The organism is Klebsiella sp. YJ, assembly GCF_002108615.1.
Classification (GTDB): Bacteria; Pseudomonadota; Gammaproteobacteria; order Enterobacterales; family Enterobacteriaceae; genus Klebsiella; species Klebsiella planticola.
The window spans coordinates 115,344-173,014 of record NZ_MTEG01000015.1 but is presented as its reverse complement, the minus strand read 5'-3'; the positions used below and the strand labels follow the sequence as shown (position 1 = coordinate 173,014).

The 57,671-nt window shown below is 55.9% G+C and carries 55 protein-coding genes (2 of these 55 cut by a window edge); 25 read left to right on the top strand and 30 right to left on the bottom strand.

Annotation, left to right across the window (positions count from 1 at the left end):
- From hxpB to BV390_RS17270, 4 genes are all read left to right on the top strand, one after another.
- Nucleotides 1–672 carry the 3' portion of a hexitol phosphatase HxpB gene (hxpB, locus tag BV390_RS17285; protein WP_032688148.1) on the top strand. It extends 30 nt beyond the left edge of the window, so only the last 672 of its 702 coding nucleotides appear in the window; its start codon lies beyond the left edge, outside the window; the stop codon is at nt 670–672.
- A gap of 113 nt (nt 673–785) precedes the next feature.
- Nucleotides 786–1,547, top strand: coding sequence for a 2-dehydro-3-deoxy-D-gluconate 5-dehydrogenase KduD (kduD, locus tag BV390_RS17280; protein WP_032688149.1), 762 nt, complete (start codon nt 786–788; stop codon nt 1,545–1,547).
- 91 nt (nt 1,548–1,638) lie between these two features.
- Complete coding sequence (locus BV390_RS17275) at nt 1,639–2,229, top strand: metal-dependent hydrolase (RefSeq protein ID WP_004860944.1); 591 nt, start codon at nt 1,639–1,641, stop codon at nt 2,227–2,229.
- A 131-nt stretch (nt 2,230–2,360) separates the two neighbouring features.
- Nucleotides 2,361–3,752, top strand: coding sequence for an L-cystine transporter (locus BV390_RS17270; protein WP_032688150.1), 1,392 nt, complete (start codon nt 2,361–2,363; stop codon nt 3,750–3,752).
- Nucleotides 3,753–3,815: 63 nt separating this feature from the next.
- Here BV390_RS17270 and cedA read toward each other — a convergent pair whose 3' ends face one another.
- Complete coding sequence (cedA, locus tag BV390_RS17265) at nt 3,816–4,055, bottom strand: cell division activator CedA (protein ID WP_004860939.1); 240 nt, start codon at nt 4,053–4,055, stop codon at nt 3,816–3,818.
- 205 nt (nt 4,056–4,260) lie between these two features.
- Here cedA and katE point away from each other — a divergent pair, with 205 nt between their 5' ends.
- Nucleotides 4,261–6,516: a catalase HPII gene (gene katE, locus BV390_RS17260; protein WP_064793091.1), complete on the top strand. Its 2,256-nt coding sequence runs from the start codon at nt 4,261–4,263 to the stop codon at nt 6,514–6,516.
- 88 nt (nt 6,517–6,604) lie between these two features.
- On the opposite strand, the gene chbG is transcribed toward katE, so the two are convergent.
- The 7 genes from chbG to osmE form a co-directional block, all read right to left on the bottom strand.
- Nucleotides 6,605–7,363 carry a chitin disaccharide deacetylase gene (chbG, locus tag BV390_RS17255; RefSeq protein ID WP_032688153.1) on the bottom strand — a complete coding sequence of 253 codons (759 nt, stop codon included), beginning with the start codon at nt 7,361–7,363 and terminating at the stop codon, nt 6,605–6,607.
- 11 nt (nt 7,364–7,374) lie between these two features.
- Nucleotides 7,375–8,721 carry a 6-phospho-beta-glucosidase gene (locus tag BV390_RS17250; protein ID WP_032695855.1) on the bottom strand — a complete coding sequence of 449 codons (1,347 nt, stop codon included), beginning with the start codon at nt 8,719–8,721 and terminating at the stop codon, nt 7,375–7,377.
- Between the two features lie 102 nt (nt 8,722–8,823).
- Nucleotides 8,824–9,648, bottom strand: a complete 825-nt coding sequence (gene chbR / locus BV390_RS17245; RefSeq protein WP_004860924.1) for a transcriptional regulator ChbR — start codon at nt 9,646–9,648, stop codon at nt 8,824–8,826.
- A 27-nt stretch (nt 9,649–9,675) separates the two neighbouring features.
- Complete coding sequence (chbA, locus tag BV390_RS17240; protein ID WP_004860922.1) at nt 9,676–10,023, bottom strand: PTS N,N'-diacetylchitobiose transporter subunit IIA; 348 nt, start codon at nt 10,021–10,023, stop codon at nt 9,676–9,678.
- Nucleotides 10,024–10,075: 52 nt separating this feature from the next.
- Nucleotides 10,076–11,434 carry a PTS N,N'-diacetylchitobiose transporter subunit IIC gene (gene chbC, locus BV390_RS17235; RefSeq protein WP_032688158.1) on the bottom strand — a complete coding sequence of 453 codons (1,359 nt, stop codon included), beginning with the start codon at nt 11,432–11,434 and terminating at the stop codon, nt 10,076–10,078.
- Between the two features lie 168 nt (nt 11,435–11,602).
- Complete coding sequence (gene chbB / locus BV390_RS17230; protein ID WP_032688160.1) at nt 11,603–11,923, bottom strand: PTS N,N'-diacetylchitobiose transporter subunit IIB; 321 nt, start codon at nt 11,921–11,923, stop codon at nt 11,603–11,605.
- 281 nt (nt 11,924–12,204) lie between these two features.
- A complete protein-coding gene (gene osmE, locus BV390_RS17225; protein WP_032688164.1) occupies nt 12,205–12,543 on the bottom strand; it encodes an osmotically-inducible lipoprotein OsmE in 339 nt (112 codons plus the stop codon).
- 229 nt (nt 12,544–12,772) lie between these two features.
- Between osmE and nadE the strand changes: the two genes are divergently transcribed.
- Nucleotides 12,773–13,600 (top strand): ammonia-dependent NAD(+) synthetase, encoded by an 828-nt coding sequence (nadE, locus tag BV390_RS17220; RefSeq protein WP_004860911.1) that lies wholly within the window; start codon nt 12,773–12,775, stop codon nt 13,598–13,600.
- 113 nt (nt 13,601–13,713) lie between these two features.
- Complete coding sequence (cho, locus tag BV390_RS17215; RefSeq protein WP_064793090.1) at nt 13,714–14,580, top strand: excinuclease Cho; 867 nt, start codon at nt 13,714–13,716, stop codon at nt 14,578–14,580.
- 81 nt (nt 14,581–14,661) lie between these two features.
- On the opposite strand, the gene spy is transcribed toward cho, so the two are convergent.
- The 6 genes from spy to astC form a co-directional block, all read right to left on the bottom strand.
- Complete coding sequence (gene spy / locus BV390_RS17210) at nt 14,662–15,144, bottom strand: ATP-independent periplasmic protein-refolding chaperone Spy (protein WP_032688167.1); 483 nt, start codon at nt 15,142–15,144, stop codon at nt 14,662–14,664.
- Nucleotides 15,145–15,505: 361 nt separating this feature from the next.
- The gene (gene astE, locus BV390_RS17205; protein WP_032700202.1) at nt 15,506–16,474 is read right to left on the bottom strand and encodes a succinylglutamate desuccinylase; all 969 of its coding nucleotides are present in this window, start codon (nt 16,472–16,474) and stop codon (nt 15,506–15,508) included.
- A 27-nt stretch (nt 16,475–16,501) separates the two neighbouring features.
- A complete protein-coding gene (gene astB, locus BV390_RS17200) occupies nt 16,502–17,836 on the bottom strand; it encodes an N-succinylarginine dihydrolase (protein ID WP_064793089.1) in 1,335 nt (444 codons plus the stop codon).
- Nucleotides 17,833–19,311 carry a succinylglutamate-semialdehyde dehydrogenase gene (gene astD / locus BV390_RS17195; RefSeq protein ID WP_049267075.1) on the bottom strand — a complete coding sequence of 493 codons (1,479 nt, stop codon included), beginning with the start codon at nt 19,309–19,311 and terminating at the stop codon, nt 17,833–17,835. Before astD ends, astB begins: the two co-directional genes overlap by 4 nt.
- On the bottom strand, nt 19,308–20,342 hold the full coding sequence (gene astA / locus BV390_RS17190; RefSeq protein WP_032688175.1) for an arginine N-succinyltransferase: 1,035 nt from the start codon (nt 20,340–20,342) through the stop codon (nt 19,308–19,310). Before astA ends, astD begins: the two co-directional genes overlap by 4 nt.
- On the bottom strand, nt 20,339–21,559 hold the full coding sequence (astC, locus tag BV390_RS17185) for a succinylornithine/acetylornithine transaminase (RefSeq protein WP_004860887.1): 1,221 nt from the start codon (nt 21,557–21,559) through the stop codon (nt 20,339–20,341). The genes astA and astC overlap by 4 nt, the downstream gene beginning before the upstream one ends.
- Before the next feature lie 446 nt (nt 21,560–22,005).
- On the opposite strand from astC, the gene xthA reads away from it, so the two are divergent.
- From xthA to BV390_RS17140, 8 genes are all read left to right on the top strand, one after another.
- Complete coding sequence (gene xthA, locus BV390_RS17175) at nt 22,006–22,812, top strand: exodeoxyribonuclease III (RefSeq protein ID WP_032688177.1); 807 nt, start codon at nt 22,006–22,008, stop codon at nt 22,810–22,812.
- A gap of 249 nt (nt 22,813–23,061) precedes the next feature.
- Complete coding sequence (locus BV390_RS17170) at nt 23,062–23,700, top strand: TVP38/TMEM64 family protein (protein ID WP_032688356.1); 639 nt, start codon at nt 23,062–23,064, stop codon at nt 23,698–23,700.
- Nucleotides 23,687–24,394, top strand: a complete 708-nt coding sequence (locus BV390_RS17165; RefSeq protein ID WP_046852718.1) for a TVP38/TMEM64 family protein — start codon at nt 23,687–23,689, stop codon at nt 24,392–24,394. The genes BV390_RS17170 and BV390_RS17165 overlap by 14 nt, the downstream gene beginning before the upstream one ends.
- Nucleotides 24,394–24,960: a carboxymuconolactone decarboxylase family protein gene (locus BV390_RS17160; RefSeq protein ID WP_032688180.1), complete on the top strand. Its 567-nt coding sequence runs from the start codon at nt 24,394–24,396 to the stop codon at nt 24,958–24,960. Before BV390_RS17165 ends, BV390_RS17160 begins: the two co-directional genes overlap by 1 nt.
- A 10-nt stretch (nt 24,961–24,970) precedes the next feature.
- Nucleotides 24,971–26,140 (top strand): ABC transporter substrate-binding protein, encoded by a 1,170-nt coding sequence (locus tag BV390_RS17155; protein ID WP_085397138.1) that lies wholly within the window; start codon nt 24,971–24,973, stop codon nt 26,138–26,140.
- On the top strand, nt 26,113–27,648 hold the full coding sequence (locus BV390_RS17150) for an ABC transporter permease subunit (RefSeq protein WP_085397137.1): 1,536 nt from the start codon (nt 26,113–26,115) through the stop codon (nt 27,646–27,648). The genes BV390_RS17155 and BV390_RS17150 overlap by 28 nt, the downstream gene beginning before the upstream one ends.
- Nucleotides 27,648–28,280 (top strand): ATP-binding cassette domain-containing protein, encoded by a 633-nt coding sequence (locus BV390_RS17145; protein ID WP_046852721.1) that lies wholly within the window; start codon nt 27,648–27,650, stop codon nt 28,278–28,280. The genes BV390_RS17150 and BV390_RS17145 overlap by 1 nt, the downstream gene beginning before the upstream one ends.
- An 87-nt stretch (nt 28,281–28,367) precedes the next feature.
- A complete protein-coding gene (locus tag BV390_RS17140) occupies nt 28,368–29,675 on the top strand; it encodes a sulfurtransferase (protein ID WP_046852722.1) in 1,308 nt (435 codons plus the stop codon).
- Nucleotides 29,676–29,680: 5 nt separating this feature from the next.
- Here the strand turns inward: BV390_RS17140 and BV390_RS17135 are convergent, their stop codons facing one another.
- Nucleotides 29,681–30,304, bottom strand: a complete 624-nt coding sequence (locus tag BV390_RS17135; RefSeq protein ID WP_032688189.1) for a CDP-alcohol phosphatidyltransferase family protein — start codon at nt 30,302–30,304, stop codon at nt 29,681–29,683.
- A gap of 86 nt (nt 30,305–30,390) precedes the next feature.
- Between BV390_RS17135 and BV390_RS17130 the strand changes: the two genes are divergently transcribed.
- Nucleotides 30,391–30,801, top strand: a complete 411-nt coding sequence (locus BV390_RS17130) for a pyrimidine (deoxy)nucleoside triphosphate diphosphatase (protein WP_085397145.1) — start codon at nt 30,391–30,393, stop codon at nt 30,799–30,801.
- Nucleotides 30,802–31,070: 269 nt separating this feature from the next.
- Nucleotides 31,071–32,414, top strand: a complete 1,344-nt coding sequence (gene gdhA, locus BV390_RS17125) for an NADP-specific glutamate dehydrogenase (RefSeq protein WP_032688191.1) — start codon at nt 31,071–31,073, stop codon at nt 32,412–32,414.
- A gap of 83 nt (nt 32,415–32,497) precedes the next feature.
- On the opposite strand, the gene BV390_RS17120 is transcribed toward gdhA, so the two are convergent.
- The 3 genes from BV390_RS17120 to BV390_RS17110 form a co-directional block, all read right to left on the bottom strand.
- Nucleotides 32,498–34,450 (bottom strand): DNA topoisomerase III, encoded by a 1,953-nt coding sequence (locus BV390_RS17120; RefSeq protein ID WP_085397136.1) that lies wholly within the window; start codon nt 34,448–34,450, stop codon nt 32,498–32,500.
- A 4-nt stretch (nt 34,451–34,454) separates the two neighbouring features.
- A complete protein-coding gene (selD, locus tag BV390_RS17115; RefSeq protein WP_032688196.1) occupies nt 34,455–35,498 on the bottom strand; it encodes a selenide, water dikinase SelD in 1,044 nt (347 codons plus the stop codon).
- 316 nt (nt 35,499–35,814) lie between these two features.
- On the bottom strand, nt 35,815–36,564 hold the full coding sequence (locus BV390_RS17110; RefSeq protein ID WP_032695841.1) for a GntR family transcriptional regulator: 750 nt from the start codon (nt 36,562–36,564) through the stop codon (nt 35,815–35,817).
- Between the two features lie 338 nt (nt 36,565–36,902).
- Between BV390_RS17110 and BV390_RS17105 the strand changes: the two genes are divergently transcribed.
- Nucleotides 36,903–37,832 carry a DUF7916 family protein gene (locus tag BV390_RS17105; RefSeq protein ID WP_032688199.1) on the top strand — a complete coding sequence of 310 codons (930 nt, stop codon included), beginning with the start codon at nt 36,903–36,905 and terminating at the stop codon, nt 37,830–37,832.
- A 271-nt stretch (nt 37,833–38,103) separates the two neighbouring features.
- Nucleotides 38,104–38,850 (top strand): acid phosphatase PhoC, encoded by a 747-nt coding sequence (gene phoC, locus BV390_RS17100; protein WP_032688200.1) that lies wholly within the window; start codon nt 38,104–38,106, stop codon nt 38,848–38,850.
- Between the two features lie 55 nt (nt 38,851–38,905).
- Here the strand turns inward: phoC and BV390_RS17095 are convergent, their stop codons facing one another.
- Complete coding sequence (locus BV390_RS17095; RefSeq protein ID WP_032688201.1) at nt 38,906–39,457, bottom strand: NAD(P)H nitroreductase; 552 nt, start codon at nt 39,455–39,457, stop codon at nt 38,906–38,908.
- A 165-nt stretch (nt 39,458–39,622) separates the two neighbouring features.
- Between BV390_RS17095 and sppA the strand changes: the two genes are divergently transcribed.
- The 3 genes from sppA to pncA all read left to right on the top strand — a co-directional run bounded on the left by sppA (nt 39,623) and on the right by pncA (nt 43,300).
- Complete coding sequence (gene sppA / locus BV390_RS17090) at nt 39,623–41,476, top strand: signal peptide peptidase SppA (protein WP_032700221.1); 1,854 nt, start codon at nt 39,623–39,625, stop codon at nt 41,474–41,476.
- Between the two features lie 156 nt (nt 41,477–41,632).
- Nucleotides 41,633–42,649: an asparaginase gene (gene ansA, locus BV390_RS17085; protein ID WP_032688358.1), complete on the top strand. Its 1,017-nt coding sequence runs from the start codon at nt 41,633–41,635 to the stop codon at nt 42,647–42,649.
- 9 nt (nt 42,650–42,658) lie between these two features.
- Nucleotides 42,659–43,300, top strand: a complete 642-nt coding sequence (pncA, locus tag BV390_RS17080) for a bifunctional nicotinamidase/pyrazinamidase (RefSeq protein WP_032688205.1) — start codon at nt 42,659–42,661, stop codon at nt 43,298–43,300.
- A gap of 35 nt (nt 43,301–43,335) precedes the next feature.
- On the opposite strand, the gene BV390_RS17075 is transcribed toward pncA, so the two are convergent.
- The 8 genes from BV390_RS17075 to BV390_RS17040 form a co-directional block, all read right to left on the bottom strand.
- Nucleotides 43,336–44,694, bottom strand: coding sequence for an MFS transporter (locus BV390_RS17075; RefSeq protein ID WP_047664700.1), 1,359 nt, complete (start codon nt 44,692–44,694; stop codon nt 43,336–43,338).
- Between the two features lie 140 nt (nt 44,695–44,834).
- Nucleotides 44,835–45,593: a DeoR/GlpR family DNA-binding transcription regulator gene (locus tag BV390_RS17070; protein WP_032695837.1), complete on the bottom strand. Its 759-nt coding sequence runs from the start codon at nt 45,591–45,593 to the stop codon at nt 44,835–44,837.
- 135 nt (nt 45,594–45,728) lie between these two features.
- A complete protein-coding gene (gene ydjG, locus BV390_RS17065) occupies nt 45,729–46,712 on the bottom strand; it encodes an NADH-dependent methylglyoxal reductase (RefSeq protein WP_085397135.1) in 984 nt (327 codons plus the stop codon).
- 9 nt (nt 46,713–46,721) lie between these two features.
- Nucleotides 46,722–47,669, bottom strand: a complete 948-nt coding sequence (locus BV390_RS17060) for a sugar kinase (protein ID WP_032688212.1) — start codon at nt 47,667–47,669, stop codon at nt 46,722–46,724.
- Between the two features lie 4 nt (nt 47,670–47,673).
- A complete protein-coding gene (locus BV390_RS17055; RefSeq protein WP_032695835.1) occupies nt 47,674–48,510 on the bottom strand; it encodes a ketose-bisphosphate aldolase in 837 nt (278 codons plus the stop codon).
- Between the two features lie 24 nt (nt 48,511–48,534).
- Nucleotides 48,535–49,578: an NAD(P)-dependent alcohol dehydrogenase gene (locus BV390_RS17050; protein WP_085397134.1), complete on the bottom strand. Its 1,044-nt coding sequence runs from the start codon at nt 49,576–49,578 to the stop codon at nt 48,535–48,537.
- A 17-nt stretch (nt 49,579–49,595) separates the two neighbouring features.
- A complete protein-coding gene (locus tag BV390_RS17045) occupies nt 49,596–50,975 on the bottom strand; it encodes an MFS transporter (protein WP_032688215.1) in 1,380 nt (459 codons plus the stop codon).
- Between the two features lie 150 nt (nt 50,976–51,125).
- Complete coding sequence (locus BV390_RS17040; RefSeq protein ID WP_085397133.1) at nt 51,126–52,202, bottom strand: zinc-binding dehydrogenase; 1,077 nt, start codon at nt 52,200–52,202, stop codon at nt 51,126–51,128.
- Nucleotides 52,203–52,513: 311 nt separating this feature from the next.
- Between BV390_RS17040 and chiD the strand changes: the two genes are divergently transcribed.
- A complete protein-coding gene (gene chiD / locus BV390_RS17035) occupies nt 52,514–53,767 on the top strand; it encodes a chitinase ChiD (RefSeq protein ID WP_085397132.1) in 1,254 nt (417 codons plus the stop codon).
- Nucleotides 53,768–53,991: 224 nt separating this feature from the next.
- On the opposite strand, the gene BV390_RS17030 is transcribed toward chiD, so the two are convergent.
- Nucleotides 53,992–54,270 (bottom strand): YeaC family protein, encoded by a 279-nt coding sequence (locus BV390_RS17030; protein WP_032688219.1) that lies wholly within the window; start codon nt 54,268–54,270, stop codon nt 53,992–53,994.
- Nucleotides 54,271–54,314: 44 nt separating this feature from the next.
- A complete protein-coding gene (msrB, locus tag BV390_RS17025) occupies nt 54,315–54,728 on the bottom strand; it encodes a peptide-methionine (R)-S-oxide reductase MsrB (protein WP_004860809.1) in 414 nt (137 codons plus the stop codon).
- Between the two features lie 339 nt (nt 54,729–55,067).
- On the opposite strand from msrB, the gene gapA reads away from it, so the two are divergent.
- On the top strand, nt 55,068–56,063 hold the full coding sequence (gene gapA / locus BV390_RS17020; protein ID WP_004860805.1) for a glyceraldehyde-3-phosphate dehydrogenase: 996 nt from the start codon (nt 55,068–55,070) through the stop codon (nt 56,061–56,063).
- 87 nt (nt 56,064–56,150) lie between these two features.
- The gene (locus tag BV390_RS17015; RefSeq protein ID WP_032700235.1) at nt 56,151–57,038 is read left to right on the top strand and encodes a D-hexose-6-phosphate mutarotase; all 888 of its coding nucleotides are present in this window, start codon (nt 56,151–56,153) and stop codon (nt 57,036–57,038) included.
- A gap of 91 nt (nt 57,039–57,129) precedes the next feature.
- Here the strand turns inward: BV390_RS17015 and BV390_RS17010 are convergent, their stop codons facing one another.
- Nucleotides 57,130–57,671, bottom strand: partial view of a DASS family sodium-coupled anion symporter gene (locus tag BV390_RS17010; RefSeq protein WP_004860800.1) — the 3' end only. Its footprint extends 916 nt past the window's final position; only the last 542 of its 1,458 coding nucleotides appear in the window; its start codon lies off the right edge, out of view; the stop codon is at nt 57,130–57,132.

The following is a 57,671-nucleotide window of genomic DNA, read 5'->3' as shown; positions in this document are numbered from 1 at the left end:
ATTTTCGATATGGATGGATTACTGATTGATTCCGAGCCGCTATGGGATCAGGCGGAGCTGGAGGTCATTGAAAGCCTCGGGGTCGATATCAGCCGCCGCGATGAGCTGCCCGATACGCTGGGACTGCGCATCGATTTAGTGGTGGATCTGTGGTTTGCCCAGCAGCCATGGAAAGGCGCGGATCGCGCTGAAGTCACCGCACGGATTATCAGCCGCGCGATTGAGCTGGTTGAAGCCTCCCGCCCTCTGTTACCCGGCGTACGAGAAGCCGTCGCCTTGTGTAAGGCACAAGGGTTGAAAGTGGGCCTGGCATCGGCCTCGCCGCTGCGGATGCTGGAAAAGGTCCTCACCATGTTCGAGCTGCGCGAGCAGTTTGACGCCCTTGCCTCCGCAGAATCACTGCCGTACAGCAAGCCCCATCCTCAGGTCTATCTCAACTGCGCCGCCAGTCTGGGCGTGGACCCGATGGCCTGCGTCGCGCTGGAGGATTCGGTCAACGGAATGATCGCCAGTAAGGCAGCCCGCATGCGCTCTATCGTCGTTCCGGCCGAGGAAAATCGCCACGATCCGCGTTTTGTGCTGGCAGACGTGAAGCTTACGACGCTGGAGTCACTCAGCGCCAGCGAGCTCTGCGGCCTGCTTTCCGACCAGCGATCGGCGCACAGCGGTTGAACCATCACAAAAAATAAAACGATGTTTCATTTTTAATTGTTTTTCCGCTCAGCACCCTCTATGCTTGAAAAAACGGCGTGATTAAACGCATAAATCAGCAGACAGAGGTGCATATGGTACTTAACACCTTCGACCTGACGGGTAAGGTCGCCATCGTGACGGGATGTGACACCGGGTTGGGCCAGGGAATGACCCTGGCCCTTGCCCAGGCCGGCTGCGATATCGTCGGCGTCAATCGCAAGATCCCACATGAAACGGCCGAACAGGTCCTGGCGCTCGGGCGTCGATTCACCGCCATTCAGGCTGACCTCAGCCGCCAGGATGCTATCGCCGACATCGTCGCGCAAGCCGTCTCCGCCATGGGCCGGGTGGACATTCTGGTTAATAATGCCGGTACAATACGCCGCGCCGATGCGCTCACCTTTAGCGAAAAAGAGTGGGACGACGTCATCAATCTCAACCTCAAGTCGGTGTTCTTTTTATCGCAGGCGGTCGCCAGGCAGTTTATTCAGCAGGGCAGCGGCGGAAAGATCATTAACATCGCCTCCATGCTCTCGTTTCAGGGCGGGATTCGCGTCCCCTCGTATACGGCCTCAAAAAGCGGCGTGCTCGGTTTAACCCGCCTGATGGCCAACGAATGGGCCGGGCAGAATATCAACGTCAATGCCATCGCCCCCGGGTATATGGCCACCGATAATACCCGGCAGTTACGCGATGATGCCGATCGCAGTAAAGAGATCCTCGACCGTATCCCGGCCGGGCGCTGGGGCGTCCCGGATGATTTACAGGGCCCGGTCGTGTTCCTGGCGTCGTCGGCTGCGAATTACATCAATGGATATACGCTGGCGGTTGATGGCGGCTGGCTGGCACGTTAATAGTTTTGTGACAAAGAGTTACACCGTCACCTCTTTCACACACTGTATAAAAACCCTATACTGTATGAATTGACAGTTTAGGGTTTTTATCATGACGGCGGAAGGCCATCTCTTCTTTTCTATCGCCTGTGCGGTATTTGCGAAAAATGCGGAATTAACCCCCGTACTGGCACAGGGTGACTGGTGGCATATTGTTCCCTCAGCGGTACTGACCTGCCTGCTGCCGGATATCGATCATCCGAAGTCCTTTCTCGGGCAGCGGCTAAGCTGGATATCGAAGCCCGTCGCCCGCGCCTTTGGCCACCGCGGGTTCACCCATAGCCTGCTGGCGGTTTTTGGCGCTATCACGCTGTTTTATCTGAAAGTGCCGGAAAGCTGGTTCGTGCCCGCCGATGCCGTGCAGGGGCTGGTACTGGGCTATCTCAGCCATATTCTTGCCGATATGCTCACCCCGGCGGGGGTACCGCTGCTGTGGCCCTGCCGCTGGCGCTTCCGCCTGCCGATCCTCGCGCCGCGTAAAGGCAACCAGCTGGAGCGGGCGCTGTGTATGGCGCTGTTCGTTTATGCCGTATGGATGCCACAAACTTTCGCAGAGAACAGCGCCGTGCGCTGGTCTTCGGGGATGATTAATTCACTGCAGATCACCTTTAATCGTTTTATTAGTCACCAGACCGGACGATAAACAGGCAAAAGAATCAAAATAGTTATAAACCATTCCATTTGAATATAAGTAATGAATTCCTCTTCTGCTAACCTTGCGCCATTAGAGCTGGTAACAGACCAGCCGGATAAAAACCTATCAGGAGAACGGGGATGAATTTTCCATTAGTAGCGAACGTTATCGTGTTCGCGGTTTTGCTGTTTGCGCTGGGGCAAACCCGCCACAAACAGTGGAGCCTCGCCAAAAAAGTACTGCTCGGCCTCGTCATTGGCGTCGTGTTCGGCCTGGCGCTGCAGTTGATTTATGGTTCCGACAGCCAGGTGCTGAAAGACTCCATTCAATGGTTCAATATCGTCGGTAATGGCTATGTCCAGCTACTGCAGATGATCGTCATGCCGCTGGTTTTCGCTTCTATTCTCAGCGCCGTTGCTCGCCTGCATAATGCCTCACAGCTGGGAAAAATCAGCTTCCTGAGCATCGGTACCCTGCTGTTCACCACGCTGATTGCAGCGCTGGTCGGCGTGCTGGTGACCAACCTGTTCGGCCTGACGGCCGAAGGTCTGGTGCAGGGCAGCGCGGAAACCGCGCGTCTGAATGCGATTCAGAGCAACTATGTCGGTAAAGTCGCCGACCTGAGCGTACCGCAGCTGATCCTCTCTTTTGTACCGAAGAACCCGTTTGCCGACCTGACCGGTGCGAACCCGACCTCGATCATCAGCATCGTTATCTTCTCCGCCTTCCTCGGCGTCGCGGCGCTGAAGCTGCTGAAAGATGACGTTGAAAAGGGCCAGCGCGTCCTGACCGCCATCGACACTCTGCAGAGCTGGGTGATGAAGCTGGTACGTCTGGTCATGCAGTTAACGCCGTACGGCGTGCTGGCGCTGATGACCAAAGTGGTGGCCGGTTCCAATCTGCAGGACATCATCAAGCTCGGTAGCTTCGTGATTGCCTCCTACCTTGGCCTGGGCATTATGTTTGTGGTTCACGGTCTGCTGCTGGCCATTAACGGCGTGAGCCCGCTGAAATACTTCCGCAAGGTGTGGCCGGTACTGACCTTCGCCTTCACCAGCCGCTCCAGCGCCGCATCGATTCCGCTGAATGTCGAAGCGCAAACCCGCCGTCTGGGCGTACCGGAATCCATCGCCAGCTTCTCAGCCTCCTTTGGCGCGACTATCGGTCAAAACGGTTGTGCAGGTCTCTACCCGGCGATGCTGGCCGTCATGGTTGCCCCGACCGTCGGTATCAACCCGTTTGATCCGCTGTGGATCGCCACGCTGGTCGGCATCGTCACCGTAAGCTCCGCTGGGGTTGCGGGGGTCGGCGGCGGCGCAACGTTCGCAGCGCTGATCGTCCTGCCGGCCATGGGACTGCCGGTGACGCTGGTAGCGCTGCTTATTTCCGTCGAACCGCTGATCGACATGGGCCGTACGGCATTGAACGTGAACGGCTCAATGACCGCCGGTACTCTGACCAGCCAATGGCTGCGCCAGACCGACAAAACGATTCTCGACAGCGAAGAAGACGCCGAGCTGGCGCATCGCTAAGCTAACGGGCACAAAAAAACCGCAGATAGCTATCTGCGGTTTTTTTTATTTCTCGCTACCCTTTCATGAGGTAATTTCGCCTTCCTGGCGCATCTGCATGGCCCAGCGCTGCGCCGCTTCCGGGACGCTAAACGCTGGCGAACGGCGGAAATGTTCACCCATCAGCACAAAGGCGACATACTTGCCGCGCAACAGCCACACATCGCGAAAACCGTCCATTTTGACGGCGTGTTCCGGAGGGGCGGGTTCCACCCGAGGCACGTAGCTAATGACAGGGCGGTTTTGTTGGCGAAGTGTTTTCATAACCAATAGATTCACTAAACAAAGCGGGAAACAGAAACGGCTATCATAGCCGATTGCCCTGCCTTTCGTCGCCCCTTACGTGTGTTCTGCCGCCGGGCGATAGTTTTCACGCCTCCAGGCGGCTCATCTGGTGAGATGTTCTATAGTTAGAAGGGTTTTGGTAGCGCAACGACCATTTTTCAGTAATGAAAACAGGAGACGAGCAATGTCTGATAAGAACCATAAACCACAAAACCACAAAGCGCCTCACGACGCCAGCGAAGCACAGCCCGGTCTGGACGCTCTGGCTCCGGATGATCAATCATGGCGCCCGACGCCGCATCCCACGGCGCCTGGGGAAGAACCCAGCGCACCGGGAAGCCTCAAAGCGCCCGATATCCACAGCAGCAAACTTGACGCGCTGGCGCAGCAGCGCAAAGACAGCGAAAACGTCCCCCTGACCACCAATCAGGGGGTACGTATTGCCGACGATCAGAATTCGCTCCGCGCGGGGAACCGGGGACCCACGCTGCTGGAAGACTTTATTCTGCGTGAAAAAATTACTCACTTTGACCATGAGCGGATCCCGGAGCGCATCGTCCATGCGCGCGGATCGGCGGCGCACGGCTATTTTCAACCCTACCGCAACCTGAGCGACGTCACGAAAGCCGATTTTCTCTGCGATCCCGCGAGGAAAACGCCGGTATTCGTACGCTTCTCTACCGTCCAGGGCGGCGCCGGCTCGGCCGATACGGTGCGCGATATTCGCGGCTTCGCCACCAAATTTTATACCGATGAAGGCATTTTTGACCTCGTCGGGAACAACACGCCGATCTTCTTCATCCAGGATGCGCTGAAATTCCCCGATTTCGTTCATGCCGTGAAGCCTGAACCGCACTGGGCTATCCCGCAGGGACAAAGCGCCCATGACACCTTCTGGGATTACGTCTCGCTGCAGCCGGAAACGTTACATAACGTGATGTGGGCGATGTCCGACCGCGGCATACCGCGCAGCTATCGCACTATGGAAGGATTTGGTATTCACACCTTCCGCCTGATCAATGCCGACGGTAAGGCCACCTTTGTCCGTTTTCACTGGAAACCGCTGGCCGGTAAAGCCTCTTTGCTCTGGGATGAGTCGCAAAAGCTGACCGGTCGGGATCCGGATTTCCATCGCCGCGATCTGTGGGAAGCGATAGAAGCCGGCGATTATCCGGAGTATGAGCTGGGTCTGCAGCTGATCCCGGAAGAGGATGAACAGGCGTTTGACTTCGATCTGCTCGATCCCACCAAGCTGATCCCCGAGGCGCTGGTTCCGGTACAGAGGGTCGGGAAAATGGTGCTTAACCGCAATCCGGATAACTTCTTCGCCGAAAACGAACAGGCGGCGTTTCACCCAGGCCATATCGTACCGGGGATAGATTTCAGCAACGACCCGTTACTGCAGGGCCGCCTTTTCTCGTATACCGATACGCAGATTAGCCGTCTGGGCGGGCCTAACTTCCATGAAATCCCGATTAACAAACCCACCTGCCCGTATCACAACTTCCAGCGTGACGGCATGCATCGGATGGATATTGATACCAACCCCGCCAACTACGAGCCAAACTCGATCAACGATAACTGGCCGCGCGAAACGCCACCGGCCCCTAAGCGCGGCGGTTTTGAGTCGTACGCCGAGCGCGTCGACGGTGAGAAAATTCGCCAGCGTAGCCCCTCGTTCGCCGAGTATTACGCCCACCCGCTGCTGTTCTGGCGCAGCCAGACGCCGGTTGAGCAGCAGCATATTATTGATGCCTTTAGCTTTGAGTTAAGCAAAGTGGTCCGGGTATGGATCCGCGAACGGGTGGTTGACCAGCTGGCGCACATCGATATCCCGCTGGCGCAGGCCGTTGGCAAAAATTTAGGCATCACGCTCAGCGACGAGCAGTGCAAGATCACGCCGCCGCCGGACGTTAACGGGGTGAAAAAGGATCCCAGCCTGAGCCTGTATGCTATCCCCGGCGGGGAGATCAAGGGCCGCGTCGTCGCCGTGTTGCTCAACGATCGCCCGGTAGCGCAGGATGTGCTGACCCTGCTGCAATCCCTGAAGGCGAAAGGGGTTCATGCGCGACTGCTTTATTCACGGATGGGGGAAGTGATTGCCGATGACGGCACGCGGCTGCCCATCGCCGGGACCTTTAGCGGTTCGCCGTCGCTGACGGTCGATGCGGTCATCGTCCCGGGCGGCGACTTGTCCCTTCTCAGCAACAGCGGGGAGCTGCATTACTACCTACTGGAGGCCTATAAGCATTTAAAACCGATCGTGCTGGCGGGCGACGGACGCCAGTTTAAGGCCCTGCTGCAGGTCGCCAGTCAAGGGGAGGAAGGCGTTGTCGAGGCAGACGTCATTGACGCTCCGGCGATGGATACGCTGTTCACGCTGATGGCGGCGCATCGGGTGTGGTCGCGCGCCGGTAAAACGGCGGCTATTCCGGCCTGACAGAAAAGGACCGCGCGGGATCCCGCTCGCCGGATGTCCGGTGAACGGGCGCAATCAGGGGAAGCCGGGCGCTTCCCCTCCACCCGCGTTAAACGTCGCGGTAGGTCCCTAAACGGTACCCGCGTTCGGCAACCGCATACTTGAGTGAGGCCGAGGTCAGCACCTCCAGCTCTGCCAGCCGCGGGTAGCAATAGGCGCTGCCCATGATGGTGTTATCAACAAACGCCGGGTGGCACATTACTTCCAGAGACGATTCGCCCCGCTGGATAGAGGCATCCAGGGTTTGTAAAAACAGCGCCTCCGAGATGGCCTCGCCGTAGAACTCACTGGCAAAACCGTCGCTGCTGCGCGCAGCATCCTGCGCCAGTTTGTCACGCTGAGCGAGCTGACGGTCAATACGCAGTGCCACCCCCTTCTCGCGCGCAAATGCGGCAACAATGGGATAAATCCGGGCGATCATATGCACATGGTGATGGCTGTCGATATGCGTCGGCTCGCAGCCAAACAGCTCGATAAACCGACGATACTGACACTCCAGCTCATGCGCGATTTCATCCAGCGGCAGGCTATCCTCTTCCGCCATTTGCCAAATCCACTTCCCCAGGCGCCCCTCCCGGGTCAGCCCCGGCATCGCCGACAAGGGTTCCCCCAGAGTCAGGACAAAATGCATCCCGACCCCCAGCTCCGGCACGCAGCGGCTCAGCTGGGCCGCGTGGCTAATCGCCGCCCCGTTAACCAGCGCCGTTGTTGAGGTGACCAGGCCATTTTTACAGGCTTCAATAATGCCGTAGTTCTGACCTTTGCTCAGGCCAAAATCGTCGGCATTAACGATTAACACGCGTTCCATCAGCTCTCCCGTTACGCTTTCAGTTTCTCGATTGTCGCGGCAAAGTTGGGCAGCCACTTTTCGTGCGCGAGGATCATTTCGCGCGCCAGCTGCTCAGCATCGCGGTCAGAGTGAATCAGCGGGCTCAAATTGAGCGCCAGCAACACATCGTCCAGCTCACCGCTCATCGCCGCCTGGCTGGCCGCCACTTCGAAGCCTTTGATGGTATAAATCAGCCCCAGCACTTTCTCATCAAAATGGGTGATGCGCGGTGTCGGCGTTGCCCCTTCGCGCCCCAACGTACAGGTCATTTCCACCGCCCAGTCCGCGGGGATGTTATCAATATGGCCATGATGCGGAATGTTAACGTAGTGCTCGGCCTGCTTGTCATTGTAGATGGCGTTAATCACCTCGCAGGCCGCATCGGAATAATAGGCGCCGCCGCGCAGCTCCAGCTCTTTCGGCTTCACATTCAGATCCGGATTTTTGTACAGCTCAAACAGCTGTTTTTCCACCTTCTGCACCACCTGGGCGCGCGCGCCGCCTTTGTAATACTCGCCCATTTCAATGGCCAGCATCTCTTTAGGTTTAAAGTAGTAGAGCAGATAGGAGCACGGAATCAGGCGCAGCGAGCGGATCAGCCCTTCGCTGAACGGTAAATCGAAGATATTTTTCACCGAGTTGGCGCTCAGGGTACCGGAGGCAACGCCATCGAGCAGTTCGTCGAAGCGCGATTTGCCATTCACCAGCACATCGCGAACGAACACCAGGTGATTGAGACCAAACAGGTCGATATGCAGTTCATCTTCCGGGGTCAGCTGCAGCACATCGGTGATAAACATTTTCATGCCGATCGGAATATTACACACGCCGATAAAGCGCTTAAAGTTGGTGTGGCGATACACCGCCTCGGTAACCATCCCCGCCGGGTTGGTAAAGTTGATGATCCAGGCATCCGGGCAGATCTCCTGTACATCCTTCACGATATCAAAAATCACCGGAATGGTACGCAGACCTTTAAACAGACCGCCGGCGCCGTTAGTCTCCTGACCGAGATAGCCGTGACTGAGCGGAATACGTTCATCTTTTTCACGCGCCTTCAGCTGGCCAACCCGCAGCTGCGTGGTGACGAAATGAGCCCCTTCCAGCGCGGCGCGGCGATCCAGCGTTTTGTAGACTTTCATCGGCACGCCCGCTTTTTCCACCATACGCTGGCACAGCGCATGGATAATATCGAGTTTCTCCTGCCCTTCTTCTACATCAACCAGCCACAATTCTGTTACCGGCAGTTCGTGATAACGTTTGATAAACCCTTCCAGTAATTCCGGGGTATAGCTGCTGCCGCCGCCGATAGTGACAATTTTTAATTTCTGGCTCATTATATTCTCCCTTGGGGCACTACGAATTGTACGTAGCCCACCCTCCGCCTGGAGACGGAAAGTTAAATTGAATATGTCCTGGCGCGGAACACTCCGCTCCGGTTAATTAATGCTGGTCAGTTGTTTTCGGTAATTGCTTGGCGTAAACGAGGTCAGCTTCTTGAATGTTTTAATAAACAGACTTGGGCTACTGTACCCCGATTCGTAAGCAATATCGGTTACCGAGTAGTTGGTGATTTCCAGCTGTTTCTTGGCGAAATTGATGCGAATATCATTAATAATCTGCATCGGCGTTTTACCATAATAGCGTTGGGTTGCCCGGGTTAAATATTCCTGCGTTTTCCCGGAGAGCGCGACCATATTTTCCAGCGCGCCTTCGCCAAACTTCAGCTTATCGTGCATATCTTCGACGGTATTTTTCAGCCATTGCGGAATGACATCCTGCACCGGCTCCTCGCGATAATGCCGTAAACGGTTAATGGTATAAAACGAGACCAGCTCAATAAATTCGTCAAACTCAGTTTCGCGAAAGTTCAGCGAAGCGATAACCGACTCGATGTAGCTGAGAAAGGTACTTTTTACCGCGTAGACCTGCGAAGCAACCAGACCAAACGGCAGCAGCGGCAGATAGTGTTTCTCAAAGAAACTTTTGCTGATGCCGACGTTAAGGATGCGAGTCGCGCCAAAAGCATAAAAACTCTGGTGGTGCGACCCCATCGGGATAAAGACAAAGTCCCCGCGCTCCAGCAACACCCGTTTGCCATTGATTTCCTGATAATAGCGCCCGGTTAAAACGATGGTGTACTCGTAATAATCATGCTGGTGAAGCCCGCTTACGCTCTCCGTTTTGTTGTAGATAACCACATGAAAATTTTTCCCGTTGAAAAGCTGTTGTTCCCGTGCGGTACTGATTTCGGTGGTTATCATCTTTGGCTGCCTCATCGTGTTGATGGCCTATTGTACCTTCTCATGCAGCTCAATCAATTCGGCAACCAGCTCACGCGCCAGCATTGAGGTCATCAGATGATCCTGCGCATGAACCAGTACCAGACTGACCTTCATTTTGCCTTCGCCTTCATCGCTTTCAATGAGCTGCGTCTGCACGCGATGCGCTTCGCTGAGCGCCATTCGCGACTGCTCCATCATGTTTTTAGCGGCGGCGAAATCTCCCTGCTTGGCCTGCTTAAGTGCAGCATATGCCAGGCTACGGGCCTGTCCGGAGTTGATAATCAGCCCCATCACCACCTCTTCGAGGTCATTCTCAGGTGCGTCAACCGCTTCGATATTGTCCAGATCAAACATAGTATTTCCTCATTTCTCAGGCGGTACGGGAAAGCTCCCGTACCGCTCGACATCAGAATTTCAGCGCGTTAGCGATATCTTCTTCGCTTTCCTGCTCTTCAATAACCGCCTGTGCCTTATTGGAGACCGCGACGAACGGCAGGTAAACCAGCACCGACACACACAGGTTGAACAGCGCCACGCAAAGTGCGGCGATACTCCCGTTACTGTTAAAGAACGCCCCGAGGCCGGTAGGCATGGTCCACGGCGCCAGGTTGGTCACCGGCGGGATAATCCCCATCGAGTAAGCAGCCAGCGTAATCGCCGCCAGAATCGGCTGAATCAGGACGAACGGGATAAACATCACCGGGTTCATGATAATCGGCAGACCAAACAGAATCGGCTCGTTAATCTGGAAGATGCCTGATGGCAGCGCCAGTTTCGCCACCTGGCGGTGATCTGCGCGGCGTGAGCCGATGAAGATGGCGATAATCAGACCCAGCGTGGCCCCGGAACCCCCCAGCAGGATATAGGAGTCGAGCATCGGCTTGGCCCAGAAGTGGAACTCTTTGCCCGCAGCGATAGCGGCTTCAACGGAACCGTACTGGTTGTACAGCGCGATGTTTTCCAGCGCCCACGGGGTCATGATGCCGTTGTCCAGTGCGGTCAGCGCCAGAGACCCGTGTACGCCGAAGAACCACAGCAGGGAGTTAAAGATAACGTAGGCCCAGCCCACCACGCTGCCCATCGACGCCAGCGGTCTGGAGATGGAGTCCATGATGATCTGGTGGAAGTTGCTGCCATGGTTGGCCAACAGCCAGGAGATAATGCCGAATACGGAGAGGATCAGGAAGCCCGGGATCAGCGCTGAGAATGAGCGTGATACCGAGGACGGTACGCTGTCCGGCAGGGTAATAACCCAGTTGCGACGGATAACAAAGGTGAACATTTCCGCCACCAGCAGGCCAATAATCATGCCCGAGATAATGTTTGCCCCACCCAGCCAGTTTGCGCCGACCGCATAGGCCTCGCCCACGCTGTAAGGTGTAACGGTCATAAAGGCAGCGACCGATAACAGCCCCGCAGCCAGCGGATCGACTTTACGCTCTTCAGCCAGCGCCATGCCAATAAAGAACGGCGCCATCAGCGACATTATCCCTAACGTCCCGTTATAAACGTTGCCGCCGATAGCCTTAAAGCCATTTAACGTTTCAATGGTCGAGCCATCCAGGCGAATACCCATTGAATAGAAGAAAGACCCCTCACCAAAGCTCAGAAAAACGTTGTTGATTAATACGAACATGGCCCCCGCGAGGGTCAGCGGCATTAATTTAATAAAGCCGTTTTTAATCGCATTAATGTGCGGTTGCTTTCCTATTTTAACTGCAAAAGGAAGGAGTACCTTTTCAAGCGAGTCAATCACTTTACTCATAGCAAATACCCTTAAAAGCCGTAATCGAATCATTACGGCATAGATGTATGAAATTACTCTTTGACGGGAAAATAAACTCTCACCTTTCGCTATGCCGAAAATCAGATAATGCTTTAACGCACTATTGACTCAGCGAAAACAAAAAAGATATTGAGTTTTAAAATTAAATTATTGTGCAGCAGCTTTCTTAATGGCCGCAACGGCCGCTTTTAGTACACCTAACCCATCGACTTTGCCATAAAGCACAGAGTCGATAACTTCCACCGGCTTATTCGACAACAGCCGCTGAATTTCCGGAAGCATATACGCAATTTGTGGACCTAATAATACGACATCGGCTTCAGGGCCTTTTTCTCCAGCAAGTGTCTCAGGATAGGCCTCAATGATGACCGGCACTTCATATTTTTCCGCCTGTGCACGCATTTTAGAGACCAGCAGTGAAGTAGACATTCCAGCCGAGCAAAACAAATAGATGTGTTTCTTTTCCATGAGCGCTTCCTCAATTTGTGAGACCTGGCGGCTTCAGTAGCACCTTCTGTCTGAAAGCCGGCGAAGACAGGTAATCATTCAATTAGTATTGTTTATGCATTGAGTATACGGCATCGTGCGGGGCCTGGATAATTCCTGGTTAATCAAAATTGTCTCTCATTGACCTCGTGTTTTGACTACCTTCACATTTCCCCCAAATAATTCGCGCAATTAAATAAGCATTAGCCATCATAAAAAAACCCGACCAATGGTCGGGCTTTCGTAGATCTCAGCATGTTGCATTACTTGCTGTTGCGCGGGTCGGTATCGTACTCCGCACAGGTCTGGTAGCCGGAGTTCATGACGCGACCGGTATCGTCGAGGGCAACAAAGTAGGTCTCCAGTTTACCATCTCGTTGACCCAGGATATAGGTCTGACAGGTTCCGCGTGCGTGGATCATGGTGACCTCAGAAGAGGGTTTACCGGCAATCTGTAAAACCTGTGACCGGGTCATCCCTTTTTTGACATCTTTGACGACCGGTTGAGTGAACTGATCGGCGGTACGATCGTAAGCCGTACAACCTGCCAGCATGGTCAAAACTGCTGCTGCGCCCAGAAATCCTGATAAATTCTTGTTCATATTGCGTCCTCTTTTATTCTGCGTGTTAATAAGCCTGGAATAAATACCGTTATTTTTCAAGCCGAAGGTACAAAAGGGGCAAATTTAAGCTCTTTCTAATAAAAAAATCCTATGTCATTGATTGCTTTCTTTTGCACCACTCAATTCTGTGATCCTTGTCGTTTTCCCGGCAAAGAGGTAGCTTTAACCCTTACTGGCAGCCAAACAGATTCACTTTCCGGAGGGCGCGATGACGCTACAACAAGAAATTATTCAGGCGCTGGGCGCAAAGCCCCAGATCGATGCTGAGGGTGAAATTCGCCGCAGCGTGGACTTTTTGAAGTCGTACTTGCAGACCTACCCTTTTATTAAGTCACTGGTTCTGGGAATCAGCGGCGGCCAGGATTCAACCCTGACAGGCAAACTTTGTCAGCAGGCGATCAATGAACTGCGTGCCGAAACCGGCGATGAAAAGCTGCAGTTTATTGCCGTACGCCTGCCTTACGGCGTCCAGGCGGATGAGCAGGATTGCCAGGATGCGATCGCCTTCATCCAGCCGGATCGGGTGCTGACGGTGAATATTAAAGGTGCCGTACTGGCCAGCGAGCAGGCATTGCGGGAAGCCGGTATTGAGCTCAGCGACTTTGTTCGCGGCAATGAGAAAGCCCGTGAACGCATGAAAGCGCAGTACAGTATTGCCGGGATGACCCACGGCGTGGTGGTAGGCACTGACCATGCGGCTGAGGCGATTACCGGCTTCTTTACCAAGTACGGTGACGGCGGCACGGATATCAACCCTATCTTCCGTCTCAATAAGCGCCAGGGTAAGCAGCTGCTGGCGCTGCTGGGCTGCCCGGAGCATCTGTATAAGAAACTGCCGACCGCCGACCTGGAAGACGACCGCCCGTCTCTGCCGGATGAAGCTGCGCTGGGCGTGACCTACGACAATATTGATGACTATCTGGAAGGTAAAACGCTGGATGCGAGCATCGCCAGAATTATTGAAGGCTGGTATCTGAAAACCGAGCATAAGCGCCGGACGCCGATCACCGTTTTCGATGACTTCTGGAAAAAATAACGCGTTCCCCACATATCTCTGACCCCGGCCATCGCCGGGGTTATTTTTTGCACTTTTCGCTACCTGAACGCCCTGCTATACTGGATAAATAACCAGCATCAGGAGCCCGTGTAGTGAGAAGGCAATCTGCCCCGCGTCTGGAATTCGACGCCGCGGCTATCTATGAATATCCCGAACATCTGCGTCCGTGGGTGGAGGCACTGCCTAATCTGCCGGGCGTTTATCTGTTTCACGGCGAGAGCGATACGCTCCCGCTGTATATCGGTAAGAGCGTGAATCTCCGCAGCCGGGTGCTGTCGCATCTGCGTGCCCCTGAAGAGGCGGCCATGCTGCGTCAGGCGCGGAGCATCAGCTGGCAGCGTACCGCGGGAGAGCTGGGGGCGCTGCTGCTGGAGGCGCAGCTAATTAAAGAGCGCCAGCCGCTGTTTAATAAGCGCCTGCGGCGTAATAAGCAGCTCTGCTCGTTGCTGTTGGAAGACGCACGCCCGCAGGTGGTGTACGCCCGTGAGGTGGATTTCTCCCGCCAGAATCATCTGTATGGCCTGTTCGCGAACCGGCGGGCGGCGCTGCAGGCGCTGAAAACCCTCGCTGACGAGCATCATCTTTGCTACGGGCTGCTGGGACTGGAGGCGCTCACTGCGGGGCGCGCCTGTTTCCGGCACGCGCTGGGGCGCTGCGCCGGCGCCTGCTGCGGCCGGGAAAGTCTTACCGCGCATCATGAAAGACTCCGCGCCCGGATGGCGCAGCTGCAGCTGGTGTGCTGGCCGTGGCCTGGGGCCGTCGCGCTGGAAGAGAAAGGCCCGGACCTCACCCACTATCACGTCATTCATAACTGGCTGTGGCTGGGATCGGTCGAGACGCTGGAGCAGGCGGAGACCTTAACGCGCCAGCCGGCCGGTTTTGATCATGACGGCTATAAAATTCTCTGCAAACCGCTGCTGAGCGGCCGTTTTACGCTGCATCCGCTCTCCCCTCGCTAGCACAAAAAAAACCGCCGGTCCTGCCCAATGCCTGACGGCGTATGTTGGGCAAGACCGGCGGTCTTCATTCAAAGCGCTGAGTTATTCAGCTGGTGCAGGCATTTTACCTTCTGGCGCTTTGCGATCTGTCAGATGCTTCTCAAAATTCGCATTGAACTGTTTTTTCTGTTCCGGCGTCAGAATGTTGTAAATCTTGTTCTGGGTTTCCATACGGGAAAGCGCCATCGCTTTATGCTGCGCTTCCATTTTATCGATCTGCGCTTCCGCTTTCGCTTTATCGAAGGTATCGCTGGCGATCAGCTCATGCATCGCGCGGCGTTCGTCGAGGGACGGACGTTTCATGTTCTCACGCTGGCCCTTCATGATGTCGCGGATCTGCTGTTTTTGCGCATCGGTCAGGTTCAGCCCTTTGAACATCATTTCGTGCTGGCCGCCATGCATTCCTTTATGGTGCATCATCGGTTTGCTTTCGGTCTGAGTCGCGGTGGTATCAGCAGCGTGAGCCAGGTTAGCCGCACCCAGAGCCAGTGTAGAGGCAACAAACAGAGCAGTAATCTTCTTCATATCCAGTCCTTACTTTAAGTTATTCTTACGGCGTGTTGCCGTGTTGACGAGATAAACTTTACGACGTTTATCGTCAATTAGTCAGAGCAAGAGTAAAACAATGAAAGTGTAAAAAACATTTTCTCACCAATTGTGGAGAAAATAAGGAAATTAAGGAGAGAATTGCAACAGAAAATATATAACGCATTGTTTTTGATTGGTTTTGATGGATTATAAAGCAGCAAAGATTAAAAACAAATCATTTATCCAGGAATAATCTGCAATCAGGTACCAGCGCACGAAAAAATAAGATTACGCGCACAAGATGACTATGCAAAATTAAACAGCCGCCCGAATGAGCGGCAGAATATTCGGCTAGCGGCTACGGTAAACGCTCCAGCATCAACCCGGCCCGCAGCCCGCGCGCCACAGACGGGTTAGGAAACAGAACAAACTCCTGTGCCTTTTCTACCACATAGCGGGTATCGCCATCTTCAGCAAGCAAGGTTCCGCCAGGAAAGGCGGTAAAATTGAGCGTCTGATCCGACATATAGAGGCGAAAATCATCGCTATGACGGGTAATTTGCTGCACCACCCGATAGCGCAGCGGCACCGGATCGGCGTCAACTACCGTCAGGTCGCCCACCAGCAAACGCATTAGCGCCCGTTGAGTGACGTTAAATTGCGCCAGATCGTTAGCGCCAAACGGTAACGCCTTACCGAGCTCCAGGGTACAGGAGAGCGCAGCAAAGCGTTCGCCGCTGAAATGGGTGAATGTCCCCGCGGGCTGCTGATGGAAGACCAGCGCCTCCAGCCCGGCCCCCCCCAGCCAACTTAAAAACCCCTCATCCCACGGGGCTTCCCGCGCCGGAAGTACGCCAAAGCGCGTATGCAGCGATCCGCGTATCGCGGTATGTAGATCGAGGTGCCAGCGGCTGCCCGTTCCGCTACCATAAAACCGCGTCAGTACCTGCTCCAGCTGACGCGCTCTGGCCGTTTCGTCGCTGACGGGAAAATGCTGCCAGCGCCCGCCAAACATCCGGTTCATATCGCTGTCCCGGTAGCGCTTATTTTCCCGCAACGCGAGCGGGTTGCCAAAGATCACCAGCAGCCGCCAGTGCAGCGGCAGCTCACCGCTAAACAGCTGCTGTAGCAGCAGATGGGTCATCTCCACCGGTGCGGTTTCATTGCCGTGGATACCCGCGGACAGAACCAGCGAACGCTCGCAGCGCGCATGCGGAGTCAGTTGCAATACCCCGCAGTCCAGCCAGTGCCAGCGAAAATGCGCCGTTTCGCCATGAAAATGGTGGGGCAAACGCCCCGCCAGAGTTAATGCCAGAAAGTCGTCCACGACGCCTCCTTGATAACGAAAACAGAGTCACAGCGACTGCTGGAACGGATAAACGGAACCCAGCTGCAGGATTTGGGTCAGCCGATCGAGAGCCTCGCGACCTTCGCTCAGCAGCTGTGGATCCGCCAGATCCGCCTGGGTGAGACGATCGCGATAGTAACGATCGACCCAGTCATTGAGGGTCACAAACACCGCCTCGTTCATCAACACCGCCGGATTCACCGCCCGCAGCTCCTCCTCCGTCAATACCACTCGCAGGCGCAGACAGGCCGGTCCCCCGCCGTTCGCCATACTTTCGCGCAGATCGTAAACCTGCAGTTCATCAATCGGGTTGTCTGCGGCCAGAAGCGTGTTCAGGTAGCGCCAGACGCCAGGATGCTCCTGCGCCTCCCGGGGGAGGATCAGCCGCATCGTTCCATCGGGCTTACTCAGCAACTGACTGTTAAACAGATAGGTCGCCACCGCCTCTTCGACCGTTACCGCGTGGGTCGGTACGATAACGGGCGTAAATCCGGCAACCTGCCCGGCAAGCTGACGCATCAGCTGCGGCTGATCGGCGAACGCCTGTTCATGGCAAAACAGCACCTGGCGATTACTCACCGCAATCACATCGTTGTGAAACACCCCTTTATCAATCACCGCCGGATTCTGTCGGGCAAAAATAACCTGCCGCGGGTTAACCTGATTCAGGCGCGCAACCGCCTGACTGGCTTCCAGCGTCTGCCGTGCCGGGTAGCGTCGCGGGCTTTCCCCCTCGCCCCCCTGCTGGCGGCCGTAGACAAAAAGCTGCAGGCCCGGCGCGCCATATTCGCCGCCAAGGCGATTATGGTTCGCTGCCCCTTCATCGCCAAACAGCGCCACCTGCGGCAAGGGTGGATGGATGGCAAAACGCTGTTCATCGGGGAAGATCGCGCGCAGCAGCGCTTCGGTCGTTGGCGCTTCGCTGGCGCGGTGGAATTTATCGTTCAGATTGGCCACGGTCAGGTGAACCCGGCCATCCAGCGAATCGGCCGAGGGGGAAACCGTCGCCGCGTTAGCCACCCACATTGACGAAGCCGAGCTCACCGCCGACAGCAGGTCCGGCGCCTGACGGGCCGCTTTCTCGATCACCTGCGGATCGCTGCCGCTGAATCCAAGCCGGCGCAGCAGGGGAACATTCGGCCGTTCCTGTGGCGCAATGACGGCCTGAGGATAGCCCGCATCCGCCAGCGCCTTCATCTTTTTCAGCCCCTGCTTCGCCGCCAGCTGTGGATTCGATACCCGATAGCGATGCCGTGTCGACGCCTCATTGCCAAAGGAGAGCCCGGCGTAATGATGGGTCAGACCGGGAAGCCCGTCAAAGTTGACCTCAAAGGCTTTCATCGTCCGCCACCTCGCAGGAAGTCGAGACCGGGACTGAGGGTCTCCGGCAGCGTCAGTTCCGGCGTTTCGAGACTTGCCATCGGCCACGCGCAATAATCGGCCGCGTACCACGCTCCCGGACGGTGGTTACCGGAGGCCCCCACGCCGCCAAACGGTGCGGTGCTGGCGGCGCCGGTCAGCGGTTTGTTCCAGTTAACAATTCCGGCCCGCGCCTCCAGCAGCAGACGGTCGAATTTCTCGCGCTCGGCAGAAATCAGCCCGCAGGAAAGCCCAAACCGGGTGGCATTCGCGAGGGTAATCGCCTCATCAAAATCGTCATAGCGCCAGACGCTGAGCAGCGGACCAAAAACTTCCTCATCGGCCACTTCCGCCACCGCCGTCAGCTCGATGATTCCCGGCGTCAGCAACGAGGTTCCGGCCCGCAGCAGCCGCGGCTCCAGCAGCGTTTTTCCACCTTTAGCAACGTGCCCGAGCCAGGCCTGATGAACCTTTTGCGCTGCCTGTGGCGAGATAAGCCCGCCGAGGAACGGCTGCGGCGACGCATCCCAGGCGTCGGGCACCAGTGTTTGTGACACTGTCACCAGACGTTCGAGAAACGCATCGCCCTTATCGCCGCGCTTCACTAACAGGCGACGAGCACAGGTACAGCGCTGTCCGGCGGTAATAAAGGCCGATTGAATGGTCAGATGTACCGCCGCATCAATATCCTGCGGGCCGTCGACAATCAGCGGATTGTTGCCGCCCATTTCGAGCGCGAGAATCTTTTGCGGCTGGCCGGCGAGCTGGCGGTGCAGCTGAAAGCCTGTCGCCGAGCTGCCGGTAAACAGCAGCCCGTCAATATCCGGTTGGGCGCTTAGCGCTTCGCCGGTTTCCCGTCCGCCCTGCAGCAAGTTCAGTACCCCCGGCGGCAGTCCCGCCTCGGCCCACAGCCTCACCACCGCCTCGCCGCTGTGCGGCGTCAGTTCGCTGGGCTTAAACACCAGCGTATTCCCCGCCAACAGCGCCGGCACAATATGCCCATTAGGCAGATGGCCGGGAAAATTGTATGGGCCAAACACCGCCAGCACGCCATGCGGACGATGGCGCAGCGTCGCCGAGCCGTCGCCCATAGCAGTCTGCGACTCACCGGTACGGCTATGGTAGGCCTTCAGGGAAATGGCGATTTTGTTGATCATCGCGCTGATTTCCGTTACTGCTTCCCACTGCGGCTTACCGGTTTCCGCGGCAATGACGGCGGTTAACGCTGTTTTGTTCGCTTCCAGCAGCGCGGCAAACTTTTCCACTATCGCCTGACGGACGCTGAACGGCTGTCTGGCCCACGTCGGAAAGGCCCGTCTCGCGGCACTGACCGCCAGCGCCACCTGCCCGGCGTCGGCGTCATTACCCTGCCATAGCAGCGCCTGGCTGACCGGGTTGGTTTTTGTCCGCGCCGGTCCGTGTCCACTCTGCCAGTCACCGTTGATCCATAAACTCATGATTTTTTCTCCTCGGGAATCAGACGCACCAGTCTCACCCGGTCGCCGACATGGCATTTCAGGGCATCCAGTTCGCGCGCGCTTAACAGCAGGCGATCGGTATCCGGATCGGCGTGCACCAGCAGCGCGCGAAACTGCAGATACTGCTCGTTGGCAACCAGGCATACCGGCCATTCCCCCGGCGCGGGCTGCCCTTCAGCTACGGTCACCAGCCGGCTTTTACGAATCGCCCGCACCCGGTCAATGTCGCACTCCAGCGTCGGCCCACCGTCGAAAATGTCGATATAGTTGCGGTAGCGAAACCCTTCTTTCTCCAGCACCGCACGTGCCGGCGCCGTTTGCGGGTGCACCTCGCCGATCACCGCGCGCGCCTCATCGGATAAAAAGTCGATATACAGCGGATGCTTCGGCATCAGGGCGGCAATAAAGGCTTTTTGCCCGGTCCCGCACAGGTAATCGGCACGGGAGAACTCCATAGCGAAAAAGCGTTTGCCGAGGCTTTCCCAGAACGGCGAATAGCCATGTTCATCAATCACGCCGCGCATCTCCGCCACGACTTTTTCATTAAAGTGCTCGCGGAACGCGGCCATAAACATGAAGCGCGATTTCGACAACAGATAGCCGTTGCCCTCTTTACGCCAGGCCGGGTCGAGAAACAGCGTGCACAGCTCGCTGCTGCCGGTGTGATCGTTGCTGAGAAACAGTGTCGGCAGCGCGTTGTAGACATTCAGCTCTTTTGAGGCATGAACCTGCGTCCCCACGCGGTAGTTGTACCAGGGATCGTTCAACCCCACCGCAACTTCGATAGCGCAAATCCCCACCACCGCGCCGCTGCTGGTCTCTTCAAGCACGAAAACATAGCCCTGTTCGCTTTTTGGCAGCTCCCCTCGCCAGGTTTGCTGCGAACGTTCAATCCGCGCCGCCAGCGTCTTTTCATCGGCAGGCAGCGATGTCAGGCCGCCGCCGGTTTCACCGGCCAGGGTCATCAGACCGGCCAGATCTTCGGCGACTACAGGACGAATCACCATCATGATGACGCTCCCGCGAGGAAGTGTTGGCAGGCCAGCTCAAAGCGATCCAGCCCGGTTTTGACCTCTTCCTCACTCACAATGAGCGCCGGAGCGAAACGCACCACGTTCGCGCCGGCAATCAGAATCATCAGCCCCTCTTCCGCCGCCTGGGTACTGATGGCTTTCGCCTTTCCGGCCCAGGCATCATTGAGGACGCAGCCGATCAGCAATCCCAGCCCCCGGATCTCCTTAAACAGGCCGTAGCGCGCGTTAATGGCGTTCAGTCGCTCGGTAAACCACTGGTGGCGCTGCTTCACGCCGTTCAGTACCGCCGGCGTATTGACGATCGACAGCACTTCGCCGGCCACCGCGCTGGCCAGCGGGTTACCGCCGTAGGTGGTACCGTGCGTCCCGACGGTCATGACGCTGGCGCAGGCTTCCGTTGCCAGCAGTGCGCCAATCGGGAAACCGCCGCCCAGCGCTTTCGCCGTCGACAGGACATCCGGCGTGACGCCATAGTGCATGTAGGCATACAGCTCGCCGGTGCGACCCACTCCGGTCTGGACTTCATCAAAAATCAACAGCGCATGGTGGGCATCGCACAGCTCACGCAGGCCGCGCAGGAAAGCCGGATCGGCGGGCACCACGCCCCCTTCGCCCTGCATCGGCTCGACAATCACCGCGCAGGTATTGTCATCGATAAGCGCCCGGGCGGATTCGAGATCGTTATAGACAGCATGCTGGATCTGCGGCGGCAGCGGGGCAAAATCCTGGGAATAGGCCGGCTGGCCGCCCGCAGAGACGGTAAACAAGGTGCGACCGTGGAAGGCATTTTTGAACGCGACGATGCCACTTTTATGGCTGCCGAAACGGTCGTGAGCATATTTGCGCGCCAGCTTCAGCGCCGCTTCGTTAGCCTCTGCGCCTGAGTTACAGAAGAAAACGCGATCGGCGAAAGTCGCATCGATCAGCTGTTTCGCCAGCCGCAGGACCGGCTCATTGGTATATCCGTTGCCGGTGTGCCAGAACTTTCCTGCTTGTTCCGTCAACGCGCGAATGAGCTGGGGGTGAGCGTGTCCCAGGGCATTCACCGCAATGCCGCCGGCAAAATCGATATACTCTTTTCCCTGCTGATCCCACAGGCGTGAACCTTCACCGCGTACCGGAATAAAAGCCGCTGGCGCGTAGACCGGCATCATCCATTCATCAAAATTGTTACGCGTAATTGACTGAGACATATCGACCTCTTCCGGTAAATAAAAAGTATGAATAATGTTAAAAATTATGGGTTATTACGCTGTAAATGTAGATTGCACGCTTCGTGCCAGCCAGAGGGGAAAATGCATAAATCAGAATCAAATAAGGAATATCAATAGGTTACGATTTCATTTTATGCACAATAAATGCATAAATAGTGAATAAATATCCTATCTGTCGGCCATAACAGTGAATAAATCAGATAGTTTATGCATCCGTAAGATATAATTCTGTATTTGTGATCCTCTACGAAATTTATTGTAGATATCCGCCCTTTTTTAGCGCAGCCTGCGCCGGAATGGTGCACGCTGGTTACGCCAGCGCCGCCAATCAGAACAACAGGCACAATAAAATGCCTTCGGGCAGCCAGCCCGGCGAATTTCTGCTACCATCCCTGCACTATTCACCTTGCACAGTGGCAGCGACTATGAAATTTCTCTCTTTTAATATCAACGGCCTGCGTGCCCGCCCCCACCAGCTGGCCGCCATCGTCGACAAACACCAGCCTGACGTCATTGGCTTACAGGAAACCAAAGTACACGACGACATGTTTCCGCTCGAAGAGGTGGCAAAGCTCGGGTACAACGTGTTCTACCACGGTCAAAAAGGGCACTACGGCGTGGCGCTGCTGACTAAAGAGACGCCTGTCGCCGTACGCCGCGGCTTCCCCAACGATGGCGAAGAGGCCCAGCGCCGCATCATCATGGCGGAAATTCCGTCCGCCTTCGGCAATGTGACGGTGATCAACGGCTACTTCCCGCAGGGCGAAAGCCGCGACCACGAAACCAAGTTCCCGGCAAAAGCGGCGTTCTACCAGAACCTGCAAAACTATCTTGATAGTGAGCTGAACAAAGATAATCCGGTGTTGATCATGGGTGATATGAACATCAGCCCAACCGACCTCGACATCGGCATTGGCGAAGAGAACCGTAAGCGCTGGCTGCGCACCGGTAAGTGCTCATTCCTGCCGGAAGAGCGGGAGTGGATGGCGCGGTTGCTGGACTGGGGTCTGGTTGACACCTGGCGTCAGGCCAACCCGGACAACCAGGATCGCTTTTCATGGTTTGACTACCGCTCCAAAGGCTTTGACGATAACCGCGGGCTGCGTATCGACCTGCTGCTGGCAAGCTCTCCGCTGGCGCAGCGCTGCGTAGAAACCGGTATTGATTACGACATTCGCGGTATGGAAAAACCGTCCGACCATGCGCCGGTCTGGGCCACCTTTAAACCGTAACGCGTTTTCTCCGTCGACTCTCCCGGCCTGACGGCCGCGGAGAGTCCGCTTATCCTGAGCAAAATCAATAAATCTGCGGTAAGACATTGTTGTAGTTCGCCATTTATTATACTGTCGCGCACGCCCTGGCGACCGGGGCGGAGGTTCACGGAACGCGGTTAAAACAGGAGACCCCCATGCAAAAGAAGCCGTCATAAAGCGGAATCTCAGCTGCTGCTGATTCTCGCCCTGCTCTGCGCCGCGGTGGCGATTATCTCCTTCTCCGGCTTTGTCGATCTGGTCACCCACTTCCGCCATCTCCAGTCGCTGATTCAACACAGCGGCCCGCTCGGCTGGACGCTCTATGTTGCCTTATTTATCGTCGCAACCCTGTGCCTGATCCCGGGCAGTATCCTGGTGATGGTCGGCGGCGTAGTCTTTGGCCCGGTATGGGGCACCCTGTTATCGCTGTGTGCGGCCACGCTGGCCTCGGCACTCTCTTTTTTGCTGGCCCGCTGGCTGGGTCGGGATCTGCTGCTGACATATGCCGGACATACCGCGACCTTTCAGGCTATTGAACGCGGTATTGCCCGCAGCGGTACTGATTTCCTGATATTTACCCGCCTGGTGCCGCTGTTTCCGTACAACATTCAAAACTATGCCTATGGCCTGACGGCCATTCCGTTCGGCTCATTTATGCTGATATCGGTCCTGACGACCCTACCGGGGCTGTTTATCTATACCCTGATGGCAAGCGAACTGGCCAGAGAGGGCATTACGTTGGGGTTTATACTGAAACTGAGCCTGGCCGGCCTCGCCTTATTTAGCCTCATTCAGGGGGCCAAAACTTTTGCCCGGCGGCGGCAGATCGATCCCGACACGCTGCAGGTTAGCCATGAAGAAAAATAACGCCCGTCTCATCTGGTATGGTCGCGCGGCGCTGGTCATCATCGTCGTCGCCGCGCTCGTCGCCTGGTGGCGTATCCCCGCCGTGAATGCGTTTATTCAGCACAGCCTGGCGGCTTTTTCCGCATTAGATCAGCACGCCATTGAGCGCTTTATTCACGCCTACGGACCGCAGGCGGCACTGGTTTCCTTTGCCTTAATGATCCTGCAGGCTGTCGCGGCGCCGCTCCCCGCCTTTCTGATCACCTTCGCCAACGCGTCATTGTTCGGCGCCTTCTGGGGCGCTGCGCTTTCCTGGACCAGCGCCATGGCCGGCGCCGCGCTGTGTTTTTTTATCGCCAGAGTGCTGGGCCGTGAAGCGGTTGAAAAGCTGACCGGAAAAACGGTGCTGCGCAGTATGGACGCCTTTTTCGACCGTTACGGCCAACAGACGGTGTTGATCTGTCGACTGCTGCCGTTTGTCCCCTTTGATCCCATCAGCTATGCGGCGGGTCTGACGTCGATTCGCTTTCGCCAGTTTATGTTTGCTACCGGCATCGGCCAGTTGCCCGCCACGCTAGTGTACTCGTGGGTGGGCAGTCAGTTAACCGGCGGGACATTCTGGTTTATTAGCGCATTATCGGTTCTGTTTGCGCTGATGCTGATTATCTTTATAGCTAAAGCCTGCTATCTCGAACGTCATAAGAGGAAATCCTGATGAGGTTGCCGCCGCTGCGCACCATCCCCCTGATCCTGCGCCCGCAGGCCTGGCTGCATCGTCGTCACTATGGCGAGGTGCTTAGCCCTATTCGCTGGTGGGGACGTATTCCGCTGGTCTTTTATCTGGTGTCGATGTTTGTCGGCTATCTTGAACGCAAGCGTTCGCCCCTTGATCCGGTGCTGCGTGCACTGGTCAGCGCCCGCGTCGCTCAGATGTGTCTATGCGAATTTTGCGTGGACATCACCAACATGAAACTGGCTGAACGCACCGGCAGCGACGATAAACTCCTCGCCGTTGCCAGCTGGCGCCAGAGCCCGTTGTTCAGCGAACACGAACGTCTGGCGCTGGAGTATGCCGAAGCCGCCAGCCTTACGCCGCCAACGGTCAACGATGCGCTGCGCGGCAAACTGATGGCGCGCTTTGATGCCCAGGCCCTGACCGAACTCACGGCGCTGATCGGCTTACAAAATTTGTCGGCACGGTTTAATTCCGCGATGGCGATCCCGGCGCAGGGCCTGTGCCAGATCCGCCAGCCAACCTCTTCAGAAGACGCCAAATCATAAGGAGCGGATCATGCGCTACTGTTTACTCTGGCTCGCGGCGCTGCTGTGCGCCCCGCTTGCCGCTCACGCCGACGATAACTGGCAACAGATCGCTCGCCAGGCCCACGGACAGACGGTCTGGTTTAATGCCTGGGGCGGCGACCCGGCGGTAAATCGCTATCTCGACTGGGTCAGCGCTGAGGTGAAACGCGATTATGCTATCGACCTGCGCATTGTGCATATCGCCGATGCCGCGGATACGGTAAAGCGCCTGCAAACGGAAGCCCGTGCCGGGCGCACGAATAATGGCTCCGTCGATCTGCTGTGGGTCAACGGCGAGAACTTCCGCACCCTGAAAACCGCCGGCCTGCTGCAAACCGGATGGGCGGAGACGCTGCCAAACTGGCGCTATGTTGATACCCGCCAGCCGGTGCGTGAAGACTTCTCCCTGCCGACCGAAGGCGCAGAGTCGCCGTGGGGCAGCGCGCAGCTCACCTTTATCGCCCGACGTACGCAGACGCCGACGCCGCCTGACAGCCCGGAGGCGCTGCTGACCTTTGCCGCCGCGCATCGCGGCGAGGTCACCTATCCGCGTCCGCCGGACTTTACCGGTACCGCCTTTCTCGAACAGTTGTTGTCTGACCTGACGGAACGCCCGGACGCGCTGCGTCTCCCCCCGGACCCGCAGACGTTTGCCGCCGTCACCGCACCGCTGTGGCGCTATCTCGATAGGCTTCATCCCCTGCTGTGGCGGGAGGGGCGCGACTTCCCAGGCTCGCCGGCCCGCATGGATGCCATGCTGGCGAACGGCACGCTCCGCCTGTCGCTGACGTTTAACCCGCTGCATGCCCGGCAAAAAGCGGTCAGCGGCGAGCTGCCGAAGGACAGCTATGGCTTTGGTTTTAAGCGCGGGATGCTCGGCAATGTGCACTTCGTGACCATTCCGGCCAATGCGCGCGCCCCGGCGGGCGCCAAAGTGGTGGCCAACTTCCTGCTCTCCCCGGCGGCACAGCTGCGTAAAGCCGATCCGGCAGTGTGGGGCGACCCCAGCGTGTTAAACCCGCAGAGCTTACCCGACGACCAGCGCCAGGCGCTGCAGGCGCTGACTCCACAGAACCTGCCGCCGGTACTGGCGGAACCCCACGCGGCCTGGGTTGATGCCCTGGAGCAGGAATGGCTGCGCCGTTACGGTACCCACTGATTCTGCTGGCCTGGGGAATCATGGCGCTGATTTACCTGCCCGTCTTCCCGGCCATTGCGCTCATGATCGCCCCGGCGTTCCGCCTCGCCTGCTGGCAGGCGCTGTTCGCCGATCCTCAGATTTGGCAGGCGCTGGCGGCGACCCTGATCTCCACGCTCCTCGCGCTCGGCGGCGCGCTGCTGATAAGCCTGACCCTCGTCGCCGCGCTCTGGCCTTCCCGCGGCTGGCGTCAACTGGCGGGACGCCTGCCGCTCCTGTTAGCGGTGCCTCACGTCGCCTTTGCCACCGGCGCGCTGCTCCTTTTCGCCGAAGGCGGCTGGTTGTATCGCATCTGTTCCGTTTGCTCTCCGCTGGCCGATCGCTACGGCATTGGTCTGGGGCTGACGATGGCCATCAAAGAGAGCGGATTTTTGCTGTGGGTGATCTACGGTCTTCTGAGCGAAAAGCGCCTGGCGGAGCAGGCCACGGTCCTGAAAAGCCAGGGATACGGCCGCTGGCAGTGTCTGAACTGGCTGATATTGCCGACGCTGTTGCCTTCACTGGCTATCGTTCTGGTGGCCACCGCCGCGTGGAGCCTGTCGACGGTGGATGTCGCGCTGGTGATCGGGCCGGGCAACCCGCCTACGCTTGCCGTACTCGCCTGGCAATGGTTAAACCAGGGGGATGATATGCAGCAGGCGAAAGGCGCCCTCGCCAGCCTGCTGTTACTGCTCATACTCGGAGGGTTGCTGGTTTGCGCCTGGGGTGGATGGCGTCTCTGGCAGCGACAGATCCCTGACCTGCGAGGTATTCGTCGTCCGCAGCCGCGCGCCCTCGCCGGACGGCTGCTGGCAATTGGCCTGCCGTTGAGCGGTCTGCTTTGCGCGCTGTTGCTGGCGGCGCTGGCGCAGTGCGCCTCTGCGCTAAACGATAGCCTGGCGAACAGCCTGGGGCTGGCGCTTCTCGCCTGCCTGGCGGGGGCGCTTATCTGCCTGCTGTGGCTGGAGTGCGGCCCTTCCCGCGGCGATGGCTGGGTCTGGCTACCGCTGGTTCTGCCCGCACTGCCGCTGGCCGACGGCCAGTATCAACTGGCGCTGTATACCTGGCAGGATGGGCAATTTACCACCGTCTTGTGGGGCCATCTGCTGTGGGTAGTGCCGTGGATGCTGTTTGTTCTGCGTCCGGCGTGGCGTCACCGCGATCCGCGTCTGGAACTGGTAGCGCGAACCCTTGGCTGGGGGCGCTGGCAAAGAGTCTGGCGGGTAAAACTACCGATGCTGGTACGCCCGCTGCTGATGGCGCTGGCCGTCGGCTTCTCGGTCAGCATTGCCCAGTATCTGCCCACCCTGTGGCTGGGGGCTGGGCGGACGCCGACATTAACCAGCGAAGCCGTGGCGCTCAGCAGCGGCGGCGATACCTCAACGCTCGCCGCGCAAGCATTATGGCAACTGCTGCTGCCGGCGATTGTCTTTTCCCTGACCGCCCTGCTGGCCTGGCTGGCAGGCCGCTATCGACGAGGATTACGCTAGTGCTCACCGTAAACAACCTGACCCTGACGCTGCATCATCGTCCCCTGCTGCAGGAAATCGCATTTTCCGTCTCGCCGGGAGAAGTGCTGACGCTGATGGGGCCATCCGGCAGCGGCAAATCCACGCTTTTCGCCTGGATGATTGGCGCGCTGGAGGCCCCTTTTCATGCCAGCGGCGAGCTGTGGCTCAACAACGAACGCTGCGATGAACGCCCCACTGAGCGGCGGCGGATTGGGATTTTGTTTCAGGATGCGCTGCTGTTTGACCATTTCAGCGTCGGGCAAAACCTGCTGCTGGCGCTGCCGGCAGACATCCGCGGCGCGGAGCGCAAAATTCAGGTGCAGCAGGCGCTGGAACGGGCCGGACTGGCCGGGTTCAGTTCCCGCGATCCGGCGACACTCTCCGGCGGCCAGCGCGCCCGCGTCAGCCTGCTCCGCGCGCTGCTGGCGCGCCCGCTGGCACTGCTGCTGGATGAGCCGTTTAATCGCCTGGATGCCGAACTACGCGCCGGTTTTCGCCGCTGGGTATTTGATGAGCTGGCGCGCCTCGCCATTCCGGCGGTGCTGGTGACTCACGACAGTGACGATATTCCCGACCGCGGCCGCTGTCTGAATATGCGCAACTGGCAATGAAAACCCTGCTAACCTGCGTTATCGCAAAGAATTCCCGCCGGGAGCAGCGGAAAATGTGCGCTCAATTTTCTCTTGTCGGGCATTTCGATGAAACGTGTTTCTCAATTGACCGCACTCGCCCTGCTGATCGGGCTTGCTGCTTCCACCTCCTTCGCCGCTGAAACCATGCCAACGCTGACGCTCTCCACGCTCCAGGGCCAGCACGGTATCGCGATTGATACCCGCCCGAGCGCGTTCTACAACGGCTGGCCCCAACAGGCCAACGGCCCGCAGGGTCACGAACCGCAGGCGCTGAATCTCTCCGCCAGCTGGCTCAGCGCCATGAACGATGAACAGCTTAGCGCGTGGGCCAGACAGCATCAGCTGCAGGCCGAGACTCCCGTCGCGCTGTACGGCAGCGAGACAGACAACGCGAAAGTCGCCTCGCGCCTGCAGGCCGCAGGGTTTACCCATCTCAGTACCCTAAGCGATGCGCTGAGTCAGCCCGATCGCCTGCAAAAGCTGCCGCACTTTGAGCAACTGGTTTACCCGCAGTGGCTGCACGATCTGCAGCAGGGTAAAACGGTAGCCGCCGCACCGGCCGGACAGTGGAAAGTGATTGAAGCGGCCTGGGGCGCGCCAAAATTCTATCTGCTGAATCATATTCCCGGCGCCGGATATATCGACACCAACGAGGTCGAAAGCGAACCGCTGTGGAATAAGGTCTCCGATGCGCAGCTGAAAGCGCTGCTGGCGAAACAGGGTATTCGTCATGACACCACGGTGATTCTCTACGGCCGCGACGTCTACGCCGCCGCCCGCGTGGCGCAGATTCTGCTGTATGCCGGGGTGAAAGATGTGCGTCTGCTCGACGGCGGCTGGAAAAGCTGGTCCGATGCCGGTCTGCCGGTCGAACGCGGCATGCCGCCGGAACAAAAACCGGCGCCAGACTTCGGCGCGCCGATCCCCGGTCAGCCGCAGCTGATGCTGAACATGGAGCAGGCGCGCGCGCTGCTCCATCGTCAGGATGCGTCGTTGGTCAGTATCCGTTCGTGGCCGGAGTTTATCGGCACCACCAGCGGCTATAGCTATATCAAGCCCAAAGGCGAGATTGCCGGCGCCCGCTGGGGGCATGCCGGGAGCGACTCCACCCATATGGAAGACTTCCACAACCCGGACGGCACCATGCGCAGCGCGGAGGATATAACCGCCATGTGGCGACAGTGGAATATTCGTCCCGATCAGCAGGTGTCGTTCTACTGCGGCACCGGCTGGCGCGCCTCAGAGACCTTTATGTACGCCCGCGCGATGGGCTGGAAAAATGTCTCGGTGTACGATGGCGGCTGGTACGAATGGAGCAGCGATCCGAAAAACCCGGTGCAGACCGGCGTGCGCGGTCCGGATAGCAGCCAGTAATCGCGTTATGCCTGACGCTGAAGCTGCTTCAGCGTCAGGTAGCCGCTGTAAATACGGGTGGCGGTGGTCAGCCAGCACAGTGCGCCGAACAGCCACGCCAGCCAGGCGAAATGCGCGGGAAACAGGCAGCACAGCACGAACAGCAGGATGGTTTCACTCCCCTCCGTCAATCCCCCCAGATAGTAAAACGATTTATGAGCGTAGCCCGGGTTGGCTATCTGATGTTTGGCCGCCAGCGCCGCAAAGGCGAGAAAACTGCTGCCGGTTCCGATAAAAGAAAAAAGCAGCCAGCCTCCGGCCACGGCGTTTTGCGCCGGATCGGCGATAATAAACCCGAACGGTACCAGGGCATAAAACAGAAAATCGAGGGAAATATCGAGAAATCCCCCCGCGTCGCTCAACCCGCGGCGACGCGCCAGCGCGCCATCTAACCCATCGAGAAGCCGGTTCACTACAATCGCCGCCAGCGCCGCCCCGTACCAACGAAGTCCCAGAAACGGCAGCGCCAGAACGCCAATGGCGAAGCCCGTCAGGGTCACGCCGTCGGCTGAGACGCCGAGGCGATCCAGCCGCGCGGCGCAAACATTGAGCAAGGGTTTCAGGCGAGGATGCAGATGACTATCGAGCACAACATATCTCCGATGGGCTAAAGGTTGTCTGGCAAAGACAAAGGCGGTGATAATAGGCCATTATCCTGCCCGGAACGATGATTCAGATGCAAAAAACGCTTGATGTTGTAGCCGCCATTATTGAACAGGATGGCAAAATTCTGCTGGCGCAGCGCCCACCCCACGCCGATCAGCCCGGCCTGTGGGAATTTGCCGGCGGCAAAGTGGAACCCGGCGAGAGCCAGCCGCAGGCGCTTATCCGTGAGTTGCAGGAAGAACTTGGTATCACGGCGGAGGTTGAGCGCTATATCGCCAGCCATCAACGGGAGGTCTCCGGCCGCCTGATTCACCTGCACGCCTGGTGGGTGGCGCGCTTTAGCGGCTTTCCCACCGCCCACTATCATCGCCAGCTGCGCTGGTGCACGCCGCAAGAGGCCCTCGCCTTCGACCTTGCTCCGGCAGATATTCCGCTGCTGAACGCATTTATTGCCCAACGCACCGCCGATCTTCCCCGTTAATTCCCTGCCACTGGCGTCATCGTTTTTAGTTATGACTGACGCCAGATTATAAATTTTCCTGTCTGGATAATTTTTCCTTGCTTGCCTGATGATTGCCGGTGTTATAGTCGGAAAATCGGTCTTTTCAAGGGCCGAATAATAAAAAAAGAGATACAAAATCATTCAGATTGCATCGGGCGGCCGCAGAAGCGCTCCCGAAGCGGGCAGCGAGGCAATCTGTAACGTGACGCGTATACATGCAACCACAACCATAAGGGGAAATTATATCTATGGATCAGATGTGCACTCTGGAAAGCTTTCTCACCCGCGTTCAACAGCGCGACCCGCATCAAACCGAATTTGCTCAGGCCGTCCGTGAAGTTATGACCACGCTGTGGCCTTTCCTTGAGGAAAACCCGCGCTATCGCCAGCTCTCTTTGCTGGAACGTCTGGTTGAACCAGAGCGTGCTATTCAGTTCCGCGTCGTCTGGGTCGACGACCGTAATCAGGTTCAGGTTAACCGCGCGTGGCGCGTACAGTTCAACTCGGCAATTGGTCCGTATAAAGGCGGCATGCGTTTCCACCCATCGGTTAACCTGTCGATTCTCAAGTTCCTCGGCTTTGAACAGACCTTTAAAAACGCCCTCACTACGTTGCCAATGGGCGGCGGAAAAGGCGGCAGCGACTTCGATCCGAAAGGTAAGAGCGACGGTGAAGTGATGCGCTTCTGTCAGGCGCTGATGACCGAACTGTATCGCCATTTGGGCCCGGACACCGACGTTCCGGCAGGCGATATTGGCGTGGGCGGCCGTGAAGTCGGCTTTATGGCCGGGATGATGCGTAAACTCTCCAACAACAGCGCCTGCGTGTTCACCGGTAAAGGGCTCTCCTTCGGCGGCAGTCTGATTCGTCCGGAAGCGACCGGCTACGGTCTGGTGTACTTCACCGACGCGATGCTCAAGCGTCACGGCCTGGGCTTCGAAGGGATGCGGGTGGCGGTTTCCGGTTCCGGTAACGTGGCGCAATATGCTATCGAAAAAGCGATGGCCCTCGGCGCCCGCGTGATCACCGCCTCCGACTCCAGCGGCACCGTTGTCGATGAAGCCGGCTTTACCCCGGAAAAACTGGCCCGTCTGTGCGAAATCAAAGCCAGCCGCGACGGCCGCGTTGCCGACTACGCCCGCGAGTATGGTCTGACCTACCTCGAAGGCAAACAGCCGTGGTCCGTTCCTGTGGATATCGCGCTGCCTTGCGCCACGCAAAACGAACTGGATGTCGATGCGGCGCGCCTGCTGATCGCTAACGGCGTGAAGGCCGTTGCCGAAGGCGCTAACATGCCGACCACCATCGCCGCCACCGATCTGTTCCTCGAAGCGGGCGTGCTGTTCGCGCCGGGCAAAGCTGCGAACGCCGGCGGCGTCGCCACTTCCGGACTCGAAATGGCGCAGAACGCAGCCCGTATGAGCTGGAAGGCCGAGAAGGTCGACGCCCGCCTGCACCACATCATGCTGGATATTCACCACGCTTGCGTTGAATACGGCGGCGAAGCGCAGCAGACCAACTACGTCCGCGGCGCCAATATCGCCGGTTTTGTCAAAGTGGCCGATGCCATGCTGGCGCAGGGCGTCATTTAAGACGTCGTGGTTCTCTGCCGCCGTCCCTTACCCCCCGGGGATGAGCGGCAACCATAAAAAAACCCCGGAAGACCGGGGTTTTTTTATGGGTTTTCCGTGGCGGAATCCGCGGCGGGCTTCTTGTCTTTCGTTTTCGCTTTGCTTTTACCTTTGCTAAAACTCTTTTTACCGCCGCCCGGGGCGACAATGCCGCGGAACTGACGCACCGGCGTACTCCTGGCCTGCTCAATCAGCTGATAAAGCGTGCCGACCAGCGGCTGCATAAAGTCCTGATAACGGCACTGCTTCTCGCTGATTTGCGTCAGTACCGACTCCCAGTGAGCGGTCATATCCGGCCGCGCAGCCATCTCCGGCAGGGAGTGAATCAGCGCGCGTCCGGCATCGGAGGAGTGAATATAGCGTCCCTTTTTAACTAAAAAGCCCCGCTTAAACAGCAGCTCGATGATCCCGGCGCGGGTCGCTTCCGTACCCAGACCGTCAGTCGCACGCAGAATCTTTTTCAGTTCTTTATCCTGCACAAAACGGGCAATCCCGGTCATCGCCGACAGCAGCGTTGCATCGGTAAAATAGCGCGGCGGCTGAGTTTGCCGCTCCACCACTTCGCCCTTTTCACACAATAGCTCGTCGTCTTTTGCCACGACCGGCAGCGGGGTACCGTCGTTCTCTTCATCCCGCTCTTTGTTACCCAGCAGCGCGCGCCAGCCAGCTTCGGCGAGGAAACGCGCTTTGGCGACAAATTTGCCATTGGCAATATCAAGATCGATCTGACACTTGCGGAACACCGCATCCGGGCAGAACTGCATCAGATACTGGCGCGCAATCAGGCTATACACCTTCTGTTCGTTATCGGACAGTTTCACCTGACTGCTGCGGGCGGTCGGGATGATCGCATGGTGCGCATCAACTTTTTTATCGTCCCAGCAGCGGTTGCGGATTTCCGGATCAACCGCCGGCTGCGGCAACAGATCCTCCGCATGAACCCCGATGGCATTAAGAACCGCATGCCGACCGGCAAAATGCTCTTCCGGCAGATAGCGGCTGTCCGAACGCGGATAGGTAATCAGTTTGTGGGTTTCATACAGTTTCTGGCAGATATCCAGCACGTTTTGCGCGCTAAAGCCAAAGCGCTTCGCCGCCTCAATCTGCAGCGTCGAAAGCGAAAACGGCAGCGGCGCCGGCTCCGAATCTCGCTTATCGTTGTAGGCGGTCACCCGCGCTGGCTGGCCCGCAATGCGCGCCACCACGTGTTCGGCCAGCGGACGATGCAGCAGACGCCCCTCTTCATCCTGATACGGTTCGCAGGCATCGCTCGGCACCCAGGTGGCGACGAAACGCTCATCCTTCGGCGTCACGATATGCGCCTTGACGTCAAAGAAATCTTTGGCGACAAAGTTCTCAATCTCTTCGTCACGCCGCACTACCAGCCCCAGCACCGGCGTCTGCACCCGCCCGACCGACAGAACGCCCTGGTAACCGGCATTGCGGCCGAGCAGCGTATAGGCGCGGGTCATATTAATCCCGTAGAGCCAGTCAGCGCGGGCGCGGGCCAGAGCCGAAACGCATAGCGGAATAAACTCGCTGTTAGCGCGCAGGCGAGATATCGCCCGCTCCACCGCCTGCGGGTTGAGATCGTTTATCAGGCAGCGCTGGACCTGCTGGCGCTTTTCCGGCGCCAGCTGCAGATAGTCGAGAACTTCGTCGACCAGCAGCTGTCCCTCTCTGTCCGGGTCACCGGCGTGAATCACCTCCTGCGCATCGCCCAGCAGACGCTTGATGACGTTGAGCTGTTTGGTCACCGACGGTTTTGGCTGCAGCTGCCACTTTTCCGGCACAATAGGCAGGTCGAGCAGATTCCAGCGCGCATAGCGCCCGTCATAGACGTCCGGCTGAGCCTGCTCGAGCAAATGGCCGATACACCAGGTGACCACCTGCCCGTTACCGCACTCAATATAACCATCACCTTTGCGATGCGGTTTGGGGAGCACGTCGGCGATGGCGCGACCAAGACTGGGTTTTTCCGCAATAAACAACCGCATGTAATCAACGGATCTCGATCATGGGACGTCCGCCGCGTGCGGTCACCAGCTCGCCGATGGCGGCAAGCTTAATTCCGAACTCTTCGGCTGCGGCACGCACTTCGGCTTCCGCTTCCGGCGTCACCGCCAGTAGCAGACCGCCGGAGGTTTGCGGGTCACACAGCAGATCGCGCCACGCTGCCGGCATGTCGCCCATCAGATGGCCGTAGCTGGCAAAGTTGCGCCCGGTGCCGCCGGGAACGGCGCCCGCCGCAATGTACTCTTCAACGCCCGGCAGTTTCGGGATATCCGCGTAGTTCAGTAGCGCCTGAACACCCGCGCCGCGACACACTTCGCTCAGATGACCCAGCAGGCCGAAACCGGTAACGTCGGTCATCGCTTTTACGCCGCCGATGGTGGCAAAGGCCGCGCCGGCGAGGTTCATCTGGCACATGGTTTCCGTTGCCAGCCCCTGGTGCTCCGGTTTGAGCAGCGATTTTTTCTCTGCGGTGGTCAGCACGCCAATGCCTAGCGGCTTGGTGAGATAGAGTCTGCAGCCCGCCTCGGCGGTGCTGTTTTTCTTGATCCGCTCGGTGGGCACCACGCCGGTGACCGCCAGACCGAAAATCGGCTCCGGGGCGTCAATCGAGTGGCCACCGGCCAGGGAGATACCCGCCTGCTGGCAGGCAAAACGCCCGCCGTCCACGACTTCGCGGGCAATTTCCGGCGCCAGGGTATTAATCGGCCAGCCAAGAATGGCAATCGCCATAATCGGTTTTCCACCCATCGCGAAAATGTCGCTGATGGCGTTGGTGGCGGCAATACGGCCAAAGTCGAACGGGCTGTCGACTATCGGCATAAAAAAGTCGGTGGTGCTGATGATCGACGTCCCGTTGCCAAGGTCGTAAACCGCCGCATCATCACTGGTCTCATTCCCCACCAGCAGGTTCGGATCGATAAACTTCGCCCGATCGCTCTTCAGAATAGTTTCCAGTACTTTAGGGGAAATTTTACAACCACAACCGGCTCCGTGGCTGTATTGCGTTAAACGAATAGCTTGCTCGCTCATGGACATCTCCTGTCATTGCAATCCCGCTATGGTAGCGCTCAAACGCCAAGGTGGTAAGTATGACAGTCCGAAATCGCGAATGGTTGCTCATTAAGCAGACAAATAGACGATTTTGCGATGGACAACCCTCTTGACCGCGCTATTTTCACTGTCGCTGAAAGTCCGATGAGGTTCAGGATTATCAGACATCTCAGACAAAATGCGGATCGGCGGGACGGTAAAAATCAGCGCCTTCCATCGCGAAATTCTGCGCCCGGGATCCTGCCGCCATTTTCACGCTTAGCGGGCCAGCCTGCCACCGAGCGACAGCGCGCCGCTATGGCGCTTCTCGACGTAGCTCAAGCGTAAAATCATAGTAATCATTCAGGCACCAGGTCCGGGTGTATTCCACGGGCCTGTCATCGTAGGTGAAGCCAATCCGGGTCACCAGCAAAAGCGGCTCATCTTGTTTGATGTTCAGATAGTAAGCCAGCTGACCGTCCGTTGATACGGCCCTGAAGTGCTGAGTTGCCCGCAGTACCGGTGAGCCTTTGGTCTCCAGGTGCTGATATAACGATTCATCCATTTCGCTGATTTTATCCAGCAGAAGCGCCGGCAAAACCGCCGTCTGCAAAGAAACGGCGATACCGTTAATTTTTCTGAGCCGGGTCAATTCGACAATTTCACTTTGACCCTCTGTCAGTTGCAGAGCATGGCGCTCCTCCTGGGTTGCTAACCGCCGCAGATATCCCACCAGCTCGCTTTGCGCTGTGCCTCCGCTCGCTGCCGCCATTTCAGTAAAACTTTCCAGCGACGGCAGGGACTGGCGCACATGCGGAGCCACGAAGGTCCCGGATCCCTGATTGCGGATCAGCACCCCCTCCTCCAGCAACTGCTGTAATGCTTTTCGGGCTGTGCCTCGCGCAATATTCAGCATCTCTACCAGCGCCCGTTCTGACGGCAGAACATCGCCAGGACGGAGCCGGCCTTCAGAAACGGCTAACTTAATGGCATTCACCAGTTGCATATACAGCGGCAACGCGCTGGATTGATCGAGATAAAACCCGGGATGCGAAGTTGTGTTCATCGTCTCTCTGCGCAAGTGGTAACTGGTCCAGTTTCTGTGAACCAATTCTTAACCAGGAATCGCTCGTTGTCATCCTCAAATCAGCGACAGAGAAAAGCCTCTCAGATCACAAATTGGCCATTTTGTCGTAGGCAGGATCCATTTTTATTCTGTATGGTTCACTAATGGTACACAAGTGGTTTAGTTTTAACTGAACCAAAGATGGCTGATGATGACTGAGGTAAATTGATGCAGGGAATTTTTTCCGCCAGCATGCCGCGGCGGGTCGAGGCGCTGATACTGCCTGCTCAGGCCGCAGGAAAAATCAGAGAACTGACTCAGCAACGAGGCATATATCAATGACAACTAAACGTTTACTGGACTGCTGTGCTTCCGATTTTGTGTCGATGAATAAAGCGCAGCTGCTGTATGCCATTCGCGCCAGCGAAGGCCGGGTCATGGTCAGTGAATCTATCGCCATCACTCAGCCATTGCTGAACAATGTCACCAATGCCGAGCTTGCCGCATCGCAGGGCGCGGATATCCTGCTGATTAATATGTTTGACTGTGAAAACCCGCATATTGAGGGGTTGCCTGCCGATATCGCGCCGGAAAAAACGCTGCATGAACTGCAGCGCCTGACCGGGCGTATTATTGGTGTCAATCTGGAGGCCGTAGACCCGGAATTTGCGGTTGCCCATGACGATATCTGGAAAATGAGACCGGGGCGCTCGGCAACGGCTGACAATGCCCGTAAGCTGGTCGCCATGGGGGCGAAAATTCTGGTGTTAACGGGCAACCCGGCTAACGGAGTCAGCAACCGGGCGCTGGGGATCGCCGCCGAAGAGATTCGCCAGGCGGTGGGCGACAGCGCGGTGATTATCACCGGGAAAATGCACGGTGCGGGAGTGGTGCGCGAAAGCGGCAGCAGCATTATCAGCGAGCAGGATGTTAGCTGGTTCGCCGCCCAGGGGGCGGATATTGTGTTGCTCCCGGCCCCAGGCACGATACCGGGAATGAGTCAGCAACGTGTGGCATCGCTTATCGATACGGCGCATGCGCATGGCGTGCTGGCGATGACGGCGATTGGGACCTCCCAGGAAGGCGCTGATGTCGGCACCGTTCGTCAGATAGCGTTGATGAGTAAAATGGCGGGCGCCGACCTGCACCATATTGGCGATACGGGTTATATGGGGATGGCATTACCGGAGAATATTCTGGCCTACAGTATTGCTATTCGTGGGGTCAGGCATACCTACACCCGCATCGCGCGTTCGGTTTATCGGTAAACAGGTATCAAAGGTACCTGAGTCGTCTCTCATCCGGCAAAGAAAAACGCGCCGGATGAGAGAGTTTAGCGTCTATCCCGGCAGGCGTTATTGGCACAGGCAGGTTGCGCACGGGCCGCCCTGAAAGGTGAAATCGTTGTCAGCGTTGCCCGGGGCAAAATGCTCCGCAAAATAGCCCTGAGGAGACAGACTCTTAATTTCAGCAAAACAATGGATCTTAATGCGTCAGTTTCGCTCCATTGTCCCCCTCCACCACAATAAGGATATCTTGATGAAAAAGCGTGTACTCGCCCTTTGCCTTGCCAGCCTCTTTTCAGTTAGCGCCTTTGCGCTGGTTCCCGCCGGCAATGATGCCACCACCAAGCCCGATCTCTACTATCTGAAAAATGCCCAGGCCATTGACAGCCTGGCGCTGTTGCCACCGCCGCCGGAAGTGGGCAGCATTGCGTTTTTAAACGATCAGGCGATGTATGAGAAAGGCCGTCTGCTGCGCGCCACCGCCCGCGGCAAGTTGGCGGCAGAGGATGCCAACCTGAGCGCGGGTGGCGTGGCCAACGCCTTCTCCGCAGCATTCGGCTCCCCGATCAGCGAAAAAGACGCCCCGGCGCTGCACAAACTGCTCACCAACATGATTGAAGACGCGGGCGATCTGGCGACCCGAGGCGCGAAAGAGAAGTATATGCGTATTCGTCCGTTTGCCTTCTACGGCGTGTCCACCTGCAATACCACCGAACAGGATAAGCTGTCGAAAAACGGCTCCTACCCTTCCGGACACACCTCTATCGGCTGGGCGACCGCCCTGGTGCTGGCCGAAATCAACCCGCAGCGCCAGAATGAGATTCTCAAGCGCGGCTATGAGCTCGGTGAAAGTCGGGTGATCTGCGGTTACCACTGGCAGAGCGATGTTGACGCCGCGCGGATTGTCGGCTCGGCGGTGGTTGCAACCCTGCATACCAATCCGGCCTTCCAGCAGCAGCTGCAAAAAGCCAAAGACGAGTTTGCGAAACAGCAGAAATAGTCGGCGCGACAGCCCGGCGGTTCACGCCTGCCGGGCTGTTCTGACTCTGCGTTGCTCAGAAACGGACCACAAACGGCGCGGTGTCCGGCAGAGAAACGGTCGTGGAGGCTTTAAGCTGCGGCGTTCCCAGATAGAGAAAACCGACGATTTTATCCTGCTCGCGGCAGGCAAAACCTTCCCGGACGATCGGGCTTTCGGTCAATGCGCCGCTGCGCCAGATACCGTTAAATCCCTGCGCCAACGCCGCCATCTGCATGGCCATCACGGCGCAGCCGGCCGACATTTCCTGCTCCCATTTCGGCACCTTCGGGTGATCTTCACAGCGGGCGACGACGGTGATAATCAGCGGAGCGCGGAACGGCGCACTGCGGGCCTTTTCAATACCTTTGTCATCCTGCCCGGCCTCAATCGCCCCTTTCTCCAGCAATTGACTGAAGCGTTCACGGCCTTCATCAGAAATAATAAAGAAACGCCAGGGTTGCAGCGTCCCATGATCCGGGGCGCGCAGTCCGGCGCGGAGAATGTTTTCCAGTTGTTCACCGCTCGGTGCCGGCTCTGCAAGACGAGAAGCGCTGCGGCGGTTTATCAGTAGTTCGAGAGCATCCATCTGTGTAACTCCTGTGATGTCATTTTGCATAAAATTAACATGCGCAAGAATTTTGTTACAGCACGACCGGTGATTCCTGCTGACAAGCGTCAGCCGTCTCTTTAGGATAACCAGACGCGGCAACCCATGCGGTTAGCCCATTTTTAACAATGTTAGGGAGAATACATGCGAACTCTTTGGCGGCTGCTCGCCGGATTTTTTAAATGGACATGGCGGGTACTCAACTTTATTCGCCAGCTCGCACTGAACGTGGTTTTCCTGTTGCTGGTTCTGGTTTGTGTCGGTATCTGGGCACAGTTCAGCAGCACCACAACGGAACATACCGCTCGCGGCGCGCTGCTGATGGATATCACCGGCGTGGTGGTCGATAAACCGTCCGCCAGTAGCAAACTCGGCGTGATCGGTCGTCAGCTCTTTGGCGCCAGTTCCGACCGTCTCCAGGAAAACTCGCTGTTTGATATCGTACAGACCATTCGTCAGGCGAAAGATGACCGCAATATCACCGGTATCGTCCTCGATCTGAAAAATTTTGCCGGCGGCGATCAGCCTTCAATGCAGTATATCGGTAAGGCGCTGCGCGAATTCCGCGATAGCGGTAAACCGGTGTATGCCGTGGGGAGCAGCTACAGCCAGGGGCAGTACTATCTGGCAAGCTTCGCCAATAAAATCTGGCTTTCGCCGCAGGGTGAGGTCGATCTGCACGGTTTTGCCACCAACGGCCTGTATTACAAATCTCTGCTCGACAAGCTAAAAGTCTCAACCCACGTTTTCCGCGTCGGGACCTATAAATCGGCGGTCGAGCCGTTTATCCGCGACGATATGTCGCCTGCCGCCCGTGAAGCCGACAGCCGCTGGATTGGCGAGCTGTGGCAAAACTACCTCAATACCATCGCCGCTAACCGCCAAATCACGGCTCAGCAGCTGTTCCCTGGCGCTCAGGGGCTGATTGACGGTCTGCGTAAAGTGGACGGCGATACGGCGCAGTACGCGCTGAACAACAAGCTGGTAGATGAGCTGGGTACCGCCACCGACGTGGAGAAGGCGCTGACCAAACAGTTCGGCTGGAGCAAAGCGGATAATAACTATCGCGCGATCAGCTATTACGATTACAGCGTGAAAACGCCGTCTGACCAGGGCGCTACCATTGCGGTGATCTTCGCTAACGGCGCGATCATGGACGGCGAAGAGACGCCGGGTAACGTCGGCGGAGACACGACCGCCGCACAGATTCGCGATGCCCGCCTCGATCCGAAGGTGAAAGCGATTGTCCTGCGCGTCAACAGCCCGGGCGGCAGCGTCAGCGCCTCGGAAGTGATTCGTGAAGAGCTGGCGGCGGCGAAAGCCGCAGGTAAACCGGTGGTGGTCTCCATGGGCGGCATGGCCGCTTCCGGCGGCTACTGGATCTCCACGCCGGCCAACTATATCGTCGCCAACCCAAGCACCCTCACCGGCTCGATTGGCATCTTCGGCGTCATTAACACCGTCGAAAATACGCTGGATTCGATCGGCGTCCATACCGATGGCGTGGCGACGTCGGCGCTGGCCGATGTCTCCACCACCAAATCGCTGCCGCCTGAAGTTCAGCAACTGATGCAGCTGAGCATCGAAAACGGCTACAAACGTTTTATCACGCTGGTGGCCAACGCGCGTAACAGTACGCCGGAGAAAATCGACCAGATTGCCCAGGGCCATGTCTGGACCGGTGAAGATGCGAAAGCTAACGGGCTGGTTGATAGCCTGGGCGACTTTGACGACGCGGTGGCAAAAGCCGCGGAGCTGGCGAAGCTGAAACAGTGGCATATCAACTACTATCAGGAAGAGCCGACGTTCTTCTCAATGGTGATCGATAGCCTGACCGGTTCGGTCCGCGCGTCGCTGCCAGCGGCACTGCAGGCCTGGCTGCCGGCGCCGGTTGCCGCCGCGGCCAATGCCGTCAAGGCTGAGAGCGATAAGCTCGCCGCGTTCAACGATCCGCAGAACCGCTACGCGTTCTGCTTAACCTGCGCCAATATCCGCTAATTCCTCCATCTGGCCCCTCTCCCCCGACAACGTCAATGTTGTCGGGGGAACATGCGCGCCAACGCACCTGCAACTTGAAGTATGAAGGGGATTGCGCTGTATTTTTTTAGCGGTCACCTTATACTGCGCCAGTCTATGTACAACCTAAGCGATGATATGCAAAAGAAATCGATTTACGTTGCCTACACCGGTGGGACCATCGGTATGCAGCGCTCAGAACACGGTTATATTCCCGTTTCCGGCCACCTGCAGCGTCAGCTGGCGCTGATGCCTGAGTTCCACCGTCCGGAGATGCCGGACTTTACGATTCATGAATATGAACCGCTGATGGACTCTTCCGATATGACGCCAGAAGACTGGCAGCACATCGCCGACGACATCCGCGCGCATTACGACGAGTACGACGGCTTTGTTATCCTGCACGGCACTGACACCATGGCCTTTACCGCCTCAGCGCTGTCGTTCATGCTCGAGCATCTGGGTAAACCGGTTATTGTGACAGGGTCACAAATCCCGTTAGCCGAGCTGCGCTCCGACGGGCAGATCAATTTGCTGAATGCTCTGTACGTTGCCGCTAATTACCCGATTAATGAAGTGACGCTGTTCTTCAATAATCGTCTCTATCGCGGCAACCGCACGACCAAAGCTCATGCCGATGGTTTCGATGCCTTCGCCTCTCCCAATCTGGCTCCTTTACTGGAAGCCGGGATCCACATTCGTCGCCTCGGCACGCCGCCAGCGCCACACGGTATCGGCGAGCTGATTGTGCATCCCATCACGCCGCAGCCAATTGGCGTCGTTACGATTTATCCGGGCATTTCTGCCGATGTGGTGCGAAATTTCCTGCGTCAGCCGGTGAAAGCGTTGATTCTGCGCTCCTATGGCGTCGGCAACGCCCCGCAAAACGGCGAGTTCATCCAGGTTCTGGCGGAAGCCAGCCAGCGCGGGATCGTGGTCATTAACCTGACCCAGTGCATGTCCGGCAAGGTCAATATGGGCGGGTATGCCACCGGTAACGCCCTCGCCCAGGCAGGCGTCATCAGCGGTTTTGATATGACCGTTGAGGCCACGCTGACCAAGCTACACTACCTGCTGAGTCAGAATCTGAGCGTCGATGAGATTCGCAACCTGATGCAGGAAAACCTGCGTGGCGAACTGACCCCCGATGAGTAAGGAGAACCGATGACGAATCGCGCACTACTGCTGGTCGATTTACAAAACGATTTTTGCGCGGGCGGCGCACTTGCCGTACCGGAAGGTGATAGCACCATAGATATCGCCAACCGACTTATCGACCATTGTCTCGCCCGCGGCGAAACCGTTGTCGCCAGCCAGGACTGGCACCCGGCAAACCACGGCAGCTTCGCCAGCCAACATCAGGTCGAACCTTATACCCAGGGACAGCTCGATGGCCTGGCGCAAACGTTCTGGCCCGATCACTGCGTGCAGAACGGCGAAGGTGCGGCGCTGCATCCGCTGCTGCAGCAGCAGGCGATAGCCGCGGTGTTTCATAAAGGGGAAAATCCGGCGATCGACAGCTACAGCGCATTTTTTGACAACGGACATCGGCAAAAAACCCGGCTTGATGAGTGGCTGCGCCAACGCGATATCACCGATCTGATCGTTCTTGGGCTGGCGACCGATTACTGCGTCAAATTCACCGTGCTGGATGCGCTGAATCTCGGCTATACCGTCAACGTCATTACCGACGGCTGCCGCGGGGTCAACCTCCAGCCGCAGGATAGCGCGCACGCCTTTATGGAGATGGCCGCCGCGGGCGCTACGCTGTACACCCTCGACGACTGGCTGGAAACTCAGGCTTAAAACAGGCCGGCGGGAAAACCTGCCGGCCTGTTATCTCAAACCAGAGTTGAAATCTCTTCCAGCGAAACCTTGCGCGTTTCGATGCCGAAGCAGAACAGAATCAGCGCACAAAGCACCAGCATCACGCCGAGGACGATAAAGACCGTAATCGAGCCGTAGCGGGTCAACAGAATGGCGACGCCGTAGGGCGTAAATACGGCGACAATTCTCCCCACCGCGTTAACAAAGCCCGAACCACGTAATCGGAGATGCGTTGGCCACAGCTCCGGTACATACACCGCCGAGGCAAAGCAGACATACATGTACAGGAAAAAGATCATCACCAGGCCATAGCTCAAAATAGCCCACTCTTCTGTTTGAATGGAATAGAAGTACCCGAGCATTGCAATAATAATCAGCAGGGATGAGCCAAATAATCGCCGCGGAAAACGGTCAATAATCAGTGCAGCAATAAATATCCCAACCGGCGCGCCAATCATAATAATCGCGGTCATCAAGATAGATTTTGTCACGTCGATCCCCGAATTGACAAAAATCGTCGGGATCCACACCGTAATGGTATAGAGCGAAATATTCATGGCGACAAGTACCGTGATCGCCACCAGCGTTCGCCGCAGCATCTGGCCTTTAAACAGTAGCCAGAACGACCCGCTTTCCACGCCCGGGTCCGCCATATGGCCAGCGCTGTGCCAGGCGGGCAAGGTGATTTTTTTCTCTTCCTCGATTTGTGACTCCACCTGCAGGAGGTGCTTTTCCGCCGCGCTTCGCTGTCCTTTGCCCGCAAGCCAGCGAGGAGATTCAATAAAATATTTCCCCGACAGATACCAGGCCAGCAGCATTGCCGCACCGCCAAGCAGGAACATCACCCGCCAGCTTAAAAAGGCAATAACCACGATGCCAATTGCCGCCGATAGCATTGGCGACCAGTTGCCGACAAATGACAGCCGGGCAGACCATTTCCCGCGCACCGCGGGAGGAATAAATTCGGTAAATGAGGCATAGCCCACCATAATTAGCGCCCCCATTCCAGTGCCCATCAAACAGCGGAAAAAGATAAGCCAGTACATGTTGGGTACAAAGGTTGCCGCGCAGGCAGAGATCCCGACGATCAGTAAATTCACGCGAAATGCTTTACGTCGTCCGAGATAATCGCCAATAAACCCACCGGCCAGCGACCCGAGAAAGTAGCCAAACATCAGTGCCGAGGTGAATGCCGCATTGAGGTAATTATTTGACCAGCCGTTACTGACTAACTTGGCTAACACCACGTTACCGGAATAGCTGAGAAAGCCAGTGATTAATAAACTAAAACTAATGATACCGAAAATACGAAAATGAAATCGGGATAAGGGTAAGCGATCTAATCTTGCGCCGATAGGGTCACATTGTTCCATCTGGATGCCTCAAATTCAGCTAAAATATAGAATATGGCGAGCGCAGCAGAGTCATTTTCCCCGCGCCACCATCATCATTAAATTTTTATGGCATGATCCAGGTACAAGCTAAAATAATATCGACACGACCAACCCTGGAGTTAATAAACGAGTTGAATATTATTTTCTTTACAAAATGCAATCCACTCTGCACCCGGAGCCTTATTGGTTATAAGATAATTAATATGGCTAAAATCCACGAGTTGGACGAAAGCTTTACGATCAAATTTTGAATGATCGACCAGCAGAGCCACTTCCGTGGCCTGGCGGATCATGGTTTTCTTGATTTCTGCTTCCGCTTCGTTAGAGTCAAGCGCCCCGCTCTGCATATCCAGACCTTTGCAGCTCATCACCATAATATCAACATGATAACGACTAATAATTTCCTTAGTGATCCTTCCCTGCAGTGACAGCGTATTCTTATTCAACTCGCCGCCGGTAGAAACCACGTTGATTTCAGACTGCGCCAGCTCATGAAAGGCTTCAGCCGAGTTGGTTAGCAGCGTGAGATCGTTGCGTTCCTTCAGCAGCTTTAATAATTCCATCGCCGTACTGCTGGAGTCGGCAGCCATAGTAGTTTTATTTTTAATAAATGGTAATGCATTACGAGCGATGGTCTGCTTCTCTTCTAAAAAAGACTTTGCACGTTTATAAAAATGAATATTGTCGGACAACGCGGTAGTATTTAATACCGCACCACCATAGGTTCGGGTCAAAAAACCTTCATTTTCTAGTTTTTCCAGATCGCGGCGAATGGTTTCTTCAGTAACCTGAAAAATTGAACTTAAATTAGAAACCGCCACCCTCTTATCGTTCGCAACCATTTGCTTGATGGTCTGAATTCTGTCTTTTGCCGCCACGATGACACCCCTGTTTCCTGCAAAGTAATAATAAGACCCAAGTATCTCACAGACTATATTTACTTTCAAAAAAACATGTCTGAATCACAGATTTTAATGTTATTTCACACAGAAACAGAGGTCAATACATCAATCTTATTTCGTCTCCAACGCTTCCGCCACTCGCCTCATCAACAATGAGTCCTCATCGGTCAGGGCAATGGTCAGGGCGTCGACATTTTCACGCACCTGCTCTGGCGCCGTTGCGCCGCTCAACAAAGTGATTAAATCGCTTTGCTTTAAAATCCACGCGAGCGCCAGTGCGGGGATAGTACAGCGATATTTATCACAAAGCGGCTGCCACTGCTCAAGCATATCAATCACCCGCAGCATGTTTTCACGCTGGAACCAGACTTTATTGGCCCGCGCACCGCCCGGGATATAATCTCGCGCGATAGTGCCCGTCAGCAGTCCCTGCTCAAGCGGTGAATAGACCTGTAACACGATGCCATGCTGCTCGCATAACGGCAGTAGTTCTGCTTCCAGCGCTCGATCGAGAATGCTGTACTTAGCCTGCACGATATCCAGCTCGCCATGCCTGAGATACTCCCTGATATGCCCGGCATCCACGTTAGCCGCACCAATTGAACGTATTTTCCCCTCCTTCTTCAGCTCGTTTAGCGTGCTGACGGTTTCAGCAATCGACGTAAAAAAGGGTTCAACCGACTGCCAATGGGTCATATAAATATCGATGCTTTCGATGCCAAGTCTTTGCAGGCTGGCATCCACCTCCTCCCGAATCGACTCGGGGGTAAGGTTTTTATACAGCTGGCGATCGCCGACTTTATTAAACAGACTGCCCGTACGCTCCCAGACAATACCGCATTTGGTTTCAACCACGATCTCGCTGCGCGGCAGGTGCTTCAGCGCCTGACCGACAATGACTTCGCTGTTACCGAAGTTGTAGCCTGGCGCGGTATCAATCAAATTAATGCCGCAGCGATGCGCCTCAACAATGGTGTCGATACAAATCTGCAGGTCGAGATCGCCGTTCCATGCCGGGCCGCCGCCAATGGCCCATGTCCCTAATCCCATGCGAGAAAGCGTAATATCCGTACTGCCTAAAGGAATCATATTCATCTGCCGCTATTACCCTTCGTATTCGTCGAGAAGTTGTTCAACCAGCTTTCTGTTTTTCACGCCCGTCGTGGCGCCCACGCTAAGCACCGAGATCGCAGCCGTTGCGTTAGCAAACAATGCGCACTCGCGCAGCGGCTTACCTTCAAGCAGCGCGGAGATAAATCCCGAGGCAAAGTTGTCCCCCGCGCCGATGGTGTCGATGGCGGTAATTCCTGAAACCGCCGGAACCTCCATCTTCATATCAGCACGCTTAATAAAGCAGCCTCTCTTGCCGGTCTTAATGACCACCGTTTTCACGCCGCAGCTCAGGAAACTGTCGGCAATCTCATTCAGCGTCTCTTTGCCGGTGAGCAGTTTTGCTTCGGCAAAATTGGGAAACAAATAATCTACGTAGCTCAGCGCCTGTCGAATATCTTCCAGCGTTTCGTTAAGCCGCGGCTTAATCATATCGGCACAAATAATTAATCCGTGCGCTTTCGCCTGAATGAAAATCTCCGTTAACGCTTTACCGTCGAGCAGCGGACTATTAAAAATACTCGCCAGCGACAGCAGCTTTGCCTGAGAGAAGCGGTCAAAATCGACATCATTAATATTCAGCTTCCACAGACTGCCGTTGCGGTTAGTCACAAAAGTACGCTCGCCATCAGCGGTAACTAAGCCCACGTTGATTGAGGTATCAATTTCGCCATCCTGCCTCAGACTGTGAATATCAATATTCTCACGCCGGCAGTGCTCTACTATAAAATGCCCGGCAGCGTCATCCCCTATCCGGCTAATTAACGCGGTACGATGACCAAGACGAGAAATAATAGTCGCTTCATTAATTGCGTCTCCCCCGGTGGTCATGGCGATTCGTTCTAAAGGATAAGAGTCGACATCAAAAATATTTTTACTCACCGGCTGTAAGGGAATATCAACGATTGCCGCCCCTATACAAATAACCTCGATATGATCCATATTGTCATTCCGCTTTACCGTCAGAGCCAAACAGTTTGATTTTCTCCAGCGCGCGCTGTTTTACCGCTTTGCGGACTTCGCGCTCAACGTGCAGGAAAGGCTGATTCTGGTTCTCCTGCACAGCCGACATTGCCGCCTGACACAGTTCAGTGTGGATATTGATTTTCGAAATACCTAATGAAATGGCCTTCTTAATATCCGCATCGCTAATGCCGGACGCGCCGTGCAGAACCAGCGGCACGGAAACCGCCTCGCGCACGCGTTTAACCACATCAAAATTCAGTTTCGGTTCAGAAGTATAAACGCCGTGCTGGTTGCCAATCGCCACCGCCAGTGAATCGCAGCCGGTACGCTCGACAAATTCCGCAGCCTGATCCGGGTCGGTATAGTGATAGCCCGCCAGCGCTTCTTCGTAGACCGTTTCATTCCCCACGTGCCCCAGCTCCGCTTCGACCGGAACACCCAGCGGATGGAAGTAGTCCACCGCCTCTTTGGTCAGGCGAATATTCTCTTCGAAATCAAAGGCGGATGCGTCGCGCATCAGTGAATTCATGCCGTGGGCCCAGGCGTTGTGGATAATCTCCATACTGCGCCCGTGATCCCAGTGGGTGATCACCGGTACCGAAGCCTTTTTCGCCATAGAAACCATCATATGCGAAAAATCTTCAAACGAAGTATTTCCCACAAATCCGGTGCCGAAAGAGATAATCACCGGTGATTTAGACTCTTCCGCCGCATCAATTACCCCCATTAACATTTCTGCATTCCACACGTTAAAGTGGGCAATCGCATAATGTTTATTCTGAGCATCGTTTTCCCAATATTTAATATCTGCCAACATGGTTGTTTCTCCCTTTCCAATAAATTAATGATTAACTTTAATAACGCCTTTAATAATTTCGCGTTTGTTGTTAACGGATTCATCAAACGCGCGCTGAACATCCTCATAATCGTAAATATGTGTCACCATCGACTTCACATCGAAACGCCCGGAAGAGATAGCTTCAATGGTGACCGGATAGCGGTTGGCATAGCGGAAGACAGTCTGAATCGAAACTTCACGGTTAATCTTGAGGAAGTTAATCGCTGAATCGCCGGGAACCGTACCGACGATCATGATTTTTCCCCCACGCATAACCAGATAGGGTGCCTGCTTAACGGTGATGGCCGAACCGGCAGTTTCGAAAACGATATCGGCCCCCATCTCGCCGGAGAACTGCTGGCAGCGCGCAAGGGTGTCCTCGTTTGCCCCGTTGATAACGGTTTTGGCCCCGAGCTTCCCGGCCATGGCAAGGCGTTTATCCAGCACATCAACGACAGCGATGTCGGTTGCGCCCATGCACTTACACGCCTGGAGGGTCATTAAACCAATACAGCCTGCGCCAAGAATAACGATCTTCTTACCCGGCTTAACGTCCGCCAGCATCGCAGCGTGCATACCGACCGCAGCGGGTTCCACCAGCGCCCCTTCCATGGTGTCCATGTTATCAGGTAGCCTGTAAGTGAAGCTCTCTGGATGGCACAGATAGTGGGTTAGCGCGCCGCGGTAATTAGGCTGCGTGGCCATAAAGTCAACGTCGGGACAAATATTATATTTCCCCTCCAGGCAGTAGCGGCAGTGGCCGCACGGCACGCCGGGTTCAATATTCACCCGTTCGCCCGGCTTAAATTTGCTAACACGATTTCCTACCGCTACCACCGTACCGGCGCATTCGTGCCCCAGGCCAATTTCCTGATGGGGATCTTTCGGCGGAATAAAGGGGCCGGACTCAAACCCGTGAACATCTGAACCGCAAATACCGACGTATTCAATTTTGATCAGCACTTCATGTTCTTTGGGCACCGGGATATCGGCAGCAATAATTTTCATTGTGCCCGGAGTTTGCAATATCGCTTTCGAATTTTTCATTTTATTTCCTGTGAATATTATTTACTGGTAACTGCATCAATACCGAGACTTTCGACAGAGACGCCTTTGGTTTCAATTCCGATAGTAGCGATAGCAATAGCGACAATAATTGAGACGGCCCCCAGTAGCACAAACACCCCCGTCACGCCGTAAGCGCTAAGCAATACCGCAACTGCATAGGGCGCAGCGATACCGCTGATTCGCCCGACCGCGTTCGCCAGGCCAGAACCGCGGAGCTTCGCTTCGGTTGGCCATATTTCCGGGACATAAACCGCAGAGGCGTAACAAACGTACATATAGACAAAAGTAATCAGGAAGAAACCAATTAACGTAATCAACAGCATGCTAGTTTGCAGCGAGTAGATATATCCCAGGACGGCAATTAACACTAACAGTCCCACCCCCATGGTCTTTCTGGGTATTTTATCCATCACCAGCATGGCAATAAAAATCCCGAACGGTGCGCCGAACATACTCATGGTATTTAAAACAATAGAGTCTTTCAGATTAATTCCCTGGGTCATAAATATCGTCGGCAACCAGTTAATCAAGGTGTACTGCACGACATTCATGGCAATCAGTACGAAGGAACCTAAAATAACCCGTCTGAGTAATACGCCCGTTAACAAGGCCGAATAGGGAACGGCACGCGGCGGTTTTCCGTCATCTTCGAGAGCCACCGGCGGCAGCGGCTTGCCCGTCTGCTGAACCACACCCTCTTCAATGGCCAGCATCACCTTTTCAGCTTCCGCATAGCGTCCGCGAGACTCCAGCCAGCGGGGCGATTCAGGGAAACTGCGCCAGGCAATAACGGTGGCAATCAGCGACAGCACGGCAGGGATCAGCAATTGCACGCGCCAGTTCCATTCCGCGCTAATTAGCGGCGTTAATCCCATTGCAATCAGTGAACAGAGTGGATAGGACCAGTTGCCGATGAACGAGACCCGACTGGACCAGGTGCCACGATTTCTACCGGGCATATATTCAGTAAAACCGGCAAATAAGGTCACCAGCAGCGCGCCTAATCCCACTCCCATGACAAAACGGCAGGCGATCAGGAAGTTCATATTCGGGGAAAACGCCCCGACGACCATGGCAATAATATGAATCGCTTCATACAGAATGAACGCGTTTTTACGGCCGATCTTATCGCCAATGATGCCGCCGCCGAGCGCCCCAAGAAACATTCCCGCCGTCGTCATGGCGGAAAACGTAGCGGTAGTAGAATTATCAGTCCAACCGAGTTCTTTTAACTGCGCAAGAATTAACCCGCCGACGGCATTACTCCAGCAGACCAGTAGTCCGAAAGCGACCATGGCAAACATCGTAGTGTGCCAGCGACAGTCAGGCAGGCGATCCAGCCTGGCGCCGCAGTGCGGTTTTGCTATCTGTTCCATCCGAAAACCTTCCTTAATATGCCCTGAATAATTCGAGTTGAAGGAAGGCGGCAATTGAACGAAACCCGATGAGCTTACGGTAGTAAGTGATTCGGGTGAGCGAACGCAGCCAGCACACCTGCAACTTGCTGTATGACGGGTATAAATGGATTATTTATCAAAGTCGTAAGTCATAATGACCTTAATCGCGGTTTTATCGACCATGGCGTCAAAACCTTCGCGCCATTGCGACAGGCCAATGCGGTGAGTAATCATCGGCTTGACTTTGATCGCGCCGCTGGCGAGCAGGCGGATGGCGTTGCGCCAGGAAGTGGAGTCATAGGCCATATGGCCAATAATGCTTTTATTCCAGGCGGTGATGTCGTTGATGGAGAAGTCCAGCGGTTTGAAGCCCATACCCACGCGAACCACTTCACCGTTTGGACGCAGCATTTCTATAGCTTGTTTGAGGGCAATATTGGCGCCCGAACATTCGATGACCAGCCCCAGATTGTCTTTACCGCAGATATCCTGACAACGCGCGACCACATCTTCGGTCGAACCGTTGACCACTGCCGTCGCGCCCAGCGCTTCAGCAATCGGGAAGCGCACCGCCACATCCTCTTCCAGCCCAACCATCACGATATTGACGGCCCCCATAATGCGCGCCATCTGTACGGAAAAGAGCCCTAATGGGCCGGTACCGAAAATCACGACATCCTGACCGGGAAGAAATTTGGATTGCTGGGCGATAGATTTGTAGGCGTTGCAGATAGGATCCAGCACAGCGGCTTCTTCATAATCAACACCCTGCGGGATTTCCCACAGCGCATGACGGTGAATTTTGAGGATTTCCCCCGGTACCAGGCAGTATTTCGAGAAGCCGCCCCCCCAGGTATTGTTGTCCAGACCGAGGTTGACTTTTTCTGTACAACACAGAAAATCACCTTGCTCGCAGGCAGGACAAACGCCACAAACGTGTCCGCTGTTGTCAGAAACCACCCGCTGACCAACTTTCCAGTCTTTAACCTTGTCACCCACTCGCACAATTTGACCGGCGAATTCGTGACCACGAACCGAGTTGAATTGATCGGATCCGCTATCAACATTGTAGTGTTTCATGTCCGCACCACAGATGGCCGCTGCTTTGATTTCAATCACTACGTCGTCCGGGCCACACTTTGGTTCTGGTACGTCAATCAACTTATAGCCGCCAAAGGCCTTACCAAATCTTGCCAGTGCTTTCATTGCCTCTTCCCTTATGTTTGGTGTGCTTCAGTGACAGCAATACTTAACCACAAAATCTTTAAGGTCAATGTGAAATCTTTAAAAAGCAGATATTGATCTGCTTTTCACAACTTAGATCACAAATACGCCTGCGCAGTTTCAGGGAATGACGCAAGAGAGGGACGGCTATCGCAACGCTCATACAGCCGTGAACCTCTTCGCAGTTTTACTCTGCGGAAGATGCTAGTCTTTACTGGCTGTTTTTTCGCCACGCCATTTACGTGGCGTGTTTGTTTTTCAATGTCACTTTTTTAAGTCAAAGAGGATCTGATATGAAGCTTTTGCCTTTACTGGCAGCATTACCCCTGCTCTGCGCTTCCGTGGTCTCCGCCAGCTCCCTGATGTCCGTCGGCTACTTTAACGGCGGCGGCGACGTCACTGCCGGTCCCGGTGGCGATATCGATAAGCTGGACGTGCGGCAGATAACCCATCTCAACTACTCGTTTGGTCTGGTCTATAACGACGAAAAAGACGAAACCAATGACGCTTTAAAAGATGCCAGCAAGCTGCATCAGATTTGGCTGTCGCCGAAAGTAGAGGCTGATCTGCAGAAAATCCCGACATTGCGCCAGCAGAACCCGAATCTGAAAGTCCTGCTTTCCGTCGGCGGCTGGGGGGCGCGCGGATTCTCCGGCGCAGCGGCGACGAAGGAATCCCGGGCGGTGTTTATTCAGTCCGCGCAGGAGATTGTTGAAAAGTATGGTCTGGATGGCATCGATCTCGACTGGGAGTATCCGGTCAATGGCGCATGGGGACTGGTCGCCAGCCAACCGGCCGATCGCGATAACTTCACGGCCTTACTGAAAGAGCTGCGCGCGGCATTTGGGACGAAGAAACTGGTGACCATCGCCGTGGGCGCTAACGCAGAGAGCCCGAAAAGCTGGGTGGATATCAAAGCGATTGCTCCGTCGCTCGACTATATCAACCTGATGACTTACGACATGGCCTACGGTACCCAGTACTTCAACGCCAACTTGTACGATTCAACCCGCTGGCCGACGGTAGCGGCTGCGGATAAGTACAGCGCCGATTTTGTGGTCAATAACTATCTCGCCGCCGGTTTAAAACCGAGCCAGATGAACCTGGGGATCGGCTTTTATGGCCGGGTGCCAAAACGCGCCCTTGAGCCGGGTATCGACTGGACGAAGCCGGATGCGCAAAAAAATCCCGTCACTCAGCCGTGGTTCGGACCACAGCAAATCGCCCTGTTTTTATCGCTGGGCTTTGATCTGACTAAAGACACGTACGTGAAATATAACGACATCGTCGAGAAAATGCTTAACGACCCGCAAAAACGCTTTACCGAACATTGGGATGATGAGGCGAAGGTGCCGTGGCTGTCGGTCCAGTCGGCAGACGGCAAAGCGCTGTTCGCATTGTCGTACGAGAATCCGCGTTCGGTGGCGATAAAGGCTGATTACATTAAGCAAAAAGGTCTGGCGGGGGCTATGTTCTGGGAGTATGGCGCCGATGACCACAATCAGCTGGCGAAGCAGCTCGCGACATCGCTTGGGATTAAACATTAATCGGCGATCGGCCGTCGGGTGATTGAGCGGCGTCTTACCCGAGTTGTCAATTGTCACAACCTTGCCCGGTAGCGGCGTTGCCTTACCGGGCCTACGTCATTCAACCTCAGGCCCGGAAGGGTGACTTAACGGGCCTGCGCTATCCAACTACAGGCCTGCCGGAGTTGCCTTAACGAGCCTGCGCTATCCAACTACAGGCCCTGAGCCGGGCATCAGGCGCTGGGCTACTGCATTTTCAGCGTTGCAATCGGTTTGGGCGCGATGCCAAAATCTTCTTTCAACTGCTGCTTGCTCTTCATCACCATCTGGCCGTTGGTGTCGATGGTCATGTGCTGCGCGTCGCTGTTATGTCGCGCCTGATAAAGCATCACCAGCTGCAGGCTGTTCTCTTTCTGCCCGGAAGTTAAGGCCACACCATCCGGCCATTTTCCCAGCTCCACCGCCGTCACCAGGCGCTGATACACTTCCGGCGTCATACTGTCTATTATTTGCTCGATTTCCATGGTCCGCTCAACTCCGCACTGGAATAATTTGCTGAATCGTTTCTTTAGCCTTTAATCTGCTCGCCATTATCGTCGTCATTGAAGCTTAATGAGGCCGAATTGACGCAAAAACGCTCCCCCGTCGGCTGCGGTCCATCGGGAAACACATGTCCCAGATGCGCATCGCAGTTTCCGCAGCGAATTTCAGTGCGCTGCATACCGTGAGAGTAATCGTTCAGATAGCGAATCGCCTCCTCGCTTACCGGCTCGTAAAAGCTCGGCCAGCCGCAGCCTGAATCATACTTCGTTTGCGAGTGAAACAGCGGCGCGTCGCATACCAGGCAGTGGTAGACGCCGTCCCGTTTGTTATGGAGCAGTCGTCCGGTGAACGGCGGCTCAGTACCGTGATTCTGCGTCACGTAAAACTGCATCTCGCTCAAATTTTTTTTGAGCTCGTCCGAGGAGGGTTTATTCGCCATGTGCTTGCTTCTCACTGTGAAAGGACAACTTTACGCCTCGATTCTAACAAAACATTAACAATGAAGCGTGGACTTTTGTTCTAAACTTATTCGATGCCAAAAGGCAGCCCAGATAATTGTGATTAACATCACATTTTTATCTTTAACGCCCTTTAAAATTCCGGGCGCGGCCCCAATATGGAATTGGGCTCAAAGGGAGAGTGAGGCAAAACATTCGAGCAAAGGTATGCTCAGGATTGATTTGTCGCAATGATTGACACGATTCCGCTTGACGCTGCGTAAGGTTTTTGTAATTTTACAGGCAACCTTTTATTCACTAACAAATAGCTGGTGGAATATATGACTATCAAAGTAGGTATCAACGGTTTTGGCCGTATCGGTCGCATTGTTTTCCGTGCTGCTCAGGAACGTTCTGACATCGAGATCGTTGCAATCAACGACCTGTTAGACGCTGACTACATGGCATACATGCTGAAGTATGACTCCACTCACGGCCGTTTTAACGGTACCGTTGAAGTGAAAGACGGTCATCTGATCGTTAACGGTAAAAAAATCCGTGTTACCGCTGAACGTGATCCGGCTAACCTGAAGTGGAACGAAGCAGGCGTTGACGTTGTTGCTGAAGCAACTGGTCTGTTCCTGACTGACGAAACCGCTCGTAAACACATCACTGCTGGCGCGAAAAAAGTCGTTCTGACTGGCCCGTCCAAAGACAACACTCCGATGTTTGTTAAAGGCGCTAACTTTGACAAATACGAAGGCCAGGACATCGTTTCTAACGCATCCTGCACCACCAACTGCCTGGCTCCGCTGGCTAAAGTTATCAACGACAACTTCGGCATCATCGAAGGCCTGATGACCACCGTTCACGCGACCACCGCTACTCAGAAAACCGTTGATGGCCCGTCTCACAAAGACTGGCGCGGCGGCCGCGGCGCAGCACAGAACATCATCCCGTCCTCTACCGGTGCTGCTAAAGCCGTCGGTAAAGTACTGCCAGAACTGAACGGCAAACTGACCGGTATGGCGTTCCGCGTTCCGACTCCGAACGTATCCGTTGTTGACCTGACCGTTCGTCTGGAAAAAGCAGCGTCTTACGAAGAAATCAAGAAAGCAATCAAAGCGGCTTCTGAAGGCGCAATGAAAGGCGTTCTGGGTTACACCGAAGACGACGTTGTTTCTACCGATTTCAACGGCGAAGTTTGCACTTCCGTGTTCGATGCTAAAGCAGGTATCGCACTGAACGACAACTTCGTGAAACTGGTTTCCTGGTACGACAACGAAACGGGTTACTCCAACAAAGTTCTGGACCTGATCGCTCACATCTCCAAATAAGTTGAGATGAGACATTGATCCAAAAAGGCGACTTCGGTCGCCTTTTTTTATGGCTTCACGTTTACGGCTAACCTTTAGGATTGCACCATGATTAACAAAATTTTTGCTCTCCCGGTAGTTGAACAACTTACCCCTGTCCTCTCCCGCCGCCAGCTTGATGAGCTGGAGCTTATCGTTGTTGACCATCCGCAGGTGAAAGCCTCCGTTGCGTTTCAGGGCGCGCACCTGCTCTCCTGGAAACCGGCTGGCGAAGAAGAAGTGCTGTGGCTCAGCAACAATACGCCATTCAAAAACGGCGTGGCCCTGCGCGGCGGCGTGCCGGTTTGCTGGCCGTGGTTCGGCCCGGCGGCGCAACAGGGTTTACCGTCCCATGGCTTCGCCCGCAACCTGCCGTGGGCGCTGAAAGGCCACGATGAAGATGAAAGCGGCGTGATGCTGACCTTTGAACTAAAAAGTAGCGATGCAACCCGCAAATACTGGCCGCACGAATTTACGCTCTATGCGCGTTTCAAGCTGGGTAAAACCTGCGAGATCGAGCTGGAAGCGCACGGTGAATTTGAAACCACCTCCGCACTGCATACCTACTTCAACGTCGGCGACATTGCGGCAGTGAAGGTCAGCGGTCTGGGCGACCGTTATATTGATAAAGTGAAAAATGCCGAAGAAGGCGTATTAAGCAACGGAACAGAGACCTTCCCTGACCGTACCGACCGCGTCTATCTGAATGCCGAAGCTTGTAGCGTGATTCACGACGCTGCGCTGAACCGCAACATCGATGTTGTCCACCACCACCACAGCAACGTAGTAGGCTGGAACCCAGGCCCGGCGCTCTCCATCAGCATGGGCGATATGCCGGATGACGGGTACAAAACCTTTGTTTGTGTCGAAACCTGTTGCGTCACCGAAGCGCAGAAAACCAGCGAAGAGAAACCGTCTCGCCTGGCGCAAACTATCCGTGTGGTAAAACGAGGCTAATCCCTTCCACTCCCGATTGCCGGGAGATGAGGGATTAAAAACAGGGCGATATCGCCCTGTTTTGTTTGCTGACACTCGTAACGTTTTTCCGTTACCAGAATCCCACCAGTTTCATCCACGCGCCCCCCAACACTAACCAGATAGCAATAGAGGCCAGCGATACCACGAAACTGACTCCCCACCACTGCCCTGTCGTGTTATATCCCGAGCCAAACAGCGCTGGCCCCGGGCCCCCGGAGTATTGCGTGAGCCCCATCGACAAATTAGAGGTATACCCCAGCACCAGCGCGGCAAAAAGCGGCGGTACGCCGACGGAAACGGCCACGGCAAGAAACGCCAGATACATCGCGGAAATATGCGCCATCGCCGACGCGAAAAAATAGCGGGTGTAGAAATAAACCACGACAAGCAGTAAAAAAACCGTTATCCATTCGAAGTGACCGACATAGCCGACAATTCGCTCAGATATCCAGCTAATCATGCCGTACTTATTGAGCGCATTTGCCATCATCACCAGTACGGCAAACCAGAACATGGTGTCCCAGGCCGTTTTTTCTTCAATAATATTCTTCCACGACATGATGTTGCTGATAAGCAGCACCATCAGCCCAATAAACGCCGAAAGCGTCGCGG

Excerpts from the sequence above, each read along its gene's own strand:
- kduD (WP_032688149.1), top strand. The coding sequence starts at position 786 with ATGGTACTTAACACCTTCGACCTGACGGGTAAGGTCGCCATCGTGACG.
- BV390_RS17275 (WP_004860944.1), top strand. The coding sequence starts at position 1,639 with ATGACGGCGGAAGGCCATCTCTTCTTTTCTATCGCCTGTGCGGTATTT.
- BV390_RS17270 (WP_032688150.1), top strand. The coding sequence starts at position 2,361 with ATGAATTTTCCATTAGTAGCGAACGTTATCGTGTTCGCGGTTTTGCTG.
- cedA (WP_004860939.1), bottom strand. The coding sequence starts at position 4,055 with ATGAAAACACTTCGCCAACAAAACCGCCCTGTCATTAGCTACGTGCCT.
- katE (WP_064793091.1), top strand. The coding sequence starts at position 4,261 with ATGTCTGATAAGAACCATAAACCACAAAACCACAAAGCGCCTCACGAC.
- chbG (WP_032688153.1), bottom strand. The coding sequence starts at position 7,363 with ATGGAACGCGTGTTAATCGTTAATGCCGACGATTTTGGCCTGAGCAAA.
- BV390_RS17250 (WP_032695855.1), bottom strand. The coding sequence starts at position 8,721 with ATGAGCCAGAAATTAAAAATTGTCACTATCGGCGGCGGCAGCAGCTAT.
- chbR (WP_004860924.1), bottom strand. The coding sequence starts at position 9,648 with ATGATAACCACCGAAATCAGTACCGCACGGGAACAACAGCTTTTCAAC.
- chbA (WP_004860922.1), bottom strand. The coding sequence starts at position 10,023 with ATGTTTGATCTGGACAATATCGAAGCGGTTGACGCACCTGAGAATGAC.
- chbC (WP_032688158.1), bottom strand. The coding sequence starts at position 11,434 with ATGAGTAAAGTGATTGACTCGCTTGAAAAGGTACTCCTTCCTTTTGCA.
- chbB (WP_032688160.1), bottom strand. The coding sequence starts at position 11,923 with ATGGAAAAGAAACACATCTATTTGTTTTGCTCGGCTGGAATGTCTACT.
- osmE (WP_032688164.1), bottom strand. The coding sequence starts at position 12,543 with ATGAACAAGAATTTATCAGGATTTCTGGGCGCAGCAGCAGTTTTGACC.
- nadE (WP_004860911.1), top strand. The coding sequence starts at position 12,773 with ATGACGCTACAACAAGAAATTATTCAGGCGCTGGGCGCAAAGCCCCAG.
- spy (WP_032688167.1), bottom strand. The coding sequence starts at position 15,144 with ATGAAGAAGATTACTGCTCTGTTTGTTGCCTCTACACTGGCTCTGGGT.
- astB (WP_064793089.1), bottom strand. The coding sequence starts at position 17,836 with ATGAAAGCCTTTGAGGTCAACTTTGACGGGCTTCCCGGTCTGACCCAT.
- astD (WP_049267075.1), bottom strand. The coding sequence starts at position 19,311 with ATGAGTTTATGGATCAACGGTGACTGGCAGAGTGGACACGGACCGGCG.
- astA (WP_032688175.1), bottom strand. The coding sequence starts at position 20,342 with ATGATGGTGATTCGTCCTGTAGTCGCCGAAGATCTGGCCGGTCTGATG.
- astC (WP_004860887.1), bottom strand. The coding sequence starts at position 21,559 with ATGTCTCAGTCAATTACGCGTAACAATTTTGATGAATGGATGATGCCG.
- xthA (WP_032688177.1), top strand. The coding sequence starts at position 22,006 with ATGAAATTTCTCTCTTTTAATATCAACGGCCTGCGTGCCCGCCCCCAC.
- BV390_RS17165 (WP_046852718.1), top strand. The coding sequence starts at position 23,687 with ATGAAGAAAAATAACGCCCGTCTCATCTGGTATGGTCGCGCGGCGCTG.
- BV390_RS17160 (WP_032688180.1), top strand. The coding sequence starts at position 24,394 with ATGAGGTTGCCGCCGCTGCGCACCATCCCCCTGATCCTGCGCCCGCAG.
- BV390_RS17155 (WP_085397138.1), top strand. The coding sequence starts at position 24,971 with ATGCGCTACTGTTTACTCTGGCTCGCGGCGCTGCTGTGCGCCCCGCTT.
- BV390_RS17150 (WP_085397137.1), top strand. The coding sequence starts at position 26,113 with ATGGCTGCGCCGTTACGGTACCCACTGATTCTGCTGGCCTGGGGAATC.
- BV390_RS17140 (WP_046852722.1), top strand. The coding sequence starts at position 28,368 with ATGAAACGTGTTTCTCAATTGACCGCACTCGCCCTGCTGATCGGGCTT.
- BV390_RS17130 (WP_085397145.1), top strand. The coding sequence starts at position 30,391 with ATGCAAAAAACGCTTGATGTTGTAGCCGCCATTATTGAACAGGATGGC.
- gdhA (WP_032688191.1), top strand. The coding sequence starts at position 31,071 with ATGGATCAGATGTGCACTCTGGAAAGCTTTCTCACCCGCGTTCAACAG.
- BV390_RS17120 (WP_085397136.1), bottom strand. The coding sequence starts at position 34,450 with ATGCGGTTGTTTATTGCGGAAAAACCCAGTCTTGGTCGCGCCATCGCC.
- selD (WP_032688196.1), bottom strand. The coding sequence starts at position 35,498 with ATGAGCGAGCAAGCTATTCGTTTAACGCAATACAGCCACGGAGCCGGT.
- BV390_RS17110 (WP_032695841.1), bottom strand. The coding sequence starts at position 36,564 with ATGAACACAACTTCGCATCCCGGGTTTTATCTCGATCAATCCAGCGCG.
- BV390_RS17105 (WP_032688199.1), top strand. The coding sequence starts at position 36,903 with ATGACAACTAAACGTTTACTGGACTGCTGTGCTTCCGATTTTGTGTCG.
- phoC (WP_032688200.1), top strand. The coding sequence starts at position 38,104 with ATGAAAAAGCGTGTACTCGCCCTTTGCCTTGCCAGCCTCTTTTCAGTT.
- BV390_RS17095 (WP_032688201.1), bottom strand. The coding sequence starts at position 39,457 with ATGGATGCTCTCGAACTACTGATAAACCGCCGCAGCGCTTCTCGTCTT.
- sppA (WP_032700221.1), top strand. The coding sequence starts at position 39,623 with ATGCGAACTCTTTGGCGGCTGCTCGCCGGATTTTTTAAATGGACATGG.
- ansA (WP_032688358.1), top strand. The coding sequence starts at position 41,633 with ATGCAAAAGAAATCGATTTACGTTGCCTACACCGGTGGGACCATCGGT.
- pncA (WP_032688205.1), top strand. The coding sequence starts at position 42,659 with ATGACGAATCGCGCACTACTGCTGGTCGATTTACAAAACGATTTTTGC.
- BV390_RS17075 (WP_047664700.1), bottom strand. The coding sequence starts at position 44,694 with ATGGAACAATGTGACCCTATCGGCGCAAGATTAGATCGCTTACCCTTA.
- ydjG (WP_085397135.1), bottom strand. The coding sequence starts at position 46,712 with ATGAATATGATTCCTTTAGGCAGTACGGATATTACGCTTTCTCGCATG.
- BV390_RS17060 (WP_032688212.1), bottom strand. The coding sequence starts at position 47,669 with ATGGATCATATCGAGGTTATTTGTATAGGGGCGGCAATCGTTGATATT.
- BV390_RS17055 (WP_032695835.1), bottom strand. The coding sequence starts at position 48,510 with ATGTTGGCAGATATTAAATATTGGGAAAACGATGCTCAGAATAAACAT.
- BV390_RS17050 (WP_085397134.1), bottom strand. The coding sequence starts at position 49,578 with ATGAAAAATTCGAAAGCGATATTGCAAACTCCGGGCACAATGAAAATT.
- BV390_RS17045 (WP_032688215.1), bottom strand. The coding sequence starts at position 50,975 with ATGGAACAGATAGCAAAACCGCACTGCGGCGCCAGGCTGGATCGCCTG.
- BV390_RS17040 (WP_085397133.1), bottom strand. The coding sequence starts at position 52,202 with ATGAAAGCACTGGCAAGATTTGGTAAGGCCTTTGGCGGCTATAAGTTG.
- chiD (WP_085397132.1), top strand. The coding sequence starts at position 52,514 with ATGAAGCTTTTGCCTTTACTGGCAGCATTACCCCTGCTCTGCGCTTCC.
- BV390_RS17030 (WP_032688219.1), bottom strand. The coding sequence starts at position 54,270 with ATGGAAATCGAGCAAATAATAGACAGTATGACGCCGGAAGTGTATCAG.
- msrB (WP_004860809.1), bottom strand. The coding sequence starts at position 54,728 with ATGGCGAATAAACCCTCCTCGGACGAGCTCAAAAAAAATTTGAGCGAG.
- gapA (WP_004860805.1), top strand. The coding sequence starts at position 55,068 with ATGACTATCAAAGTAGGTATCAACGGTTTTGGCCGTATCGGTCGCATT.
- BV390_RS17015 (WP_032700235.1), top strand. The coding sequence starts at position 56,151 with ATGATTAACAAAATTTTTGCTCTCCCGGTAGTTGAACAACTTACCCCT.